Source organism: Brevibacillus borstelensis (genome assembly GCF_037834415.1).
Taxonomy (GTDB): domain Bacteria; phylum Bacillota; class Bacilli; order Brevibacillales; family Brevibacillaceae; genus Brevibacillus; species Brevibacillus borstelensis_A.
Genome location: NZ_JAUMSJ010000014.1, coordinates 1 through 57,671 on the forward strand (window position 1 = coordinate 1; position 57,671 = coordinate 57,671).

General features: G+C 46.5%; 31 protein-coding genes and 1 pseudogene (1 of these 32 running past the window's edge). 13 read left to right on the top strand and 19 right to left on the bottom strand.

Going from position 1 to position 57,671, the window contains the following annotated elements:
- The 10 genes and pseudogenes from Q3F21_RS13100 to Q3F21_RS13145 all read left to right on the top strand — a co-directional run.
- A pseudogene (locus Q3F21_RS13100) lies at nucleotides 1–193 on the top strand (oxalate:formate antiporter); the annotation flags it as partial.
- A gap of 383 nt (nucleotides 194–576) precedes the next feature.
- Nucleotides 577–1,251, top strand: coding sequence for a response regulator transcription factor (locus Q3F21_RS13105; RefSeq protein ID WP_340253247.1), 675 nt, complete (start codon nucleotides 577–579; stop codon nucleotides 1,249–1,251).
- 17 nt (nucleotides 1,252–1,268) lie between these two features.
- Entirely contained in the window at nucleotides 1,269–2,864 is a 1,596-nt protein-coding gene (locus Q3F21_RS13110; protein ID WP_340253250.1) for a sensor histidine kinase, read from the top strand.
- Between the two features lie 100 nt (nucleotides 2,865–2,964).
- Nucleotides 2,965–4,485, top strand: coding sequence for an ABC transporter substrate-binding protein (locus tag Q3F21_RS13115; RefSeq protein WP_340253253.1), 1,521 nt, complete (start codon nucleotides 2,965–2,967; stop codon nucleotides 4,483–4,485).
- Between the two features lie 20 nt (nucleotides 4,486–4,505).
- Nucleotides 4,506–5,474: a carbohydrate ABC transporter permease gene (locus tag Q3F21_RS13120; RefSeq protein ID WP_340253494.1), complete on the top strand. Its 969-nt coding sequence runs from the start codon at nucleotides 4,506–4,508 to the stop codon at nucleotides 5,472–5,474.
- Nucleotides 5,471–6,346: a carbohydrate ABC transporter permease gene (locus Q3F21_RS13125; RefSeq protein WP_340253256.1), complete on the top strand. Its 876-nt coding sequence runs from the start codon at nucleotides 5,471–5,473 to the stop codon at nucleotides 6,344–6,346. The genes Q3F21_RS13120 and Q3F21_RS13125 overlap by 4 nt, the downstream gene beginning before the upstream one ends.
- Entirely contained in the window at nucleotides 6,324–7,688 is a 1,365-nt protein-coding gene (locus tag Q3F21_RS13130; RefSeq protein ID WP_340253259.1) for an HlyD family secretion protein, read from the top strand. The genes Q3F21_RS13125 and Q3F21_RS13130 overlap by 23 nt, the downstream gene beginning before the upstream one ends.
- On the top strand, nucleotides 7,678–8,754 hold the full coding sequence (locus tag Q3F21_RS13135) for an ABC transporter permease (RefSeq protein ID WP_340253262.1): 1,077 nt from the start codon (nucleotides 7,678–7,680) through the stop codon (nucleotides 8,752–8,754). Before Q3F21_RS13130 ends, Q3F21_RS13135 begins: the two co-directional genes overlap by 11 nt.
- Complete coding sequence (locus Q3F21_RS13140; protein WP_340253496.1) at nucleotides 8,742–9,857, top strand: sn-glycerol-3-phosphate ABC transporter ATP-binding protein UgpC; 1,116 nt, start codon at nucleotides 8,742–8,744, stop codon at nucleotides 9,855–9,857. Before Q3F21_RS13135 ends, Q3F21_RS13140 begins: the two co-directional genes overlap by 13 nt.
- Nucleotides 9,858–10,575: 718 nt before the next feature.
- Nucleotides 10,576–11,502 (top strand): Rpn family recombination-promoting nuclease/putative transposase, encoded by a 927-nt coding sequence (locus Q3F21_RS13145; protein ID WP_340253265.1) that lies wholly within the window; start codon nucleotides 10,576–10,578, stop codon nucleotides 11,500–11,502.
- A gap of 373 nt (nucleotides 11,503–11,875) precedes the next feature.
- Here the strand turns inward: Q3F21_RS13145 and Q3F21_RS13150 are convergent, their stop codons facing one another.
- From Q3F21_RS13150 to Q3F21_RS13200, 11 genes are all read right to left on the bottom strand, one after another.
- The gene (locus Q3F21_RS13150) at nucleotides 11,876–12,790 is read right to left on the bottom strand and encodes a tyrosine-type recombinase/integrase (RefSeq protein ID WP_340253268.1); all 915 of its coding nucleotides are present in this window, start codon (nucleotides 12,788–12,790) and stop codon (nucleotides 11,876–11,878) included.
- 603 nt (nucleotides 12,791–13,393) lie between these two features.
- Nucleotides 13,394–14,761 carry a cytochrome P450 gene (locus Q3F21_RS13155; RefSeq protein WP_340253271.1) on the bottom strand — a complete coding sequence of 456 codons (1,368 nt, stop codon included), beginning with the start codon at nucleotides 14,759–14,761 and terminating at the stop codon, nucleotides 13,394–13,396.
- 191 nt (nucleotides 14,762–14,952) lie between these two features.
- Nucleotides 14,953–22,503 (bottom strand): amino acid adenylation domain-containing protein, encoded by a 7,551-nt coding sequence (locus Q3F21_RS13160; protein ID WP_340253274.1) that lies wholly within the window; start codon nucleotides 22,501–22,503, stop codon nucleotides 14,953–14,955.
- A 38-nt stretch (nucleotides 22,504–22,541) separates the two neighbouring features.
- On the bottom strand, nucleotides 22,542–23,786 hold the full coding sequence (gene fabD, locus Q3F21_RS13165) for an ACP S-malonyltransferase (protein WP_340253277.1): 1,245 nt from the start codon (nucleotides 23,784–23,786) through the stop codon (nucleotides 22,542–22,544).
- A gap of 46 nt (nucleotides 23,787–23,832) precedes the next feature.
- Entirely contained in the window at nucleotides 23,833–27,690 is a 3,858-nt protein-coding gene (locus tag Q3F21_RS13170; protein ID WP_340253280.1) for a beta-ketoacyl synthase N-terminal-like domain-containing protein, read from the bottom strand.
- A gap of 31 nt (nucleotides 27,691–27,721) precedes the next feature.
- Nucleotides 27,722–31,006: an amino acid adenylation domain-containing protein gene (locus tag Q3F21_RS13175; RefSeq protein ID WP_340253283.1), complete on the bottom strand. Its 3,285-nt coding sequence runs from the start codon at nucleotides 31,004–31,006 to the stop codon at nucleotides 27,722–27,724.
- Nucleotides 30,987–34,358, bottom strand: a complete 3,372-nt coding sequence (locus Q3F21_RS13180) for an amino acid adenylation domain-containing protein (protein WP_340253286.1) — start codon at nucleotides 34,356–34,358, stop codon at nucleotides 30,987–30,989. The genes Q3F21_RS13175 and Q3F21_RS13180 overlap by 20 nt, the downstream gene beginning before the upstream one ends.
- Nucleotides 34,359–34,377: 19 nt before the next feature.
- Nucleotides 34,378–35,769: a condensation domain-containing protein gene (locus Q3F21_RS13185; RefSeq protein WP_340253289.1), complete on the bottom strand. Its 1,392-nt coding sequence runs from the start codon at nucleotides 35,767–35,769 to the stop codon at nucleotides 34,378–34,380.
- Entirely contained in the window at nucleotides 35,766–39,047 is a 3,282-nt protein-coding gene (locus Q3F21_RS13190; RefSeq protein WP_340253292.1) for an amino acid adenylation domain-containing protein, read from the bottom strand. The genes Q3F21_RS13185 and Q3F21_RS13190 overlap by 4 nt, the downstream gene beginning before the upstream one ends.
- 39 nt (nucleotides 39,048–39,086) lie before the next feature.
- The gene (locus Q3F21_RS13195) at nucleotides 39,087–44,330 is read right to left on the bottom strand and encodes an amino acid adenylation domain-containing protein (RefSeq protein ID WP_340253295.1); all 5,244 of its coding nucleotides are present in this window, start codon (nucleotides 44,328–44,330) and stop codon (nucleotides 39,087–39,089) included.
- A gap of 75 nt (nucleotides 44,331–44,405) precedes the next feature.
- Nucleotides 44,406–45,623, bottom strand: a complete 1,218-nt coding sequence (locus Q3F21_RS13200; protein ID WP_340253298.1) for an MDR family MFS transporter — start codon at nucleotides 45,621–45,623, stop codon at nucleotides 44,406–44,408.
- A gap of 1,151 nt (nucleotides 45,624–46,774) precedes the next feature.
- On the opposite strand from Q3F21_RS13200, the gene Q3F21_RS13205 reads away from it, so the two are divergent.
- Complete coding sequence (locus Q3F21_RS13205) at nucleotides 46,775–47,206, top strand: hypothetical protein (protein ID WP_340253499.1); 432 nt, start codon at nucleotides 46,775–46,777, stop codon at nucleotides 47,204–47,206.
- A 182-nt stretch (nucleotides 47,207–47,388) separates the two neighbouring features.
- On the opposite strand, the gene deoD is transcribed toward Q3F21_RS13205, so the two are convergent.
- The 4 genes from deoD to Q3F21_RS13225 form a co-directional block, all read right to left on the bottom strand.
- The gene (deoD, locus tag Q3F21_RS13210) at nucleotides 47,389–48,096 is read right to left on the bottom strand and encodes a purine-nucleoside phosphorylase (RefSeq protein WP_340253301.1); all 708 of its coding nucleotides are present in this window, start codon (nucleotides 48,094–48,096) and stop codon (nucleotides 47,389–47,391) included.
- A gap of 255 nt (nucleotides 48,097–48,351) precedes the next feature.
- Nucleotides 48,352–49,281, bottom strand: coding sequence for an NAD-dependent epimerase/dehydratase family protein (locus Q3F21_RS13215; RefSeq protein ID WP_340253304.1), 930 nt, complete (start codon nucleotides 49,279–49,281; stop codon nucleotides 48,352–48,354).
- A complete protein-coding gene (locus Q3F21_RS13220) occupies nucleotides 49,281–50,264 on the bottom strand; it encodes an NAD-dependent epimerase/dehydratase family protein (protein WP_340253307.1) in 984 nt (327 codons plus the stop codon). The genes Q3F21_RS13215 and Q3F21_RS13220 overlap by 1 nt, the downstream gene beginning before the upstream one ends.
- Nucleotides 50,265–50,278: 14 nt before the next feature.
- Complete coding sequence (locus Q3F21_RS13225) at nucleotides 50,279–51,556, bottom strand: nucleotide sugar dehydrogenase (protein ID WP_340253502.1); 1,278 nt, start codon at nucleotides 51,554–51,556, stop codon at nucleotides 50,279–50,281.
- A 205-nt stretch (nucleotides 51,557–51,761) separates the two neighbouring features.
- Here Q3F21_RS13225 and Q3F21_RS13230 point away from each other — a divergent pair, with 205 nt between their 5' ends.
- Both Q3F21_RS13230 and Q3F21_RS13235 read left to right on the top strand, forming a co-directional pair.
- Nucleotides 51,762–52,988, top strand: a complete 1,227-nt coding sequence (locus Q3F21_RS13230) for a glycosyltransferase family 4 protein (RefSeq protein WP_340253310.1) — start codon at nucleotides 51,762–51,764, stop codon at nucleotides 52,986–52,988.
- Nucleotides 52,989–53,246: 258 nt separating this feature from the next.
- A complete protein-coding gene (locus Q3F21_RS13235; RefSeq protein WP_340253313.1) occupies nucleotides 53,247–53,777 on the top strand; it encodes a hypothetical protein in 531 nt (176 codons plus the stop codon).
- A gap of 88 nt (nucleotides 53,778–53,865) precedes the next feature.
- Here the strand turns inward: Q3F21_RS13235 and Q3F21_RS13240 are convergent, their stop codons facing one another.
- The 4 genes from Q3F21_RS13240 to Q3F21_RS13255 form a co-directional block, all read right to left on the bottom strand.
- Nucleotides 53,866–54,795: a glycosyltransferase family 2 protein gene (locus Q3F21_RS13240; protein ID WP_340253316.1), complete on the bottom strand. Its 930-nt coding sequence runs from the start codon at nucleotides 54,793–54,795 to the stop codon at nucleotides 53,866–53,868.
- Nucleotides 54,758–55,597 carry a glycosyltransferase family 2 protein gene (locus tag Q3F21_RS13245; RefSeq protein WP_340253319.1) on the bottom strand — a complete coding sequence of 280 codons (840 nt, stop codon included), beginning with the start codon at nucleotides 55,595–55,597 and terminating at the stop codon, nucleotides 54,758–54,760. The genes Q3F21_RS13240 and Q3F21_RS13245 overlap by 38 nt, the downstream gene beginning before the upstream one ends.
- 203 nt (nucleotides 55,598–55,800) lie before the next feature.
- On the bottom strand, nucleotides 55,801–57,039 hold the full coding sequence (locus Q3F21_RS13250; protein WP_340253322.1) for a D-alanyl-D-alanine carboxypeptidase family protein: 1,239 nt from the start codon (nucleotides 57,037–57,039) through the stop codon (nucleotides 55,801–55,803).
- Nucleotides 57,040–57,105: 66 nt separating this feature from the next.
- Nucleotides 57,106–57,671, bottom strand: partial view of a GTP pyrophosphokinase family protein gene (locus Q3F21_RS13255; RefSeq protein ID WP_340253325.1) — the 3' portion only. Its footprint extends 250 nt past the window's final position; 566 of the gene's 816 nt are visible here — the last part of the coding sequence; its start codon lies off the right edge, out of view; the stop codon is at nucleotides 57,106–57,108.

Genomic DNA, 57,671 nt, shown 5'->3' on the forward strand with positions numbered 1-57,671 from the left:
TGCTCACGAAATAGAAGAGCTTAAAGAGACGCTTCCGCTCCACAACGCCACAAGCTGTTACCATGCGATGAAGGTCTCTATAGAGATCTATAGAAGATTGCGTAAAGATACCGAGGGATTGATACGCAAGGAAGAAGCCGAGCAAGCTGCTATCGTATATCTCGATTCGGTATACGATAGCGTGCGCAAATGATATCTGGTTGCTAAGACCTATGGGAATGTTTCCTCAGGCTCTTCTCCTTCCTCCAAGACCCGGGGTTCGCCGCACTTGTGATATGGTTTGGCGTAACGGGTCGTACGGTCAATTTCCACGGACGAAAACACAAATATACGAAATGTCGACTCTCATCAATCAGGTCGACCTTTCGTTTTTTCCGGATATTTTCTTCCGGGGACAGTTCAACAAATTGCATATATACCTTCTTAACAACTACCGATTTTAATTGCATCCCTCCAAAACCATCAGTTTTACAATGGACGCAGGCTTACAAACTTCATCTAGTCTTTATAGACAATTTTCACCAGCTTGTGTATCGTGAAAAAGACCGATTCTAATTTAAATTAAAGGTGATGTCTGTGACTATACTTGTTGTTGAAGACGATAAAAACATAAATGAAGTAGTGACAGAATATTTAAAAGAAGCGCAATTTAACGTGATTTCCGCCAGTGATGGCAAAATAGCCCAAGAGATGATCGTGCAGCAAGGAGACATTGATTTGTTCATTCTCGATATAATGCTTCCGGAAATTTCCGGGTTGGAGCTTTTGAGAATAATCAGAAACGACAAAATACATAAGGATAAAGCAATTATCATGCTTACGGCCATAAACGATGAATACATGCAAGTTACCAGTTTTGACGGTCTCGCCGATGATTACGTCACAAAACCCTTTTCACCAAAGGTATTGGTAAAGCGCGTACAAGCCTTGCTGCGCAGGACTGGAAAAATGACGAACATCCTGCAAATGGGTGACATAACAATAGACCTTGACAGCTATGAAGCATATGAGCAGGACAAAAAGCTGCCGCTTACCCTGCGGGAATACGAATTGCTTAAATTCTTGATGGAAAACAGACGAAAGGTAATGACGCGTCAGCAACTGCTCAATTCTGTATGGGGATACGATCATTTTGGCGATGAACGTATTGTGGATGTGCATGTCAAAAATTTACGCAAAAAAATCAAAGCCAATGTCATTACCACTGTGAAGGGCGTGGGATACAAAATCGAACCGCCAAGCATCGGGTAAAAAGGAGGGGAGGCATCTTGTACAGACAAACAGGCATTGCGCTCAAAACATTTATATTTACATCCGTATTGATTATCCTCGTTATTGCCGTGTCTTTCGGAATTTTATATTCCGTGCTGCCCAGCTATTATCTTTACACGAAAAACCAAACGTTACAAAAAAATGCTGAAGCTCTGGTTTTGGAACTGAACGATTCCGTCAAGGAAGAGGAATTTATTCAATATATTTCCGATTTTGCCCGCTCCAATAATGCTGACGTCTTATCATTTGACAGGCATGGCCTGCTTCTTCCCTCGCTCTCTTCGCCCTTTTTTATGTTTGATGCTTCGAACAAATTGGGTTTTAAATTTTTACTCAAAGAAAACGCAGAATCGATTGAAACGAATCCGCAAAAGAACGGGATATACTCCTTCATCAAGCTTCTGGATAAAAAGCCTGCCGAGGAATCGGAAAATGGCGCGGACAGGGTGGTTACGTTTCAAGTGAGCGGCGGAAAATCCGGGACTTTATACTATGAGAACGGTTCAAAAATTGCTTCATCTATCATCTCGAGAGAGGTTCACAACGACAGAATAGGATACATCACCATAAACAGCACCCTGCAGCCCATCGATGAAGCGAAAAGCGTTATGCTGTCGCTTTTACCCTTTCTGTTGCTGATTGCCATACTCATTGCGTTGTTTGCCTCATACCTATACGCAAAGCGGCTTACCAAGCCTATACTGAAAATATCTGAAGCCACTGCCCAAATGAAGCAGTTGACGCCGGGCATATTATCCGACGTACGTACCAATGATGAATTGGGTCTTTTATCGCAAAATCTCGATTCATTGTATCTGAGCTTGTGCGATAACATCGGGGACTTAAAGAACGAAATGGAAAAAGCCAGCAAACTGGAGCAGTCCAAAACGGACTTTATGCAGGCAGCCAGCCACGAGCTTAAAACCCCGATAGCGGCGTTAAAAGGTATTATCGAGGGAATGATTGACAATGTCGGCATCTACAAAAACAGAGAGAAGTATTTGCGGGAGTGCAAAAACCTCGTAGACACACTGGCCGGTTTGACAAGCGAAATATTAAACGCTTCAAAGCTTGAAAATATACATGACTCGTCTTTCTATGAGGATGTAAATGTCGGTGGCGCTATCGAGCAGGCACTTTGCGGCTGCGAGCCGTTCATAAAGGAAAAGGAACTGCGCATATCGGTAAATGCTTCGTTTACTCTGGCAAATCCAGGGTTAACAGGAGACCCCAGCGATTTTACCTACACGACCGACAAAAAAATGCTTCAGACCGTCTTTGCCAATCTCGTTTCAAACGCTGTAAAGTATACCGGAAAAGGAGGAAGGATTGCTATATTGTTGGTTGAACTGGAAGAGTGCGTCGTTTTTTCGATTGAAAACGAATGCGATCATATCGCCGAGGAGAAACTGCCTCAACTGTTTGAACCTTTCTTCACGCTTGATTACAGCAGGGATAAAACGAAAAGCGGCACGGGGCTTGGCCTTCACATAGTAAAGAGAGGTTTGGAAACATTGCGGTTGCGGCATAAAATCGAAAACACGGAGATAGGACTAAAATTCAGCATATTTTTTGAGAAATCCGCCGCGTAAAACCGGCGGATTTTTTCATGCCAACTCCATAGCGGCTCCATACCCGCTTCATTTTGGAGATGTATGCTCATGTCGTAGATAAAAGTAGGAGGAATACGAAATGAAAAAAGGATTATCCACGTTGTGCATCGCGGCGCTTGTTTTATCCCTGACTGCGTGCAGCACAGCTCAAACGGCAGACACTCCATCCCAAAAAAACACTGGCCAAGATGTTTTGAGTGGCGAAATACGCGGAGAAATCACCGTGTCTGCTTACGAAACCTTCCGCTATAAAAACTTTCTTGAGGAGGCGGCAAAGGCATTTGAGCAAAAGTATCCGGGTACCAAGGTAAACATCAGCACATTTTCCAAGATGCCCGAGGTAAAGACATCGGGGGACGACGACAAGAAAATGACGATCATGACCAAAGGCGATGATTCACAGGCGAGGGTAGACTACATAAACAAAATCAACACCGAACTCATGAGCGGCAGGGGGGCCGATGTATTGGGCATCGACGTTTTGCCCTGGTACAAATATGCCCAGAGCGGCCAGCTGGAGGATGTAAGCAAATACATGGATACCGATCCGGCCTTTAACTTGAGTGATTACAGAGGCAATATTTTACAAGCGACTCGGTATAAAGACGGGCAATACATATTCCCTTTGGATTACACATTTAATTATTTCGCCTATGACAGCTCGTTGTTTACTGAGGAGCAACAAAAGCAACTGCAAATGGACGACACTTTTACATATGAGAATTTGATTGGCATTGGTGCGTCAACTTACAAGGAGGTAAGCCGCAATACCGAAAAACCGATCAAAATGTTCGGTTTCGATGAAAGAGACATATTCAGGAAACTTTTACAAGAGAATTACAAAGATTTGATAGATATTGAGCAAAGAAAGGTACATATAAACGGCGGAAAATTCGCCAAATTATTGGAATCCGTAAAGGAGTACGCCGAAAAAGACTATTTGAAACCAAGCACCGCTACGGGCACACAGATAACGTTGGACTCTTTGCAAAAAAATAAAGATGAACAGTACTTTTACAAGGTAAAGAACAACTTTAGCCTTCTGCAGCATTTCAACAAAAACAGCCGTAAGATGGCCATGATGGATTCGGGCCAATCGAGCTCGGGCAATGAAGATAACGATAAAATCGCCGGTCTTTCGGCAAACTCAGATGGGAAAGTCAGTTTTTCATACAATCAGGCCTACGCTATCAACAGCAATTCCGCCAATAAACGTACGGCGTGGGAGTTCATCAAATTTTTGGCAAGTGAGGAGATGCAGACCTCCCTTCAGCTGTCTCTAAACGGACTGCCCATAAATAACAATGCCCGCTCGGAAAAGGCAAAGCTGAGCGTTACGGGGGAATTGTACTCAGCAATGATGTCGCCCCAGGAAAATACGGGCGGTGGCGAGCTGACCGACGAACAAATGGAAATATATAACAAATACATCAAGACCGTCGACAGGTTTTCCGATTTGATAAACTCCTTTCCGGTTACCGACACCACCATCGAATCTATGATCAACGCAGAAATTGAAAATTTCTTTAACGGTTCAAAAACTGCCGATGAAGTGGCCGACATTTTGCAAAGCAAAATAGAATTATACCTGAGTGAATAGAGGGAAACACCTTGAAGAAGATGGTTCTGTTTTTCAACCGCACGAAATCGTTCACCCACTCCGGGCAATCAAAGATTGCTCGGGGAAGCCGGGGTTTGTTGCCAAGGCTCCGATTTGTTGACCTGATGAAGCCTTTCAATTCGCGTGGCTATCCATTGGACACGTCAATTCTGTTCATATTGCCGGGACTGATTGGATTCTTCGTATTCTTTATCGGGCCGTTTATCATCTCTTTGGGATATGCTTTCGTCGATAAGCCCGTAGGCGGCGTGTTTGTCGGATTCCAGAACTTCACAGAACTATTTCAAAACAAGGCATATCTCCAAGGTTTAAATAACACCATCAGTTTTATCGGCGTAAGCGTACCTCTGAATGTACTTTTGTCTTTAGCGGTTGCCATGCTGATAAGCAAGGTCAAAAAGTATAAGGGGCTATTCGCGCTCATCTTTCTGATTCCGCTGGTCATCCCCTCTGGGTCGATGGTTTTCTTTTGGAGAGCATTTTTTGATCACAACGGCTATGCAAACTTTCTTTTGAATCTGTTGGGCGTTGCAAAGATAAACTGGCTTGAAACAGAGTATGTGCAGTTTGTCATCGTGCTTATTTTTATATGGAAAAACCTCGGATACAACATGGTGCTTTTTTTGGCCGGGCTATACAGTATACCCAAGGATTATTATGAGGCGGCTTATATCGATGGCGCCGGCCCCTGGCAGTGTTTTCGCCATATCACGGCAGTTCACTTGATGCCCACTTTTGTGTTGGTTTTGATCATGTCCATTATTAATTCCTTTAAGGTTTTCAAGGAGATTTATCTGATTACCGGCAGTTATCCCCATGAAAGTATTTATATGCTGCAGCATTTTATGAACAATATGTTTTACTCTTTAAACTACCAAAAGCTGGCTACGGCAACCACTGTGCTGGTGCTCATCATCACCCTTTTGACCAAATTCCTTTTGAAACTTGAGCGGAAGGTGTCGCCATGACGATCAAACATAAATTGAAACAATTCATTGTCCTGCTGGCTTTAATCGCTCTGTGCTTACTTATGTTGTTCCCCCTGGTGGTTACTCTGACAAATTCTTTTATGAGCGAAACAGAGATAGCTTTAACCTACACCACAAAATTGTCGGCTTTCGACATATTGGAGAGGATACAAGAAAAATTTATAAATATTAAACTTATTCCCAATCAAATAACCCTGGAGCAATATAGTGAAGTCCTGATAAATCAACCGTCTTTTCTGATTTTGCTATTCAATTCAATGAAAATTACGCTGCCCGTCGTGATTGGCAACGTGATTGTATCCCTATTAGCCGCTTACGGCTTTACCATTTGGAAATGGAAGTACAAGGAAATCGTCTTTTATATATATATCGTAGTCATGCTGATGCCTCTGCAAGCTGTCCTGGTTCCAAATTATATCATTGCGGATCTCTTACATATCAAAGACAGCTATCTGGCCATCATTCTGCCTGGGATATTCTCTCCCTTTGGGACGTTTTTATTGAGACAAGGTATGAAGAACCTGCCGGCAGCATATTTTGAAGCCGCCAAAATAGACGGAGCGAATGAAATGTACATTTTTTGGCACATCGTGGTTCCCCAGATGAAGTCCAGCATAGCCGCCCTGGCCATGCTCACATTCATTGAATACTGGAATCTGGTCGAACAGGCGGTGATTTTTATCAAGGATTATTACAGAGAGCCCCTGTCGGTATTTCTTTCCCGGCTGGTCGAAACCAAGATGGGGCTGATATTTGCCGCTTCCTGTGTTTACATGTTCCTGCCGTTTTGGTTTCTGATTATGGGGCAAAAGGACTTGGAAAAGGGCATTGAAATATCCGGTATCAAGTAGCGCCCTGAGAGGAGTACAGGTTATGCAAATCAGAAAAATCTTTACCATAAAACGAATCGGCAGCCTATTTCTTGGAGTTTTGCTTGTTTTGCTGTTTTTCTCCAAGACGATCTATACGTATAACATGCCTGTTGCAACGGCTGTCTCACCTCAAAACGGAAAATTGAATAAATTGGAGATTACTACGGGAATCGTAGAATTTTCCGAAACGATAGAGTTGTACGCTGAAATTGGAGGAAAGGTTGAAGATGTCTTTGTCCGCGATGGTGATCATGTAGTAAAAGGGCAGAAGCTGATCGGGTTCAGCTTTGATGAAGACATCGCCCGTCAAAAAATCAAGGAGATCCAGTTAAACAAAAGCAAATTGGCGGTCGACATTGAAAATATCGATATGAAGCTGGACAAGATAAATCAAAGCATGAATCAGCTCAAAACTGAAGCTTTTGAACAAGGAACCGATTACGAGCTGTCAGAGCTTCAAAAACAACTAGCAAAAGCCGAGGAAGAGTACGCTAAACTGAAGCTTTTATATGAGTCGGACGCTATTGCCAAACAAGAGCTGGATAACGCCGCTTACAGCCTGGACAGTTTCAAGCGCAAATACGCAGATCTGCAAAAAAGCAAGCAGAAGCAACTGGATGATTATCTACGTGAAATTGCCGCATTGCAACGGGATTTAAAGACAAAAAACTTTGATTTATCCGGCCTTGCCTTGCAAGAGGAAACATACCGGAAAACTCTATCGGATTATAGCAACAACACGGTGATATTGGCTCCTGAGAACGCTGTGATCAGCACACTGCCTGTTAAAAAAGGGCAGAACATCAACGACCATCAGCATATCGCCAGCCTTGGAACGGGAAACCAATACGAGGTCGAAGCAGACATTTCTCTTGACAATAATTTCACAGCAGTGGGGGACATCGTCAAGCTAAGCAATTCCTCCCGCAAGCTGGAGGGCATTGTCTCCAAAATCACGCCTTCCGAACGTGCAAAAAAGGTAACCGTCTCGGTTACTTCAAATGAAATAAACCGTGGCGAAACCTTTGAGGTCAGATTTCAAAAAGAGAGTGCCGTCTCTTATACAATCGTTCCCAACGGAGCGATTAACAAAGACAGCGACGGATATTTTCTCTATCAAATAAAGCGGCGTGATGGCATTTTGGGAAAAGAGTTCTATGTGGAAAAGCTGAGGGTGTATATTGGCGACTCTGACGCGGAAAACACGGTAATTGTCCAGGGTGTGACTTTTTTTGAACCCGTTTTACTTTTAAGTGATAAATCCATATCTGAACACGATGTAATCCAAATCAAGAATGAGGGAGATTTTTTTGCGGACTAAAATGCAGATCGTGTTGCTACTGTTGGCATCGTCGTTGATGGCCGCTTTCCTGTTGATCAGGATAATGACGGGGCAGGGCGGTTACCAAAATCTCTTTCTGGTTACGCCCAAAATAGCGAATAGCGCGGGTTATGACATCGAAACCATCGAGAAAATAAACGAAGAAAAGTTTATGCTGACCTATGAAATCATTTCAGAAAAAAACGTCACAGCCCTGCATTCAACCTATGATGTGGCACTTATCGGAACGAATTACACTTACCCCTTTGTATTGGGATACAACATGCTCGTCGGAGGCTTTTTTACAAAAGATGCCCAGGATTTTAAAAGCAAATTCGTCGTACTCAACGAAAAGGGGGCGTTTGAAACATTCGGAAGCCTTGACATAATTGGCAATGAAGTGCTGATTGATGGCAATCCCTACAGTGTGGTTGGGGTTATAAACGACGGAGACGAGGATAAACGGAATCTATACATCCCCGCCACTTGTCTTGCCAAAACGGCAAATACCTTTATCACCGCATTGGATTATGACAACGGGATTTCCGAGGAATATGTAAAAAACGAATACAAACAAATAGGGATAAATGAAACAAGGTACGAGATGATAAATCTTGACCTTATCAGCAAAATTATTCAGGAAAAATTTTGGGCGGCATGGGAGATAGTCCTAGGTGCAGCGGTGATTTTATTTTTGCTCAAAAGCCTGCTGGTGCTTGTCGATAAAGCCCATAAAAGTAAGCTGCTTTTCAAGGACTTCTATCTGCATGAGCTTTTGCGCGAAAAACCCGCAGAGATAGCAGGAATGGCGGGTGCTGGCATAGTTGCTGCAGCGGCGCTGGGTGCGCTGTTTTGGCTTGTCCTTGACATTTTTAAAAAGTCTCTGAAATGGGGGAGCGCTGGCGAGCTTCAGGGCTTTGCAACCGACAGTTTCAATCTCGGTTTCCTTCACAATATGACGATATATACGAATACAGTTTTTGCCGCGTTTATCATCATATTTACTTTGTTCTTTCTTTCCATATTAAAATCAAAAGTGGAGGCATCTTTAATATGTCGAGCGTAACATTAAAAAATATCAATAAAGTATACCCTGACGGATTCAGAGCCGTAATCGATTTTAATCTGGAGATCGGCGACAAGGAGTTTATCATTCTTGTCGGGCCTTCCGGCTGCGGAAAATCAACCGCGTTGCGTATGATTGCGGGTTTGGAGAATATTACAGGAGGAGAGCTTTATATTGATGATCAGCTTTGCAACAACACCCCGTCCAAAGACCGCGATATTGCCATGGTGTTTCAGAACTACGCCCTTTACCCCCACATGACTGTCTTTAAAAACATGGCCTTTGCCTTGAAACTATGCCGCACCTCCAAGGATGAGATCCGGACCCGCGTGGAGGAGGCGGCAAAGATTTTGGAAATTACCCACCTGCTTGAGCGCAAGCCAAAGGAGCTTTCGGGCGGACAAAAGCAGCGTGTCGCCCTTGGCCGTGCGATAGTCAGAAGACCCAAAGTATTCCTTCTGGACGAACCTCTTTCAAATCTGGACGCCAAGCTGCGCGCGCAGATGAGAACCGAGATCGCCAAACTCCATACTCGACTTGATACAACTTTTATCTATGTTACTCACGATCAGGTTGAAGCGATGACCATGGGAACCAAGGTAGTTGTTATGAAGGATGGGAATATCCAGCAAATAGACACTCCCCAGGCCATTTACGAAAAGCCGGCCAACCTATTTGTAGCCACATTTGTCGGCTCTCCAAAAATGAACACCATTGACGCAACGCTGGTCGACCGGGAAGGAGTTACCTATCTGGCTTTCGGCATGGCCGAAATCGCCCTTCCGGAACGTATTGGGAGGAGCCCCGGCGTACTTGCGCTTGTAGGCAGGGAGATCGTCATGGGCATACGTCCCGAATCTATTCATGACGAAGAGCAGTTTATTTCGCAAATGCAGAACTGCGTGGTTGAGGCGCATGTGGAAGTAGTTGAAAAGCTGGGTTCCGATACCTATCTGTACCTTTTGTGCGAGGGCAACCAGCTGACGGTGCGTGTCTCGCCCCGTTCTGCCGCAAAGCCGGGTGACATCATAAAGGTTGCGTTTGATACAAACAAAGTCCTCATTTTCGACAAAGAATCAGAAAAGACTATTAATCTATTGTAGAGCCTACGCAAACTGCAACCTATTTTGCTTCAACGGATAACAGACCTTAAAGGGACCTCTTGGTCCCTTTAAATAATACATTACCTAATTCCACAAAATGATAATTACATGGAATTATCAGAAGGCCGGATTAAGTCTCATATTAGCAATTTCGGGTATGTATTTTTTGACTCCTTTTAAGATTTACAAACCACTAAAAAGATTAAATGGAATGAATAATGATTAATTATTAGTACATGAAAATGCGATTTCATGTACTGAGTCTTAAAAGCATTATTCTATAAAGCGGCTAATACAAAATGCAACTTCCATTTACGCTAGCATAGGGGTAAATAGATAGTAAGGTATAGAATTTGCAATATTGTACAAACTGATAATAGATACGGAATTGCAGATGTATTTCCTATAACCCACGGCTGGTTAAGCCATACACGATTAGGTAGGCCATTTGATTTCGTTCGTGACCCGTAAATCTTATTGAATTATGGGTTTTTTCATGCTCAAATTTGTAGCTGGTGGTTTCCATACTCCAAGTTGCCCTGCAGCTCCAATTTGCTGAAGTATGTAATCAGGACTCGATTTTCGGTACCCAGACTATTGATGTTTGTCGACAGAACAGCGAATATATCTGGATGGTGACTTAGACTAGAGTGTTTGGAAAGAGTTCCGGTGGTATAATGGTAATACATACAAGGAACGGATAAGGGAGAGTGATGGCTTGACAAAGCTAATGGACTTGAAAATCGACTTCGCCTTCAAACAGGTCTTTGGTAAAGTAGGGAACGAACCAATTCTTCAGGCCTTTCTGAATGCCGCACTCCAACTGCCAAAAGAAAAGCAAATTGTATCCGTGGAAATTCTTAATCCTGAAATCAATCGGGAGCACATTGAGGACAAAGCATCTATACTGGACATTCACGCCAAGACGGAACAAGGTGAGCATGTTAACATCGAGATTCAGTTGGCAAACAAGTTCGACATGGAAAAACGTACTCTGTATTACTGGTCACGTATTTACGCTGCTCAAATGCAAAAGGGAATGCCTTACACTGATTTGAGTAAGACGATCTCGATCAACATCCTCAATTTTCGTTTTCTTCATGAGACAGAGCTATTCCATACAACTTTCCATTTGTACGAAGATCAAGAACAGTTTCCACTGACGGACGTACTAGAGATTCATTTCATGGAGATTCCGAAGTTGATGGAAAAGTGGGAACAACGGAAGGTTAATCCTCACAACAACGGGTTGGAGAGATGGTTGCTATTGCTCGAAGCAGACGATCACGTGGAAATTCGTAGGGAATTGGAGGCGATTGCTGTGCAAGATCCGGTTATGAAGCAAGCTTTTGAAGCATGGGAAGACTTAAGTCGGGACGAGAAGAAGTGGGTAGAGTATGAGTCGCGACGTAAAGCAATTTTGGATGAAATAGCAGCAGTACGGGAAGCTGAGATACGTCAACAGAAAGCAAGAGAAGAAGGTCTGGCGGAAGGACGAGAAGAAGGACGAACGGAAGGAGAGCGGCAGAAAGCAATGGAAATTGCTAGGGAGATGCTTACTGAAGGCGACAGTCCAGAGCGTGTAGCAAAACTGACCAAACTTCCTTTAGACGAAATCGAAAAAATAAAACAACAGCTTCATTAATAGAAGTTCAAGACATACCCAACAACTGCCTTGTGTCTATTCAAACGATACAGGGTCTTTTTGTGTTTTCTCAAAGCCAAAATAATAGAGATGGAAAGTTGTTTTTCCTTAAGCGAATTTAAGATACAAGCAGCACATTGGATGGATTTACATTAATTCTTTACTTACTATCAGAAGTATTCATTAAATGTTTATAGAATTATCATTGCTGCCGAAGGAAGGAAATGAGTCTTATCAGGCCATCCCAGTACTATTTAATGCAATGAAATTGTTAGATATTAGTGCATGAATTGTAAATTTCATGAACTGAAAGCAAAAAGAATAACCGCCCCTCTAAGCAGGTGACACCGATTAGAGGGGCGGTTTAAATATTTTAACAATCGAATTGTAAGGTCTCGATGGCTTGTTTCTTTTGTTCCAAATCAATATGGGTGTAAATAGACGTCGTCGCTAAGCTTTCATGGCCAAGAAGCTCCTGTAACGTACGTATATCTACCTTAGAAGGACCTTCCTTGGAGCGTAAAAGCAGAGTGGCAAAGGTATGCCGCAGATGATGAAGAGTAAAACGGTGAGGGGGTAAACCTGCATGTTGAAGGACTTCCTTGAAGATCCGATGTAACCCGCGTGGATTTATACGTTGACCTATATAATTCGTAAAGACAGGTTCGGAAGTATGTATTTGAAACGTTTCTAACTGTTCCTGGTATTGCTTCATCAATGGAACCACCATCGGATGCAGTGGGAGTAACCGTTCTTTATTACCTTTCCCAAGAATGCGTACGGTATTCCATTCCAAATCAATCTGTTCCCAATTCAAATCAACCAACTCTTGACGACGCATTCCAGTTGTCGCCAAGAGTTTAAACATCAAATGATTCCGTAACGCTAACTTGCGCTGATCATTCTCCAAAAAGCGAAATAGCATCTGTAATTCGATTAACTTCATGTAAACCGGCACTTTTTTGTCTGTTTTCGGCGCTTGAATACCTATCATAAAATCGGTCGATATCCAATTTTCCTTTGCACAAAATCGACTAAAGGATTTCAAGCAAGAAATACGTCTTTGTAGTGTTCTTGGATGCGTCTGATGCTCAATCACTTGGTCTTGAACGAATCTCCGAACTGTTGAATTACGAATTTGTTCTAACGTTGATGTGCCATGGACCCTGGCTAGAAACGTCTCAAAAACATGCAAATCATAAGCATAGCTGCGTATCGTATTTCCGGATACATTGCGTTCAACCTCCATATAAAACAAAAATTCATCCATCGCTTGTTTTACGTGCAAATGTAATCGTCCTCCTAAAAAATCCATTATACGGACGCAACCATTGGTTATGGACCGTCCATGAAGCTTATGGGAACGGTCCTGTAACTTATCCGGACGCACCTGATGATTATCAGGAACCTTTACCATATAGATTCCTGATAATGTAGATCATCGGAACCAAGACCCTTGAGTTATTGTCCCACTTGCTCTTTTTATAAGTTTACATAATATATATTATCGGACTCAATAAAATCCATACAACGATCCCTCTTCAGAATTCAAACGGCACAAAAGTCTCTCATAATGATTCTTAATTTGACTGAACATCCTATCATCAGAATTCGTTCCTGAATCGACCAAATATTGGCCCAATATAAAGAAGTAGTTTTGTGAAGTATTTCATAGTTGAGCAAATAAAACTACTTCTTTATATTTATATGGTTTTTAGAAATCCAGAGTCATAAAGCACCTGAACACAGCTGATTTGGTACTTTTTTGAAGCAGAGTTCTAGTATCATCTTGTCCTCTTGAATAATATTGAAGAAATCCGAGCCTGCCATGTATTCCATTGAATCCTCACATTTTGATCCAAGGTGTGGCCATATCAGTTTTTTCCTTTTTTTAACCATGAAATTGCTCCTCTTTACGATTCCTTGGTGATATGTGCAGGATAATGTCTGACTCAGGTTTCGCCGCTCCGCGATAATCAATCTTCGGAACGGTTTGCAGACCTTCCAAACGACATAAATACAAAAGGTTCAGCGCATGCAAAATTACAGAGGCTTGAAGCTGCGTGAATGTCTTGGCAACGCACATATGGTGTCCGCTGCCGAAGCCAAAAAGTGCGGGGGGTTGGTTTTGCTCGATTTGCGGCGCTTGAAAACGAGCCGGATCAAATACTTCAGGCTCTTTGAATAATTCGGGCTGCCGGTGGGTTTCAACTATGCTGGTGATTAGCTTGCTTCCCTTCGGTATCCTGTAATTCATAAATGACAGGTTTTCCGCCGCATACCGAAGGATAAATGGAACAGGCGGATACACTCGTTCCACTTCCCGAAGCAGATTGAGGGTAAATGTCATGCTGTTGATCTTGTCTAACGTTAAGGGCTCCGTCCCCAACGATTTTTGCTCGTTCTGAAACTGCTCCATGAAATCCGGTCGGGAAAGGAGAAGCGCAAGTGCGTAGGTGATCATGAGAGCTACGTCCCCTTCGCCAAATTCGGTCAGCATATACGCGTAACCGAACAATTCCTCTTCCGAAATCGCTTGTTCCCCCTGACGCGAGATAACCAGCAAGGCACTCAGGAAATCCTCGTTTTCTTGGCCTGCCTGGTTATCCCGGATGCGGCGCATCAGGCTCCATAATTTTTCTTTTGCCTGCATCCCCCGCTGGTACCTTTTATGGAAGGGAAAAGCTCGCTTCTTGCCCCGGTTAACCAGATGCCAATACTCGGCAAAATACTGCTCGTACTCAGGCGAGTCAATCTTAATGCCAAGCATGGCATACACAGTGACATCAAGGGTTAGTTGTCTCATTTTTTCCATTACATGAAATCGTTGCGGCAACTCTTGTAGCCGCTTTTTCACTACCTCGTTCATCATCGTAACGTAGCGGGCCAAATACTCCTGGCGAAAGGCTTGCATCACAATTTTACGGTGTTTTTTGTGGAGTTCCCCATCTTTGGCAGCCAATGTCGGCGGACCATCCTCGGCAATCGGTGAACGCTGCACGAGCGTCGGGTCTGACAACGTCACAAAGCGAACAGCTTCCGCTCCGCAAAAAATAAACGTTTTGTCGTTTATCCGAACGATTGGACCGTACAATTTGAACAGTTTGCTCATGATGTCTACAACATCCTTCGTTCGCACCCACTCCCGGAGCCATTGCCACTTTTGCATGCCTTTCGGACCAGGCGGCAACGGTAATTCGTCCACGGTTCGGTCGCTGTTGGACAAGCTCTGTTCAAACCGGTTAGGCAATTGTCCCATTCTGTCCCCTCCTCTTCTCCTTTATCTCCTGACCACGGAAAATCTCCACGAAGCTTTTTTCATGAAATCTCCCCGGGCTTTATCAAGCAGTGAGTGCGATTAAGGGAGGAATCTTTGTACCCGGCCCCCCTCAATCGCCTTTCACTAATCATGCTCTGCTCTGTCTTGTCAACGGAAAGTTGCCTGCCTCTTTAATCATAGAAATAGTCCTTGCTTCTACCCGCGAGCTCCACCAGAGCTTCCTCCATCCTTTCGCACAACTGATCGATGTCTTCTTGGTTAAAAGAAGTCGCGTGATAATCGATTGACATCCGGAGGCTGCCTGTATCATCAATCATCGCATTCAATTCAAGCGGATGAGACAAGTGATTCTCCGGGTGCCACACCCGTCCGAAATCGAGATGACTTGCCGTTAATAACGTTCCTTCCTTTTGAGGCAGAATGCCTTTTGCCTCGCCAAAATAGTTGAACAAGATTTTCGGCGAAAGCAATTTTAACTCAGGTATTCTTTGCAGATAACGTCCAATCCCGTAGTTCAGTCCATTGTTCGGCAAAGATGCCAGGGTGCTCTTGATATGTTCGATGGTCGCGGTCTTGGAGGCCTGCCTGGAAAATTGGACGGGGAACATGCTGGTAAACCAACCGATCGTACGCGATATATCCACATCCGGGAACAATTCCTCTCTCCCGTGTCCTTCCAGCATGACAAGGAGATCGTTGCATGCAAACACTTTCGAAACCGAATCCAGCAAGCTCGTTAACAACAGTACATTCATGTTCGCGTTGTACTCCTTGCCTGCTTTCCTCAGCAATTCCCGGGTCAGCACGGAATGAAGCCGTATTCGTTTCTGTTCATAGGTGGCCTGTTCGATGGCGTCCCCGGTTTTTGTGGCGATGTTCACCGGATTTGATTGGTTCAGCTGAAGCCAATAGGAGACATCGATCGCATCTTCTTTTGCGTAGCGTTGCAGCCTTTCGCTCCACTCCTTAAACGATGTTGTCTTTAAGGGCAGCGGTTCTTCCAGCTTCGAATCGTACAATCTTTCAATGTCTTGCAGCAGAAAACGCCATGAAACGCCATCAATGACGAAGTGATGCACGATTAGCAGCAAATAGCTTCCTTGTTCGCCCAGATCAAATACAAGCGCTTTTACCAACAAATCCTGGGAGAGATGTAATTGATTCTGGTGATAAACGCTCAGCTCTTTAAGCTTCTCCATTCTCTCGGCAGGCGGATAAGTCTGTAAATCGATACGCTTCAGCCTGAATGGCGGAATATCCTCAGTGGAGCGGTTATACTGCTGAACCTCTCCATTCACGATCGGATAACTGGCCCGCAATAGATCATGATGCTCGATTAACTTCGCAAACACATGTTCCAAGAGGCGAAGATCCACATCCGAAGCCAACAGGAACAGCCGTGCCATATGATAGTAGTGCGGATGTGGCTGCTTCTGTTCGTTGAACCAGTGCTGGATGGGAGTGAACGGAATTTCGCCGCTTACTTCGTTTTGATTGATCCAAAGGGATTGATTGGATACGAGTTCATGCTTGGAAAGAGCATCGATTGTTTTATATTGAAAAATGTTTTTAACGGAAAGCCCTATCCCGGTCTCTTTTGCCTTCGATACGGCTTGAATCGCTTTGATCGAGTCGCCTCCCAATTCAAAAAAGTCATCGTAAATGCTGACGGATTGTACCCCGAGAACATCTGCCCATATCGTGCTGATTTTCTCTTCCGCACGATTCCGTGGAGCGGCAATCCGTCTTTCTTTGGAAAATGTCACCTCAGGATCTGGCAATCGACTTATCTCCACTTTTCCGTTGATCGACAAAGGCAACTGGTCAATGGGAATAAAATGAGTGGGCACCATGTACTCCGGCAGAGATTTTAGCAAGTGGCTCCGCAGCTCATTCGGACTGAGCTCCTCCAGCGAAACATAGTAGGCGCACAGAAATTTATGGCCGTTCCCCCCATCGCGATCAATGACAAATGCTTCCTTCATTTGTTCATGGGCAAGCAGCACGCTTTCTACTTCGTCCAGTTCAATGCGGTAGGAGCGGATTTTGACTTGCCGATCAATCCGGCCCAAAAATTCGATGGTGCCGTCGGGCAAAAACCGTCCCAAATCGCCAGTTCTATACATGCGTTCCGCTTCCAGAGGAGAAAAAGGATTTTCCGTAAACTTCTCAGCCGTTGCTTGTTCATTTCGCAAATAGCAGCGAGCCAGCCCTTTTCCCGCAATGTAAATCTCGCCGGCCACACCGATGGGAACCGGTTGTCGCTGTTCATCCAGGATGTAGATAATCGTATTGGCGATTGGCTTGCCAATTTGGACATTTGCTTTCAGGTCATGCAGATTGTGCTCTTGAATTTTGTAGACAATGCAGCCGACAGTCGCTTCTGTCGGACCGTACTCGTTATAGACGCAAATCTCTTTGCTGACCCTTTTAAACTCTTCCTTGGAGAACAATTGGGCAACCAGCGAGGAATTGAGTGATTCTCCCCCGACAATAAACGTCCGCAATGAATGTATCCGGTACGGGCTTTGCAACAAGTAACCGAGATGAGCCGGCGTAAGCTTCATGACATTGTTGCGTCCTTCCTGTTCCATCCTGGATAACACACCGTCGAAATGATCATCGTAAATCGTAAGCGATGCACCTTGAAGAAGCGGAACAAAAATACTCGTAACGGTTAAATCAAATCCAAGCGACGAATAAACAGGAAACACGGGCTGTTCTTTATTGGCAAAATAATACTGGATGCTCCACCAGATGTAATTCACTACACTTTGATGTTCAATCACCACTCCTTTGGGTTTGCCCGTAGAGCCGGATGTAAAAATGATGTATGCTGCCTGGCGAGAGTCAACTTCCACATGAACAGGATCGGCCGTATAGTTGTGGAGAGCAGTCAGATCGTATTGATATTTTTGCTTCTTTCTTTCGGGAGCTTGTCGTGCTTCGTGGTTTATCCGCAAAATAACATCGTAACGATATTCTGTTAATTCATTCGAAATCGTGTAAATCTTGTCGGAAATGTCAACCGAACTGATTTCTTGAAAATCCGCTCGCAAGTCAGTCCAAAATGAACGCCAAATGAACAACTCCGTATCCCATTCGGTTTTCGTTTTATACCCTTTTCCTTGATGCTTCTGTTTAAACTCTTCCAAGGAGCGGACCAACTCTTTCTTCCGCTCGCCGTCCATCACATCGCCGATGAACAGAATTCCGTCATTCGCCAATAATGAAATGGCTTTTTTTATCACTTGGCGCAAATAGTTGTGGCCGTTAAAGCAATGAATGACGCTGTTAAGAATAATCACATCGAATTTTTCCCGGCTATTTACCTGATCAATGTTATGGGCTTCCATGCTTTGGAAATCCATATGTGTAAAGCCTTGCTCTTTTGCAAAACGAATATTTTTCTCGATGATCTTGTTGGATAAATCGGTACCCACACACTTGCGTACATAGGGAGCAAGATTAAAAAGGGTAATTCCTGAACCGCATCCGATTTCCAAGACCGTGCTGTTTCGATGCAAAAACGGCTTTATTTTTTGCAGGACATTCTGACTGTATTCCTCCATCTCCAATTTGCTGAAATGCTCTCCCGTATACGAACTCACCCAGCCTGATCCTGAAATCAAGTCATGTGCGCTCTCAGCGACGTAATCCCATAATTCCTGGTTCATCAGTTCATTGGATTCGCTCTCGTCCTCCGCTTCCGCATGAACGTTTTCACTGTCCAAACAAATGTACGCTTGCAAAGAAGGGCATTCCCATTGCAGTCTGTTCAACTTGCCGATGTGCTTTTTCGTGGATAGCACGAACGCGATTTCGGCTTCGTCTACAATCATTTGCAACCGGGGCAGCGGATATTTGGTGTCTAACGGAACGTACGCCGCTCCGGTTTTTAAAATCGCCAAGATTGACAGGATGGCAGCAGGATGATTTCCCATCAGGATTCCAACATGGCAGTTTTCCCCTATTCCGTGCTCCAACAAAAAGTGAGCCAGCTGATTTGCCTTGCTCTCCACTTCCGCATAAGCAAGCGTTTGGTCATGAAATGAAATGGCCACCGCATCCGGGTTGGATAAAGCTTGCCTTGCAAACCACTCATGCAAAGTGAAATCAGGAATGGGTACTGCTTCGCCTTTATTGAAACCGTTGATCACCTGCTCTTTTCTATACGGAGATAACAATTGCAATTGGCTGACAGCTTGTTCCTGGTCGGCCACAAGGGAATGGAGCAAACACAAATAGCTGTCGATCAGCGATTCAATCATTTCCGTTGAAAAGATGCCAGTGTAGTATTCCAGTAAACATTGGATGGAACCGTCGTCCTTCTCAAGGAACTCAAACTCCAGGTCCCATTTTGCGCTCGAGTGAGACGATGGATGCAAGGGCTCAATTGCGAGGAGGTCCCTCCCCCACTCTTTCTCAAACATTTGATTGGCATTTTGCAAGACCACGTTAATATTAAACAGCGGTGAGCGAGAGGTATCCCTGGTCAATTGAAGCTTATCGATCAATAAATCAAAAGGGTAATCCTGATTTTCAAAGCATTGGATCACTCGCTGCTTCACGTTCGCGATGAATTCACGTATACTCGACTCGGGATTGAGTGTGGTTTGTATAGCGAGTGTGTTGACAAAAGAACCGATTACATTTCTTACATCGAAATGCGCACGGCCGGAAATGGGCGATCCGATGATGAGGTTTTTCTGGCCGGAATAGCGGTACAGCAAAAGATAAACGGAAGAAAGAAGGGTCATGTAGAGCGTTGCCTGGTTATCCAAAGCAACTTGCTTCAGCTTTTCGGAAAGGGATGGATCAAGGACAAAGCTGCGCTGTTTTCCCTCGAAATGAAAGACGGGAGGGCGTGAAAGATCGCCAACGATTTCGCATACGGGAATATCCTCTGAAAATTGCTCTAACCAGAACCTTTCTTGATCCTGCATTCTTTTGTTCTGCAAAAATTGGTTTTGCCAAACGCAATAGTCCTTGTATTGAATGCGGGTTGGTTCGAGATCGGCCGTTTCGCCTCTGCGGAGGGAATGGTAAATGGTGAGCAGTTCCGAAATAAACACTTCCATGGACCATCCATCCGAGATAATATGATGCATAACCAGCAACAAATAATAATGTTCATGTCCAACCTGATATAATTGAATCCGCCATAAAGGACCTTGTTCCAAATCAAAGGGTTGGCTCTTTACTTCTTCAACGTATCGCTTCGTCAATTCTTCAGCCTCTGGCTGGTCGGAAACATCAAAATACTCCAGGTCAACATTCGGATGTTCGAGAATTTTTTGTCGCAACTCACCATTTCGTTCAAAAAATAACGTTCGCAAGCTTTCCTGGCGTGCCATTACTTTTTGCAAGGCGCTGCGCAAAGCGTCTATCTCGATGGGACCCTTAACGGAAATGGCTTGAGCCATATTGTAAGCAATTCGTTTTGCCTGCATTTGATCAAGAATCCACATTCGTCTCTGTGAAAACGAAGTCGGGTACGATTCCATTGGCGGTTGAACCTCAATCGAATCGTACATCCCTCTCTCACCTGAGAAAATGGCTTCTGCCAAATCGGCGATAACTGGATTCAAAAACAATTTCTCAATCGATATTTTCGTTTTCAAATCCTTGTTAATGGCATTGATCACCTGCATTCCCAGCAGCGAATCTCCGCCCTTTTGGAAAAAGTCCGAATCCCTGTCCAAATCGCTTACTCCCATGACCTGGGACATAATCGCAACCAGTCTGGCTTCTACAGCTTTCACATCTGGAATGGTGTCGAGCGGCAGTTTTTGCAGCTCCTCGCGTTGGGCGGAGTCTGCGCTTCTGGTCGAGGGGCCAAAGGGAAATGGTGTCGGATGCAACGGCGTTTCATCCACCCAATGACGTATTCGTTCAAACGGGTAGGTCGGCAAAGGCAGTCGTATAAATCCCCTCCCCGCATAGAATGGCTCCCAATCAATGATTTCACCGGAAAGGTAACGATGAGATACCTCCAACAAGGGATTTGATGCCCGTTCATGATCCGGCGGTACGCGTCCGTTGGTTTTTTCGTCAACCGGTTGTAGCTCATGCTCCAGCTTCCTTAGTAACTCCGGGACATTACGGGCCACAATCGCTAACCTCACGGGATGATGATCTCGGCCAGTAGCCGCCGTAAAGCACACATGTCCCAGATGAATATCCGGATTTTCTCTAAGAAACCGGATATAGCGTTTCATTAACTGGTTTAAGATCGGCTTTTTACGTGCTGATAAAACAAACAAGTATGGACCGCTCTCTTCAGGCTGTTCTCTTTCCTGTCCGGGCGCTTCCTCCAGCAGGACATGTGCATTCGTGCCATTAAATCCAAAGGCGCTAACGCCTGCTCTGCGCGGTTCTTCCTCCGCTTCCCATTCCTGCAAACGATCAACGACATAAACAGGTGAGTAAATGAAGTCTATGAGTGAATTTGGGTCCTCAAAGTGAAGGGTTGGAGGCAGTTTTTTGTGTTTTAAAGCGAGAACCGTTTTAACAAGTCCGGCAATTCCGGAAGCTCCATTTACAAGATGGCCGATATTGCTTTTAACGGAGCCGATGCCGCAAAATTGCTTGTCTTTTGTAAAAGTGGCAAAAGCTTTCGTGATTGCTGCAATTTCAATGGGATCGCCCAGCTTTGTACCGGTTCCGTGCGCTTCCAGATACGCAATGCTGCGAGGATTGATATTTGCCTTTTTCCATACAGTCGTCAGCATTTCCGCTTGGGCAGCCGGATTTGGCGCAGAAATACTGGAGGAAAGTCCATCGTTATTGACACCGGTGCCAATGATGGTTCCGTAAATATGGTCGCCATCCGCCAAAGCTCTTTTTAGCGGCTTCAACAGGAGGACGGCCCCGCCTTCGCCACGGACCACTCCATTTGCCGAATTATCAAAAGTGCGGCAGCGATTCTGCTCGGAAACGATCCCTACCCGATAGGCACTATCTGTCACCAGATGAACGGGAAACAAATGCAAGTTGATCGCGCCAGTCAGCGCTTGCTCGCACTCGCCGCCAAGCAGGGCCTGCACGGCATAATGAACAGCGACCAGCGACGAAGAGCAAGTGCTGGAAAAAGCTAAAGCAGGACCGCGCAAATTAAATACATAATTGACGCGGGAGGCAATAAAGGGAACGTTTGTGCCTGTGACCGCAAGAGACGATTCTTGACTGGCTATCATTCCGTACTCCGTTGGACAATTCCCGATATAAACCCCTGTTTTTGTATTGTTTATTTTTCCATTGCCGTACCCCGCGTCCTCAATCGCTTCATACACCATCTCCAAAAATATTCGTTGCTGAGGGTCCATGTATTTGGCTTCGCCAGGCAAAATCTGAAAAAGCTCATGATCGAATTTGTCGATTTCGTCCAGATAACCAGCCTGGTAATAAGCATGGTCACCGACAAACAAATTCGGATTTATTTGATTCAAATAGATGTCAATATCTTTCTTTCTGGTTGGCGGAAAGTGGCGTATGCTATCTTTTCCTGACATGAGGTTGTGCCAGAATTCCTCCTTCGACGCCGCTTCCGGCATTCGGCAGCTTATACCAATGATGGCAACCTTGTTCTCTTCCCCTGTTCCCGGGTTCTTGGGGGCAATCGACAAATACTCCTTTAACAGAGCATGGCCCGCCTCTTTTGATAGTTCCTTGTTTTTGACAAGCTGCAATAGCATTTGCAAATATTTGTCATTATTCATAGGATCAACCTTCCGTCAACAGATTGATTACTTCAGTCTTAACCGAACCATTTTTTGGTTCCCGTTTCTACCAATAAGGATTCGATTCGCGCCTCTTTCTCCTCTTTTGAAAGCCGTTTGGTTTCAAAAACACTTCTCAGCATCTGCAGGGCTTCTTGCATATGAACAGCCTTTACCTGTCGTTTTTCATTTTCCAATCGTTCCTTTAATGCCTTGATTTGCCGATAGGGGACCACAGCCCCCTCCTGAAATTCTTTGGCATTCGAATTGTAATTTTTCGTACTTACCGCCAAGGTTAAACATTTTTTTACAAACAGCATTCCATCTGGCTGATCAGCTTCAGCATCTAATGAAGCTGCCGCCAGTAATGTTTGGTAATGTTCCTTTCGCTCCATGGAATACGACTGTATACCCGGGAAACTCTGTTTCATTAACATTTTTAATACTTGTTTGGGTCCGATTTCCACGATTGCTTGAATTCCTTCCTTGGCCAGGTAACACATGATCTCGTACCAACGAACGGGCTTTGTGATTTGCAGAGCCAACAACTCAGAAATTTGTTCCGGCGATGCATACGGCTCTGCCGTGACATTGGATAGGACGGACCAGTTCATTTTGCGGAACACAGTTCTTCTTAACAAGTCCTTCATCTGTTCTGCAGCCGGAGTCATTAACGGACTATGGAACGGCGCACTGACTTTCAGTGTTTTTGCCGCTCCACCCAGGCTCTCAATTTTTTGGGTAGCCTTTAAGACTGCAGAGGAATGTCCAGACAACACGATTTGTTGATGACTATTAACATTTGCGACAACAACAATCTCCTTGGAAGACGATACCTCCCGACAGATGCCGGCGACAGCCGCCATATCCAGCCCGGTGACCGCTGCCATCAAGCCCGATCCTTCAGGGACTGCTTCCTGCATCCATTTCCCCCGTAAGTGCACGAGTCTGACTGCATCTGCAAACGCCAATGCGCCGGAACATGTCAAAGCGGTGTACTCTCCCAGGCTGTGCCCCGCGCCAAATAGAGGCGCGGGGGAAAAATCGGCTTGAAGTACGCGATAAGCCGCCACACTTGTCGTTAAAATCGCGGGCTGGGCATTTTCTGTTTTCATGAGCTGCTCTGCACTGCCCTCCGTACACAGGTGCAATAAGTCAAAACCCAATATGTCGCTTGCCTCTTGAAACGTATGCAAGGCTACCTCAAAATGATCACAAAGGTCTTTTCCCATACCGACATATTGACTACCCTGCCCTGGAAAAAGAAAAGCAATCGGATTCATTTACACTCCTCCAAACTTGAGCCTCAATCAACTCTCTACGATTTCTCTACGATTCCATTTTTTCCAATGCTCTCAGTGCGTCCTCTACCGATAATTCATCCTCTGACAAATTGTCCAGGAGCTCTAATAAATCGTCTTGTTGTGCGGTAGCTTTTACACTCGTATGAATATAGTCGCGCATTGCCTCAAAGGAAGCGTATGTGTACAAGTCAGCAACCTCGAAGGTAATTCCGAAGCGTAGCGAAATAAGACGGATAAGCTTCACAGCACTTAAAGAGGTTCCCCCTAACTGGAAGAACTGCGCCGAAGGATCGATCCGCTCATATCCAAGCACCTCTTGCCACACTTCTGTTAGGATTTTGTCAATATCCGCCAGAGAATAGGCCGTTGGTTTCCGCGTATCCAACCTGACATTCTCTTTGCCTAGCAAGGTCTTCTCCGAAATCTGCGCACTTTGAATTTCTTTTAGGAGCTTTCCTTCAAAATTAATTTTGATAACGGGTAAAACAACATTGAGAACTTCCATATCAAAATCGGAAATGACGACATAATCTAATCGGTGCGTGAGGACATAGGCAAAGCAGGAAATAAAGTCTTCATATTTCAAAGGAGGGATCATCGTTCTCTCAGGCGTTTTTCCAACTCTCTCTCCGGTGTAAATCTCTGTGAGGTTCAAAGTGATCGTTTTGCGTCCTTGTAACTGGCGGTAATCGGCAAAGGAGTCTAAAAACGTATTGACCGACGCGCAATCGCAGTTTTTCGGTCCTGCCATAATCGAAGAAATGGAGGCAAAGTTCATAAAGAAATCTAGCTTCTGATCTGTCGTGTAGTAATCAATGAGGCAACTGCCCAAGATTTTGCTTTGGATGGCATTGTGAAACTCTTCCTCTGTGATTTCATCAATCGTTTTCCCGTAAATTTCTTTTATGGTAAACAGAACGCCATCTATTTTTCCGTACTGCTGCTTTACTTTGTCAATCGCGAAACTCACATCTTTTTCTTTCGTTAAATCAGTAGGGATGTAGAGAGCTTCCGATCCAAGCCTCTCAATTTCTTCGATCCCCTTTAATTGACAATAGAGGCGGCTGTTTTCATCCCCACCCCTCACTATATCCGCCCAACGTTCACGAGGCGGCAAAGGCGTACGATTCAACAGTACAATTCTTATTTTTTCTTGCTTAGCTAAATATTTCGCTACCTCCATGCCCAAAAATCCAGCACCAGCGAACAGATAGACGCCATTCTGCTTTATTGTTCGTTCTGATGGTTCAACCAGCTCCATGTCCAGCCTTTTGAGCAATTGAATGTATCTTTTCGAATGGCGGTAGGCCACGAGCTCGTCACGGTAGCCGCGATCAAGGGAAAGCTCGCTGATGATGCTTTCGAGCATTTGGTCCAGGGTCATCCCGGCCGGGTCCAAATCGATTGAAAAGGTGGCGATATCGGGAAATTCCTGAGAAATCACTTTGTTAAATCCTGCCAATGTGGCCTTGCTGGGGAAAATACGCTCCTCGCTGCCGTCCACCTTGTTCACATAATCGGTAACAACCGTAAATTGAGCGGGTCTTACCCTTGGGTGGGTAAGCAATGTTTTCGAAAGATAAAATGCGCTGTATGCACCTTCGTATTGGGCCTGTGTCAAGCGGCCAAAATGATGCAAAGCTTCTTCCTCACGCTGGAAAGTCCACATGTGCAGTATGCCCGCGAGCTGTCCAGTCATCCTTTCTTCCAATGAAGAGACCAATCGCTGATAGTCATTGATCGAATACGGGTTTAGATGATACTCTTCTTCAGACACTTGTCTAAACGCATCGCCAGGATAAATGACAAGCGCCCGCTGGCCTTCGTGCGCAAATCTTTCAAGCAGCGCTTGGGTGAAAGACCCTTGATGGGCAAAAACAATCCATGCATCGCCCTCGTTCATTGCCGTTTTTTGCGGGAACCCAATCGGGTATTCGGACCAGGTTAAATCGTACAGCAAGGAATTGAGCGGCTTTTCTGCCTTCTCCTTGCTCACCTCCAGCTTTGGCCAACATCTTACATCGTTATAAACAACGGGAGGGAGCGGCACCTTGTGAAATGGTTTTGCCTGATAAAAATATTCCCAATCAATTGGTGAACCTTCCAAATACGCGTCAAGCAAGGCATGAATCTCTTGGGGTTGAATCTTTTTGGGGACATCGACAGGAGCAAGGCCAGGATTTTTCTCCAAATTGCGATAGTAAATCCCTTCCGCACTCAAATTGGGAAAGTGTTCAAATTCGCCGATCGCGCTCACTCTCGAAAGCTTCATCCTCAGCTCGTCAAGCGAAGAGGCGAGAATGGCAATGCGATGCTCGTAATGCTCCCTGCATCTGTTTGCCGTATGTACAATATCGGAAAAAGAAAAGGCGGCATCTTGCACAAATTCCTTGTACCGCTGCGCCAAGCGCAGAACGGAGCGTTTGCTTTTCGCCGACAAAGAAAACATCAGCAAACGGTTTTCTTCCGGCGATGCAGGCTTCTCAATCGGAAACTCTTCCATAATCAGGTGACAATTTGTCCCGCTCATTCCAAAAGAACTAATGCCCGCACGTCTTGGCGTACTGCCGTTTGGCTCCCACGCTTGCAGCCGGTCATTTACGTATACAGGAGAATTGTCGAAATCAATGTAAGGATTCGCCTTGTGAAAATGCAACGATGCCGGCAGCTGTCCATGCCCCAAGCACAGCACGACCTTTACCAAACTGGCAATTCCGGCAGCCGCATCCAAATGACCAATATTCGTTTTTACGGAACCGATTGCTACAAATTGCTTTTTCTTTGTGTATTTTCGATAGGCTTCGGTAAGTCCTTGAATTTCGATGGGATCGCCTAATGGGGTCCCTGTTCCGTGTGCTTCAATATAGCCGATCGTTTCCGGGTCAACCCGCGATTTTTTCCATGCATCTGCGACAACATCTCGTTGTGCCTCAGGATTTGGAGCCGTGATTCCATTTGTTAAGCCGTCATTGTTCACAGCGCTCCCCTTTATGACTGCATAAATAAAGTCGCGGTCCTTTCGCGCATCTTCCAGGCGACGTATGACAATCACCCCAACCCCCTCGCCAAAATTGGTTCCATTTGCGGAAGCATCGAAAGCTTTGCAGCGTCCGTCGTTCGCTTCATGTCCCTTTCGATATTGGTCATCAAGTAGAGGGAACACCCCCACATTTACACCGCCTGCAATAGCTGTATCACATTCGTTGTTTTTCAAAGCTTGACACGCGGCATGGACCGCTACCAGCGAAGAAGAGCATGTTGTATCGATGGTCATGCTCGGTCCGCGTAAATTAAGTAGATAAGAAACCCGGGAGGCAATGATCGAAGGCATATTGCCGATATCCGCCAAAGGGTCGCCATTTTCTAGTAAACGCTTGTAGCGGTTCTCCATGGAATGACCTACAAAAACGCCGGTGCGTGAGCCTTGCAGCTTCTCCTTTGTAAAATTCGCATTTTCCAGCGCCTCCCAGGCGACTTCTAAAAAGAACCGCTGATTGGGGTCCATGGCCTTCGCTTCCGCTGGCGTAATGCTAAAAAAAGCAGGGTCAAATAAATCGATTCTCTCTATATACCCGCCCGGCCGGAATTTTGCCCCTTTCATCGCTTCAAAGTATTCTTGATTGACATGGGTTACATCATCAATCCGGCTTTGCGGATAAGGAGCAATAGAATCTTTTCCTTCCACAAGATTTCTCCAGAATGTATGTACATCCGGGGCACCGGGAAAACGCCCAGCCATTCCCACAATGGCGTATTCATCGCTTGGTTTACCAGGCGGGTTCTCTGCTTCCAGGTTTAATGCTTGTAACAACTCCAAGGCATCCTTTGAACCAAGTTGTTTATTGGCGACCTGTTCCAAAATATAGTTTTTTACCTTTTCCATTCCATTCGCTCCTTTCAAAGCAGCTAACTGCTCAGCTCAGTACGCTCATTTTTTGCTTGGCTGCTTCCAGGTCAATCTGGCCGCTTTCCAGCTTCTTTAAAATGCTTTCCAGATCATCTTGTCTGTCAGCTACTTGCTTCGTTCGAATATAGGAGGCCAGCATCCGGATGGTATGCTGCGCAAATAGATCTGCAACAGTCAATTGAACGGTGAAGTCTTTTTTAAGTGCATTAAACAATCTCAAAATAAGCATGGAATTTCCGCCCAATGCAAAAAAGCTCTCATTCCGCGATATGTTTTCCACTCCCAGGATTTCTCTCCAAATGGCGAGCAGCTTTCTTTCCACTTCATCCTCAAGCAGACCATCAGCAACGTGTAACTCCTGCTGTTCCTTTGGAAAGGGCAGAGCGCGATAGTCAACCTTGGCATTATGAGTAAGCGGCAGGCTGCCCAGAAGGATATAATGGGTCGGGATCATGTAGTCAGGCAATCGTTGACACAAGTACGTGTTCAATTCGTCAAAATGGCGTTCAAACGATGGGACAGAGCTTGTGACATAGGCACAGATCATTTGAACCCCGTTGTCATTCGTATGCACATGCACGGCGGCATTTTTTATATGTGGATATGTCAGGATGACTTTTTCAATCTCGCCGATCTCAACACGGTACCCGCGTACCTTGATCTGGTTATCGTTGCGGCCGATGAATTCAACGACGCCATTTTCATTCCATCTCGCAATGTCGCCTGTTCGGTACATTCGGCTGCCAGGCGAGAATGGATCTTCAAGAAATTTTGCTTTCGTTAATTCCTCCCGCCTGTAATATCCTTTCGCCACTCCCCTTCCGCCAATGTATAATTCTCCAGGCACGCCAATCGGCTGAGGCTGTAGCTGTTCATCAAGAATATAGTAGGTTGTATTCGGCATCGGCTTTCCGATCGGCACCTGGCTTTTGTTCGCATAACGCTCCAGCAATTCGTCCAGACCCGACTCAAAGTAGCTGGAATCTATCGTCGTTTCCGTTGTCCCGTAACTGTTCACAATCCGCATTTTTCCGCCGAATCGCTCAACCAGCTTTTGATAGTCGCGCAAAGCGAGCTGATCCGATCCGAGTATCAACAGCTTCATACTGTCGACTTGCAATTCGCAATCATAAATATAGTCAAACAGCGGAATGAGCAGTGCTGGGGTTGACTCTACGATCGATACCTGATGCTCATGAATCAATTGATAGAGTGCCGGCAGATCCAGCTTTGATGTTTCTGGGCAGATAATCATACGGCCGCCGCTGATGACGGTGCGAACCAAATCTCCGACAAACACGTCAAAGGATGTGCTTGCAATCTGCAGGAGCGACACAGGAAAACGATCCAGCCGATATTCTTTCAGCCAGGCATACCCGGCGTTTAACAAAGACTGATGCCGTACCATGACTCCCTTGGGATTTCCCGTTGATCCGGAGGTATAAATCATATAGGCCACATCTTCCGCTTTCTTTCTTTGCCCCTCTGGCAGACTGGCCGGATAGCGGTTCAATTTCTCCCATTCGTCATCCAGGCAAATCATTTGCGCATGGATGTCCCCCATCTGATTCACCAAATCGCTAGTCGTTACTACAAACGGCGCCGAACTATCGGTCAGCATGTAGTGGAATCTCTCTTTCGGGGAGGCCGGGTCAACGGGCACATACGCCCCGCCCGCTTTCATAATCCCGAAGATGCCGATAAGAAAGTCGATCGATTTTTCCATCGCCACGGCAACCGGCATATTCGAAGCTACGCCTAATTCAAGCAGATAATGAGCCAGCCGGTTTGCTTTTGCATTGAGTTCACCGTATGTAATCGAATTGTCCCGGTCGATCACCGCTATCCTCGATGGGTCACCCGCTGCCCAATACTCCAGCAGTTGATCGATTGTTTGATCTTGGGGAAAAGCGTGCTCTGTTTGATTCCAACGTTTGATTTGCACGAGCTCTTTATCAGTGATGGACGGCAGCTCTTGTATCAAGCGCTCCGGATCGGCAGCCAAACTGGATACCAGCATTTGCAGATGATCCAACAAATGGCCCATGGCATTCGGCGAAAACAAATCCTGCTGATAACTGATGGAAATAGACAAACGATCAAGGTCGGCGGTAGAAACCGTAGCGGTTAATGGATAGTCGGTTTGCTCATGGAAGGATACTTCTTTGATCTCCATATCCCCCACGCTTGACAGGGAAGAGGAAAAAACCGGATAGTTCTCAAAAACGAATATGCTCGCGAATAATGGCTCTCCCTTTTGGCTGCCGCTCCATTCATGAATCTTGGACAGCGGTGTATAATCGAATTCTTGCGCTTCTACAAACTTACGCTGAACTTGCTCAAGAAAAGTATGAATCTTCACTCCCGGGTCTATGTGCATTCTGATCGGCAAGGTATTGATAAACAGCCCAATCATGGACTCAACGCCAGGCAGCGCAGGCGGTCTGCCGGAAACGGCAAGGCCGTATAAAACGTCGTTATCCTGGGAATAGCGTCGCAAAAGCAATGCCCATGCTCCCTGTATGATGGTGCTTACGGTCAGTCCGCTCGAGCGTGCGTATTCTTTTACCTTCGCATAAACCGAATCGGGTATCAGGATGGACTGTTCAGCCATGGCAGGGGCTTTGAGAACATCCCTTCCCCTGCTGCTGAGCCATCTCGCAGAGGACGACGAAAAATTTTGCAGTTCTTTTCGCCAATACGTTTCCGCTTTTTGCAAATCTTGTCGATCCAGCCAGTGAATATATTCTTTGTACGGACAAACCGGCCTTACATTCAGCGCGTCCCGATGATCCTTGTTCCGATAGAGCTGAAACAGCTCATGCAGCAGCAAGGGGAGCGACCAGCCGTCCAAAATGATATGATGATGGGTCCAGATCAAACGATACACGTCATCTTCCATCTGGATGAGCGTAATCCGCATTAAAGGGGCGGTGGCAAAGTCAAATCCAAGGGCAAGATCCTTTGCCAAAAAATCGTTCCATTGCTCTTCCTTCTCCTCGGCCTGTAACGATCGCCAATCCACTATCCGGGGAAAAAAGTCAACGTGACGGTAAACGACCTGAACAGGTTTCTCCAGATCATCCCAAAAGAATCCTGTCCGCAGGATGGGATGTCGATGCATGACCTGGCGCCAGGCTTGCACGAAAAGCTCAACCTCAAGTGTTCCTTCCAGCACGCAGTGAAACTGCTGGATATAGGCATTGGACTCGGGAGACGCAATACTGTGAAAAAGCATTCCTTGCTGCATCGGCGAGAGCTCATAAATATCCTCAAGATTTTCCATTTCCATCCACTGCACCTCCAGCGTTCCGGGAAATTTTTTTAAGCAAGGTATCAAGATCGCGCTGACTTAGTTTCGCTTGCGGGAAATCGGCAGGCACGAATGAACGTTCGCCATTCATGCAATTGGTTTGAATCCAATGGCTGATCGTGTCTTTGCATGCTTCTGCAAGGGACTCGATTGTGGAAGCCCGATACGCCTGATTGCTGTAGGACCAATTCATATGCAGCCGGCTATCCACGACCAGGCAATTCACCTCTAGTTTATAGAGCATCTTTTCATCGTCACTTTTGGAATAAGGAACCTGTTCTTTCACCAGGGTGAGCAGAGCATTGCCGGATTTTTCATCCTTGAACTGTCCCAGGTAATTAAACAAGATGTCCGCCCGGGGAGCTTCCCGGAGCTTTTCCTCTTGTCTGATATAGCGCAGAACTCCATAACCGATACCGCCGATCGGAACTTTTTCCCGCTTGACCTTGACCGAGGCAAGCAGTGATTGAAAATCGTTTTTCTTTGTGCTTTCGAAGTACATCGGAAAAATGCTTGTAAACCAGCCGAGTGTCTTTGACAGGTCCATGTGTGGCGCAAACGGCTCTCTTCCATGGCTCTCCAGATCGATGCGGGCAGGTGCGCCGCCAGTCAACATCTCCAAGGAGGAAACGAGAGCGGCAATCAAAACATCCCATACCTGCCCTTGCTCTTTGCCGGAACGAGCTAACAATTTGCCCGTCTCAACCTCTGAAAGAAGCCTGATGACCGTTTCTTTTGAGCGCTCGGTCATGTCTCCGTGAAAGTCGGTCGCCAGCGGCAGCGCTTTTCTGTCTGCCTGGGACAGCCAATACGGCAAATCCTCCAAACAACGGTCTGTTTCCGCAAAACGCATGAGACCTTCCGCATACTCTTTGTACGAGGTTGTTTTTTTCCCTAACCGAACGCTCTCTCCACGCTCGAAGGCACGCAGCAGTTTTTCCAGATCATGAAGCAGGATTCGCCAGGAAACGCCATCTATGACCAAATGATGGACAATCAACAGGAGACGGCATTTCTCAGGGGGAGCAAGCTGAAAGTATGCTGCTTGCAATAGCGGTCCCTTTTGTATGTCTAACGAGCTTTGCAATCGCTTCGTGATGTCGTTCATCCGCTCTTCGGCTTCCGACGGACGTTTCGCCGAAAGATCGTGGTGATGAAAGAACGTAACGCTATTTCGATGTTTTTGATAGGACAGGTTGATTTGATCCCAACGATTCTCTTCCGGCAAAAAACGCATGCGCAGAGCATCGTGATGCATGATGATTTCATGTAAAGCCTGATTTACATGCTCCGCCTCGACCTCCTGATTCAGCTGCAGCATCACTGCTTGATTCCATTGATTGACGTCAACAAGGGACTGTTCGAAAAAAAATCTCTGTATAGGCGTAAGGGGTACAGCCCCTTCCACTTCCCCTTGATCGATCTCTGGCGCCGTATTACTCTCTATCTGTTTTGCCAATTCATAAACCGTTTTGAGATCAAAGATTTGCTTCAAGGTGATAGGCAGTCCCGCCTCATTCGCCCGGGCCACTACCTGCAGGCTTAGAATGGAGTCTCCTCCCAAATCAAAGAAGCTGTCGTGCACCCCAATCCCATCGATATGCAGAACCTGCGACCATATTTCGGCCAGCTTCCTTTCCGTTTCGGATAAAGGGTGTAGCGACAATTCATTTGGAACATTCGACAGATCAAATGGTGGCTCCGGGAGCAGATTACGATTGACTTTGCCATTTGGGAGCAAGGGAATTTCGTCGATCTGCATCATTTTGGAAGGAATCATAAAGGGAGGCAGATGCTGTTTGAGAAACTGCTTCCATTCTTGCTCGGAAAAATGATCGCCGGACAGGACAACATACGCGACCAGCTTTTCATGCCCATTTTGATCCCGCTTCACGAGAGCAACGGCTTGACGGATAGACGGGTGACCATACAGGACCGCCTCAATTTCCCCTAGCTCTATCCGATTGCCCCGAAGCTTGACCTGATGATCGATTCGCCCGATATAATCAATGGCGCCATTTGGCAAATAACGCGCCAAATCGCCTGTCTTGTATAGGCGGGACCCAGCTTGAAAGGGATTGGGAACAAACTTTTCACGGGTCAGCTCTGGTCGTTTATGATAGCCTTTCGCAAGTCCAATCCCTCCAATATGCAGCTCTCCGGTAACGCCGACGGGGACAGGCTGTAAATACTTATCCAATATATACAGTTGGATATTGGCGATTGGATAGCCAATCGGTACCCGCTGCTGAGGATCGTTTCGAAGACATGACCAGGACGTTACATCCACGGCGGCTTCTGTTGGACCGTATAGGTTATGTAATTGGGTCCGCGAATCGAATGTTTCAAAAAACTTGTCTGCCAGCTCGCTGGGCAGCGCTTCTCCGCTACAGAAGACATGACGCAGGTACTTGCTTAATCCCGGTGCTTTTTCTTCCAAAAAAACCCTGAGCATGGCAGGAACAAAGTGAATGACAGAAATTTGCTTTTCTGCAATAATCTCAGCCAGGTATCTCGTGTCCTTGTGTCCTTCGGGCTTTGCTATAACAAGCTTTGCCCCACACATTAAGGGCCAGAAAAACTCCCACACAGACACATCGAAGCTGAACGGCGTTTTTTGTAAAATACGATCCTCTGCGGTCAAGGGAAAAGCATCCTGCATCCAAAAAATTCGGTTGCAGATCGCCTCATGTGTCACCAAAACCCCTTTTGGTTTTCCTGTTGAACCGGACGTATAGATCATATAGGCGAGGTTTTTCGGCGATACCGGCGGAGCGGTAAAATGGAGGTCTTTTCCGTTTTCCTCCCAAAGAACCTTGTCGAGAAAAATAGCATTCTTGCTCATAAACGGGAAGGAAGCAAGCAAATCTTCATTCCCGAGCATCATGGAAATCTCCGAATCTTCTACCATAAATTTCAGCCGTTCTGCCGGGTAATCCGGATCAAAAGGAACGTAAGCTCCCCCTGCTTTTAGAATCGCGTATATGGCGATGACCATCTCCAGCGATCGTTCCATGCAAACGCCAACGAGCTGATCCGGGCCAACCCCTTTCTCTTGCAAAAGGCTGGCAAGCACGGTCACCCGATCGTACAATTGTTTATACGTGAATGCTGTTTGTTTAAATTCGATCGCAATGCGCTCTGGAGTCAGTAATGCCTGTTTTTCAAAGAGCTGGTGCAAACATTGGTTCAACTCGTACTCTTTTGCCGTATCGTTCCATTCCTGACAGATTTGCTTTCTTTCGCTCGCGGATAGAAGAGGCATTCGATCAATCGCCTGATCCAATGGATTTTCCCCAAAAACAGGAACTGTGCTCTCCCGATTTTTCATGATCATTACCCACCTACTTCTATTGGTTAGTAATATAGTCGACAAGATTTCGCAAGTGACTGGCCATCCGGATGATGGTCTCTTTTTCGAATAAGTCCCGATTGTATTCAAACGTCAGCGTGAAACGACCGTCGCCTGGAACTGCGAACAAAGTAAGATCGAACTTGGACGTGCCGTTCGTGATATCGAGGTGGTCGATCTTTAGCCCGGCAATGTTCAATTTTGGCATCGGCATATTCTGATACGAAAACATGATCCGGAACACATCGTTTTCTGCCTGTTTGTCCAGATTCAACTGCTGTACCATCTGCTCATATGGAAAATCCTGATTCATATATGCCTGCGTAACAGAGGCATGGATTTGCTGAAGCAGGCTGCGAAAGGAAACGCCTTCGCCCGATTTTGTACGTATCGGTAATGTATTTACAAAACACCCAATTAATTCCTCCATTTCCTTTGTATTTCTGTTTGCAATCGGGATTCCAATAACCACGTCCGTTTGGCTCGTATAACGATACAAGAGAATGTTGAACAGGGTAAACAGCACATGAAATAAGGACACATTTTCTTCCTTGGCGATCTGTTCCAGGCTGCTCACAATATGGTTTGGGAGCACCAAATGGTATCGATCTCCCTGAAATGTTTGCTCATTTGTACGTGGATGATCGGTTGGTAAGTCTAATGCAGCAGGCAGCTCCCTTAATTGGCGCTTCCAATATTCCGCTTGCAGCAGGAAAGACTCCTCATCCTTCCTGCAATTCCTCTGCCAAGTGGCGAAATCACCGTATTGAAACGGCAAGGGAGGCAGGCTACCACGTTTTAATAATTGGTTATTCTGATAAATATTGGATAATTCTCGCATGAGAACCCCCATTGACCATCCATCAGCGACAATATGATGAACGACGAGGAGCAATACGTACTTTTGCTGTCCCACCTGATACAGCTTCACCCGAAAAAGCGGTCCACGTTCCAAATCAAAAGCTACTTTTGCGTCATGATGTAATTGACGCAGCAACGTTTCTTCGTTCTCTGCCTGCAGCTCTTGAAGCTGCAGCGAAAATTCCACATCTGCTGAAACGGTTTGATACACCTGTCCTGCCTCTGCGTGAAAAGTAGTTCGCAATATTTCATGCCGGGAAATAACGGTTTTCCATGCACCTTCCAGCAATCCAATGTCCAGTTCCCCTTTTATTGATAAAGCCGCAGAGATGTTATAGACGGTTTTATCGGGAATGAATTGATGAAGAAACCAAATACGCTGTTGCGAAAATGATAGAGGAAACCTCGTCCGTTCCTCTATCGCCGGAATGGAAACCCGATAGCGCATGGATTTTTGGTTTTGCAACAGCGTTAATAGCTGCAATTGTTCATCAGAAAGTGCTTCGATGCGATGCAATAATTGATTCATCCTAGCACCCCTTCTTCCTGAAGTCTCTTTCGTATGTCCTCAGGCGATAGCTGTTCAATGCGGTTCAGCAATTCTGCAAAAGAATGTTCCTGTTCGGTGCTTCCCATTGTTTTCTTCAACTGTGAACATAACTCTTCAATTGTCGGAAAGGTGAACAAGTTTTGAATCGGCATCTCGACATGAAATTCGCTGCGTATGCGAGATACCAATTGCGTAGCCAATAAAGAATGGCCACCTAAATCAAAGAAATTTTGGCGGATGCTTACATGCTTGCATTCAAACAGACCCGCCCATATGTTAGTCATCCTGGCCTCAATCTCATCTCTGGGCATCACGATGTCCACGGGTTCGTCATTTTCCAATGCGGGCAAGGCCAAACGGTTTATCTTGCCTGTAGGTGTCAAGGGAAGCTTGTCAATAAACATGAAAAATGACGGAATCATGAAACCTGGTATCTTCCGGCGTAAAAAGTCGCGCATTTCACTCGTAGTCGGCTTTCGTTCCTCTTTGGATACCAGATAGGCAATCAGGTGTCTCGCTTCCCTTTCCCCTCCGGCTGCGACGACCGCTTCCCGGATATCCGGGTGTGCGGCGATGGCTTCTTCAATTTCTCCCAACTCAATACGAAATCCACGAATTTTTACTTGCGAGTCCTTTCTGCCCATAAAAACGTACTCGTCATGAGGCGTCTTTCTCCCCATATCGCCCGTCTTGTAAATCGTTTTGCCCGAATCCTCGGAGCAAGGCAGAAATACTTGTCTGTTTACCTCTGGCTGATTCAAATACCCCAGGGCATTGCGGGTGCATTTGATGGCAATTTCGCCATAGACGCCGGCTCTCTCGTTGTTCTCATCCAGCAAGAGAACCTCGATCCCTGCTGCCGGTTTTCCAATCGGCAGCGTACCCTTGCGGATTTTCGTCTTTTTATTGATCATGTACTGCATTGCGACCGTGCACTCGCTCGGTCCGTACCCGTTAACGAGAATACATTCGTCTGAGAAATACTCCTTGTATAAAACAGCGTCTCTCTCGCATGCCTCTTCCCCACCCAAAATGACCAGCCGGATGGTAGACAGCAGCCGCTTATCGGGCAATTTGTTCAGGAAATAGCGATAAACCGTAGGTGTCGAATGGTAAATCGTGATTTTGTTTTCGTACAAAAAGTATTCCATATCATCGATTTCCTCTTTGGTATGAAAAGGAAATAATGCTGCTCCGTTTAACAGGGCCCCATACATATCCATAATCCCTGCATCAAAGCTGTATGAGGAAATCAGTGTCAAGCGGTCTTCGGGCTGGATTTGCAAATTTGCAGAGTACGTTTCGATATGTTTCAAAACATTTTCATGGCTTTGCATGATGCCTTTGGGTTTTCCCGTTGATCCCGACGTAAAAAGAATATAGGCTTCCGCTTCTGGCTGCACGGCAACATGTACATTGGCTTTGGGGGCAGAGAAGCTCAGGTCGTCAATCGTTATGATCTTCAAATCTTCCCGCAGCTTCCGGGCAAGTGCCGACAGCTGTCTGCTCGTTACGATTGCCGAAGCATCACATTCCTCAACGATGCAGGACAGACGTTCGAGCGGATAGGTTGGATCCAGCGGTATATAGGTTTTCCCTGCTTTCAATGCTCCCAGGGTTCCAATCACCATGGCAGAGCTGTTGTCAAATAACAAAAATATCCTTTGCTCCTGTGCCGGCACATTTTCAAGAAGACAGTCGGCAACATGGTTCGCTGCATGATGTAGATCACGGTACGTGAGAGAGTCGTTCCTTGTCTTGATAGCGACCCGGTCCGGATGCCGCAATGCTTGCTCTTCAAAAACGGAGTGGATGGTTGCATGGCCCTCCCATCGGGAAGGGGCATCAACCTGGAAAACTTTTTGCGTCCTGGAAGAATGCAAGGGAATATCCGCAACGGGTATGTTTTGCCCCCCTTGACAGACCCATTGGAGAACCTGCAGAAAATGATCCTGTATTTCTTCAATCGTATCTCGTTCAAATAGATCCGTCCGGTATGCAATTTGCCCTTCAAGTCCCTCGGATGTTTCGATAAACGAGAGAGTCAAATCAAATTTTGACGTCCCGTTGTCCACCTCAATCGGAGTGACGGAGAGATTGGGAAGCTCCAAGGGTTGAAGTGGCGCATTTTGCAGAATAAACATGACTTGAAAAACAGGCGTGTAGCCTGGAGTTCGTGCCGGATGGATCGCTTCCACCATTTTTTCAAAAGGGACATCCTGGTTCGAGTAGGCCTCCAAGGTTGTTTGTTTTATCCGGTGCAGCAAGTCAAGGAATGTCACATTTTTGGATAAATCCGTTCGAATGGCAAGCGTATTGATAAAGTAACCAATCAACTCCTCCAGTTCATGGCGATTTCGATTGGCAACTGGCGTTCCCACAATCAGGTCAGTTTGGCCCGAATATCGATAGAGCACAACTTTAAAGGCGGCAAGCATCAACATAAATAAAGTGACCTCTTCTCGATAACACAAAGACGAGAGTTCCTTTTGGAATGACTTCGGAACCGTAAAAAAAGAAGCGGCACCTGCCTCACTTGGAATTGGCGAACGAGCAAAATCGGTCGGGAGCTGTAAAACGGGAAGTTCACCAGCCAATTTTTGTTTCCAATAATCAATTTGAGCTTGGATAGAGCTGCTTTCCAACAACTCTCTTTGCCATTCCGAAAAATCAGCATACTGAATGGGCAGCTCCCGTAATGGTGATGGGCAATTGTTTGAAAAAGCCTGGTATAACAATGTTATCTCTTTCATCAGGTTCCCCATGGACCATCCATCCGAAATAATATGATGCATGGTTAGAGACAAAATGTGCTCATTTTTCCCGATATTCAAAAGGTGAAAGCGCAGCAAGGGTCCCGTAACCAGATTGAATGGCCGTTGTGCCTCTTGCCGCATCCATTCATATGCTTTTTGTTCCCGTTCTTGCTCATGAAAGCCGGTAAAGGAAATAAGCGGGATCGGCAGATGCAAAGCCGGGGAAATGATCTGTACGGGAAGCTCATCGTTTTCTGTAAACGTCGTTCTTAGCGTTTCGTGACGGCGGATGACTTCGTCAATGCTTTTTTGCAAAACCTCAATTTCCAGGGGTCCTCCCAGTTTGACCGCTTTGAAAATATTGTAGCTTGCCGCGTCAGGGTCCATCTTGTACCGAAGCCATAAGCTTTGCTGAGCGAACGAAGCGGGAAAGACGTAGATTTCTTCTGGAGACTGCACTCCTGTATTATGCTCTGTCCGATCATTATGGTAATAACTCATACTTCATCCCCTTCATTTTGTTACTTTTCATGACTGCATTTACCGTTCATGAGCAGATGCGCGATATTTTTCGCGATTGCGCCGGGCAATGGCGGGAAGTGTGCCTGAGGGCTTGGCGTTTTCCGAGTGACTTTGTATTTTTTCAGCTAAAAACGCGATCGTCGGGTCCGAAAAGAAATCGATTAAACGCAGTTCAACCCCCCATGTCCCTCTTACACGCGACAGGAGCTGCGTCGCTTGCAGCGAATTCCCGCCCAGATGGAAGAATTGATTGCGGGTTCCTACTTTTTCGAGCTTCAGTAAATCTGCCCACATCTTTGCCAATGTCTCTTCCACTTCACTGTTGGGCGCACAATATTCTTCCGTCTGCATCAACATCCTTCTCGTTGGAGCGGGCAACGCTTTTCGATCAATCTTTCCGTTCGGTGTCAAGGGAAACGATTTTAACGGGATATACACAGACGGAACCATGTAATGCGGCAGTTTTTGTTTTACAAATGCGGTAATTTCACTCGCATCGAACTCTGACTTACAAGTCACATAAGCAACCAAATGTTGATAATCCTGTTCATCCCGATGTACAGTGACCAATGCTTTTTCAATACTTGGATGGCTGTTTACGATTCCTTCAATCTCTTGTAGTTCGATCCTCTGCCCGCTAATTTTTACCTGAAAATCCATCCGCCCAAGAAACTCGAGGTTTCCGTTCGCATGGTAACGAACCAAATCCCCCGTCTTGTATATGGTTTCATGAGCTGACGAGAATGGATTTTTGACAAACCTCTCCCGTGTCAGACGAGCCAGGTTTATATATCCGGTTGTTAAGCCGTCCCCACCAATATACAGTTCCCCCGGAATACCGATTGGTACAGGCTGCATGTGCCGATCCAGTACATAAAAGGTCGTATTGCTGATCGGACGGCCGATGGTGATCGGTTCATTTCCGCTCTTGTCGAGCAGCGCATAGCTTGAATAGGTCGTATCTTCTGAAGGACCGTACAGATTCCATATTTTTCCGATCGACGGGATTTTCGACAATTCGTGAACGAGTGTCGGAGGTACAGGCTCGCCGGCAAGATTGATAATACGGACATGATTAGGCAGCTTTTCCATGCGCAACAACTCTGTCATCACTGATGGAACCGTATTGATCAACGTAACCTCTGCTGCCGCAGGTAAATGAAAAAGCTGCAGTGCATGATCCGCAAGAATCACTTTTCCACCACGCATGAGTGTTACAAAAATCTCAAACACCGAAATATCAAAGCAAATCGATGTGGAAGCCAACACCCCGTTCAGGTCTGCATCCGAATAAACCGTTTTACTCCAGCTCATCAAAGCCCCCACACTTCGATGCTTAATGGGAACCCCTTTTGGTTTGCCTGTTGAACCGGATGTGTAAATGAGGTAAGCTGGCTGCTCTGAATTGACAACAGGATTCGGTTCATCCACATTGGAAGCTTGAGACCAATCCATGTCATCGATAAAGAAACGGTTCTCCACACGCACCAGAGCTTTCCATTTTTTCTGTGTGATCAGCAGGGACGCTTGCGCATCCTGCATGATAAACAAGAGGCGATCATTCGGATAAGCCGGATCAAGCGGAACATAAGAAGCGCCAGCTTTTAAGATTCCCAGCATCCCGATGAGCAGGTCAGCGGAACGTTCCATGCAAATGCCAACTCTTGTTCCGATCCTCACTCCCGCTTTCCGTAAATGCTGCGCCACCAGATTTGCTCTGTTGTTTACATCGAAATAGGTTAGAATCGTATTTCCGTCAATTAGCGCTGTTGCTTGTGGCTTTACCTCTGCCTGCTCCTCGATATACTGATGGATGCACTTTTCCCGAGGGTAATCCTGTTTGGTCTGATTCCACTCCACCAGCAGTTTTTGTTTCTCGTCGCATGGCAAGAGAGTAAGGACATCCAGCTGTTCCTCAGGATTCTCCAAAATACTTTCTAACAAGGTGAGATAATGCCGGGCCATCCGATTGATTGTTTCATATTGATAGAGAGCCGGGTTAAATTTAAAGCTCGCTACAAACGAATCCCCACCCTCTATCACTTCAAGCACGAGATCGAATTGCAGCGATTGTTGCGGGATAAAACGAGGCGTGACCGAGAGTCCGCCGAACCGAGTTAATGTCGCGTTCTCATGCGGCCCGGATAAAAACGTTATGTCAGGGAACAGATGACTTTTCAGGAAGACAAACATTGTCTGAAAAACAGGATGAACATGGACAGATCGTTCCACTTGCAGACGATCGACGAGTAACGAAAACGGGTAATTTTGATGGCTCATCCCATCAAGCGTAACCGCTCGAACTTGTTCCAAAAATTGCGCGTATGTCAGACTTCCTGTTATTTTTGTGCGGAGTGCGATGGGGTTGACAAAATAACCAACCGTGTCCAGAAATTCTTTTTGGCTGCGGCCGGCTGTTGGCGAACCAACGATCATATCCTCTGCTCCCGTATAACGAAACAACAGGATTTTGTACAAGGATAACAAGAGAATATAATTCGTGACATCTTTGCTTGCCGCAAATGCTTTCAATTTTTGGGCTAGGGCTGTTGGCAGCTCAATGGTCACAACGTTTGTCTTTGCGGCAGCCCTGTCACCGATCACGCGGTCTTGTGGAAGTTTTAAAACAGGGAGCGGTCCTTCGAGTTGCTTACTCCAGTACTTCCATAACCTGTCCCCTTCCTCCCCTTGGATCATTTCCGCTTGCCATTTGCAAAAATCGGGATATTGCATGTTCGAAAGAGCGACCGCCGGGATTTTTCCGTTCGATACCTGCTCATAATAATCTCTCAGCTCGGACATGAAGACGGAAATCGACCACAAGTCGGTAATGATGTGATGAAAAACAAACAGGAGTACATATTCAGTGGGTGTTTTCTCAAAAAGATAGATGTGGCATAAGGGATCGCGCAGCAAATCAAAAGGGGTATGCACCAAGCTCTCAAGCTCTTGTTGAAGCGCTTTTTCGCTCATTCCGCTTGCATCTCGATAATGGAATTGCGAAGCTTGCATATCCCTGTCCCCAAACCGCTGCATCGGCTCTGATTCAATCTCTACAAAGGTCGCGGTCAGGACAGGATGGCGTTCAAAAATAAGGTCAATGCTTTTTTTCAAGGCCGCAACATTCAATGTCGAATGAATGTTCAACGCATAATGAACGTTATATGCCGTATCCGCTTCTTTCAAATGTTGCATGACCCACATTGATTTTTGACCGTATGAGAGGAGACTATGCGTTTCCTTCTCGTGTACGCTCTCGTACCGGAAGGATTCCTGTTGCAGCTGTGTTCGGAACTCACTCTTTTCCAGGATGGCTTCCGCCAATTGTTCTATCGTAGTCTCTTGGAGTAAGCTCGCTTCTGAAATCTCGTATTTGGTCTCTTTCTGGATGATATGTTTTAATTCAATGGCAGCTAATGAGTCGACTCCCAGCGACACAAACGATTGGCCGTAATCTTTTGGCGTAACAGGTACTTTCACGATTGTTGATGTCGCATCTGCCAGGAAAGCGACGATTTTCTTTTTCGTTTCATTCGCCTCCGCATGCTCGAAAGGGATTTCCTCTGTATCCGCCGGCTTGTTGATCTGATGAACGCAGTGTTCTGCGCCAATGGTTTTCAGGTTGTTTTCAAGGTATAGATCTCGACATAAAAAACGCTGAACCTTTCCGCTCGTTGTTTTGGGAATGCTCCCCGGATATACAAACACGACGTCGGAAACGTGCAATTCATGCCGGGTTCCGACTGCTTTACGAACGATCCGCGCACATTCTTCTTTGTTGACATCCTTTCTCGCTCCACGCTTGATTTCTTGCACGATGACTACCTTTTCCTCGCCCTCGGATAAAACGGAAAAAGCGGCGCAAGCGGAAGGCTGAAAAGCTTTATGACTTTTCTCGACTGTATTTTCGATATCGTGCGGATAGTAGTTTCTCCCACGGATAATGATTAAATCTTTAATCCTTCCGGTAATAAACAATTCATCGTTTTCCAGGAACCCCACATCGCCGGTTCGTAAAAATGGACCTTCATTTGTATCGGAAATATACGCGTGAAACGTTTTTTGCGTTTCTTCGGTTTTCTCCCAATATCCCTTTGTCACACTTGGCCCCGATACCCAAATTTCGCCCTCCTCCCCTGGACTGCATTCCAACAGCGAATCGGGATTCACAATTTTAACTGTATCCTGACCGATTGCCCGGCCGCAGCTCACTCGATTGCTTTCTTTCCTGTTGGAGTCGGGAAGGCGATGTGTCGGCCCACCCGACACAAACAAGGTAGACTCGGCTAAGCCATAGCATGGAAAAAATGAGGCTTCTTGAAAACCGCAAACGGAAAATTTCTGCGAGAATTTCTTGAGTGTGTCAGCGCGTATCGGCTCTGCTCCATTGAAAGCGACTTTCCATGAGCTTAAATGCAACTGGTTTATCTGCTCATCCGTAATCTTGTCAATACATAGTTCATATGAAAAATTCGGTCCACCACTGGTTGTCGCTTTGTAGTCTGAAATCCCCTTTAACCATAAAAACGGATTTTGGATAAATTCCATTGGCGACATCAGAACACATGTCGCACCGGAATAAAGCGGCTGCAGGATGTTTCCAATCAAGCCCATATCATGATAGAAAGGCAACCATCCAAAAATAATCGAGTCAGAATCTTGTTGAAACGCATGCTGGATCGTCCGCTCATTTTGCATCAGATTGTGATGGTTAACTATGACTCCTTTTGGTGTTCCTGTTGAGCCGGAAGTATATTGTAGGAATGCAATCATCTCTTGGTCCGGAAAATAGTCATGATCTTGTTCGGTTCCGTCAGGACTGATGTTCTCAATCGCTATCCAGTGTCGGTTAGTGAAAAAATCATTTTGGCGGCTTGACGTTTGTTCATAGACTTTGGCTGTTGTCAACATCACTTGGGGCTGAGCATCCTCAATAATCGATTGGAGTTGGCCCACGTGTCGGTTCGCTTTAACCGGATAAGCAGGTACAGCGATTACTCCGGTATACAAACAGCCGATAAAGGCTTTTATGAAATCCAATCCAGGTTGAAACAATAGTAAGGCACGCATACCTGGCCTAATACCTGATTCTTTCAATCGCTTGGCAATTGCCCTGCCGTATTTATCCAATTGATGATAGGTCAGGCTGGTTTCATTCCTGAGGTTGTTTTCCAGAAATGTGAAAGCGCGTTTGTCCGGCTGAAGTTTCGCATATGCTTGAATGACTTCAACCATGGTAGAACTGTTCTTATGATTTTGCATGGTACTCCCCCCACCATTCTTCGTTTCACTTTTAAAAATCGACGATCTTCGCCCAAAAGGATAAGAAGTAGCGGATCAGCATTCCTCCTTTGGGCTCAGTTTTGCCGTGGAGTCTCTGAGCCGTTCCATCATAGCGGAAAGGAACAATCCCGCCACTATCAGTAATAAGGCAAAGAAAACATACATGACCCTGCCGCTAAAGGCGGTAAGCAACACACCTCCAAGGAAGGGGCCAAGCGCTTCCGAAACCCTCCAATGAAGACCGAAGATCGAAAAATACCGGCCTCTCATATCTTCGGGAGCATAGATGGAAATAAATTTGTCGAGATGAATATTGTAGAGCGTGCTTCCCACTACAGAAATGACACGTACTGCAACCAGAACGCCATAATGGATGAAAAAAGCGTAACCGAGTGCTGCAGAAGCTACGATCATATACCCGAAAAGAATCACACGGCTTGCGCGCCGCTTTTCTACAATTGCGGCAATCCAAATCTGCAGGGTAGCTGAAGCAATTGAACCAAGAGATAAGAGAGAGGAATACATCCATTCATAGTTTTCTGGTGCTCGCTCTTTTAAATAGAGTGGAAATGTAGACCAGTCCTGAGTGGCAAACAGAGAAGTAGGAATGGCTAGGAGAGTAATCAAAAGCAGATGCTTGTGTTTGCTTACAGATATTTTGTAAACATTCGCTCTTTTATTATTTTTTGCATGTTCAGTTGATTTCGGAAGCGTTTCGGGAATTTTCCACCAAACGAGAACGAGATAAAGTAAAGAGACACAGACGAAAAATAAGAACACAAAGCTTGGATTTGCTTTAAAGGTAAATAATCCAACCATAGGACCCACGGCAATCCCGCAGGAAGCCGCAGTTCCAAGCATTGCGTACACCTTGGCTCGCTTTTCAACAGGTACACTATCCGCGATCTGCGCATCTGCAGCCGGGAAAAAAATATAGCTTCCTGCTCCCAAGATCACAATAAACACAGCAAATACCCAGAGTGAATCAGCAAAAATAAACCCGGTTAAGCATATCGCTTGTACGGCTAGTGATACCATCATCGTTCGCTTTCGACCAATTCGATCCGACAGTCCTCCTAAAAACAAGTTAATGAAGAAGCCGGCAATGGACTCTAGCCCAATAACGGCTGTAATGACTGTAACAGGGGAGTTGAATTTTTCAGTCATATACAACACCAAAAACGGATACATCATGAATTGCGCAACCTTTGTTAAAAACGTTCCGAATACACGGACCCATATGGCTGCGTCGAATTGTAACAAACCCTGCATCAAATGCACCTCTCAAATAAGAAACCAAATTGAGCGTGATTTTGACATCCAGTTGCTCCTCCCCTGTACCGTTTCCCTCTGCCGGGTAACTCCAATGGGATAAGTTGCACCTCGGGTGGCATATAGATTCTCCAACTCATATAAACAGATGAACCTCCCCCTGCAAAAGGAAGAGTAATATGTATCGTATTACCCATGTTTACCTCCTACTATCGAAAAAAAGAACAAAATTATTTCCGAACAGTTGAGCCATCACTTATCGAGATTTTGAAGATTTATCCGCACATGTTTTCTTCTGTTTAAATTAAATAAATTGTAATTATTAGAAATATTTAGCATAAACTTAAACAAAAAAAATCAGGTACTACCTTTCTTCATTATTTCCGTTTTCAAAAACTCACCGATTTTTCAAAGGCCGCTACTTTTACAATTGCTGAATGTTCATCACTTCAATGATTCATCAGCGCAAGTCGTTTAGACATTGCAAAAAACGTAGATCATCCTCTTTGGTGGGAATTGTCAAGACAACCATACTTAGAAGGAAATCTACGTTGTCTAGTGATTTTACCACAGAAATTGACAGCCCTCCATCTTTCGCACCAGGACAAAAAGCGGTTTACCGACTCAATTTGCGAGTCAAGCTTCCTTTTTATCCTGACTTACAATAATTGCCGACTGAAAGCCCACGGTTTTCATCGTGGGATGAAAGACGGCTTTGCCCGAACATCCCTTCATGGGATGGGCAGGGCAAACCTGATTTGGTATAATCAGGATATGCTCTTTGAGCCGTCAAGTAAAAGACGTTAAAACAATCACCGCTCTTTGAAAACAGCATACATATGGGGGTGCTCAAGCGAATCTTCTTGAGCGTAAAATGTATGAAGTCGTCAAGAACAAGACGCTAAAACATTTGTAAGAGCAAACCTGTGGCAGATGGTAACAGTCTGCCAGCCTACGGAGCTATATGCTCTGCCGTGGGACGGGCTGATGAGACAGCCCTGAACTTGGGGGAACTACGGATAGCAGAAATGCACTTCCGACTACCACCCAAGAATCCCACTGATACCGAGGGTGTCAGCTTGCGGCTTTAGCCGTGGGAGTCTCAAATCGGGTACGATATCTTTCATGGTAACTTGCGCTTCCCTCTTTCCTTGCTCAGCGCATTTTTAGGTGCCACTGCCGGTATCACGATCAGTTATTTCATCGGAAACAAGCTGGGCCTCCCTTTTTTCAAAAAAGTCGAACCCGAGCTACATATAGCGGACCAGAAAATTGAACGTACAGACCGCTTGTTTCAAACGTTTGGGCCATATCTGCTCCTTTTCGGATACTTCATTCCCGGCGTCAGAACATTTAACGGCTTGCCTTGCCGGGATGTCGCGCATGGACTTTCCCCGATTTGCCCTCTATGCATACTGCGGCGCGTTTCTGTGGAGTCTCACGTTTCTGTTATTGGGCTTTTTTCTCGGAGAAAAGTGGTATATTGTCGTAGCATACATCCACCGGTACGGCCTTTACGCCCTTCTTCTTTTGGCATTGACCACGGCAATAGCAGTCATCTTGTCAAAATTCAAACGGGTTAAGCGAAACTAATCAGATGAGGGCTGGGGAAAAGCCCTCTTCTATGTAATAAAAGAGGCCCGGCTAAAAGATCCGCTGCAAGCAAAAAAGCCCCAGCGTTTTCGCCGCAGGCTTTGAAATAAGCTTATCCTCTGCGTTCTTGCCGATGCCGAGGTGTTTTGCTTTGAGTCATCGGGAACTTTCCTTATTGCTTGGTAGCCGCTTCCAACGCGACTTCGATCATTGTATGAAATGTCGTTTGACGCTCATCTGCGGAAGTAGCCTCTCCGGTCAAGATATGGTCGCTTACCGTCAGGATGGAAAGCGCCTTGCGCTTGAATTGTGCAGCCAACGTATACAGAGCCGTTGTCTCCATTTCCACTGCCAGGACTTGATAACTCGCCAGTTTTTTGTACAAATCGAGGCTTTCCTGATAAAACGTGTCGCTCGTAAACACATTTCCCACTTTTACCGACAGGTTGCGGCCTACTGCAGCCTGGTACGCTTTGTGCAGCAATTCGAAATTTGCGGTAGGAGCAAAATCGATTTGGTTGAATCGCAGACGATTGACTTGGGAGTCTGTCGAAGAAGACATGGCGATGATGACGTCACGTACCTTGATATCTTCTTGAATGGCGCCGCACGTACCGACGCGGATCAGGTTTTGTACGCCGTACTCCGCCATCAGTTCGTGAATGTAGATCGAGATCGATGGCACGCCCATGCCTGTCCCCTGCACGGATACCCGTTGTCCTTTGTAAGTCCCGGTGAAGCCGAGCATGTTGCGTACGTTGTTGTAGCAAACCGCACCTTCCAAAAAATTCTCCGCTATGTATTTGGCTCGCAGGGGATCGCCCGGCAACAAAATCGTTTCTGCAATGTCGTTAGGTTTTGCTCCAATGTGGACGCTCATGTAATCTGCCCCTTTTCTATGTACATATTTTCCTTCTAGGCTATCGTACTATAAAAGGAAAGAAAAGAAAAATGAAAAACAGAGCTTGGAGAAGCCTGATTTCATCCTTGCATAATGAAAAAAGCCAAGCCCTGTTTTTTCTTTTTTCATCTTAAACGACCCGCCCGGTCCCGCTTTCTTTCCTAGCTGACAGCTTCTATAGAACCGACAATCGTGATTATTTGCACGTGCCGTAAAGAGAGGAGGCACGCGCCATTATCCTCCTGCTTCTCCTCCGTTGGAAAAAAACGAGACCGTTTCTTCGAGTCCCTTGCGCAACGTCGTAACAGGGTCCCAGCCCAAAAACTCTTTTGCCTTTGTGTTGTCCAGACAGCTATGTCGAATATCGCCACTCCGCTCCGCCTGGTAGCTGATCTCTCCCCTGTTTCCTGTCTCGATCTGCAGCAGCTCGCAAAGTCTTTGGACCGTTGTCGTTGTACCCGTACTAATATTGCAAATGGTTCCCAAGCCAGACGACAACGCCCGTACATTTGCTTCCGCCACATCTTTGACGAAGACAAAATCGCGCGTCTGTTTGCCGTCTCCAAAGATAACCGGTGTTTCCCCTGCCAAAAGCTGTCGTGTAAAGATCGAAACGACACCGCCCTCCCCTTTGACGCCTTGGCGAGGGCCGTACACATTGGAATAGCGCAGCACGCTTGCCTCGATCTCGTAAATCCGGGAATACCAGTCCAGATACCACTCGCCGAGACACTTGGAAGCGCCGTATAAGGAAATCGGCCGGATGGGATGGGTCTCGGTGATCTTTTCTTCCGACGTCTCCCCATAAACAGCGCAGGAAGAGGCAAACACGATTTTCCACGCACCGCATTTGACAGCCGCATCCACGACATTCAATGTGCCCATGACATTGACCGTACCGTCGGTGAGCGGTTCGGACATAGACTTCGCGACGTCCACCTGTGCAGCCTGATGAATGATGGCTTCCGGCCGAATTGACCGGAAAAGGTCGGTGAGATCATGCGCGCGGATATCCTTCTCGATCAGCTGCACATCACGGGAAAGACGGGAGTGGTCCCCTGTCGAGAGGTTATCCACGACCGTCACCTCATCCCCGCGCTCCACGAGCAATTCGACGATATGCGAACCGATGAACCCCGCTCCTCCCGTCACCAATACGCGCATCAGGAGTCGCTCCCCGCTGCCTGCAGATTCTCCCTGTACCAGTCTATCGTCAACTTCAGTCCCTCGGTCAAAGAAACCTGCGGGCTGTAGTCCAGCACCTCTTTGGCTCGCTGCAAATCAGGCTGCCTTCTTTGCATGTCCTCGTACCCGGGGCCGTAGGCTTCTTCATACGAAAGCTTGATGATCGGTGACGTCGAATTGGCCAGCTGAACGATCAATTTGGCGGTTTCCATGATCGTCATCGGCATGTCATTGCCGATATTGATGACGAGTCCATCCGCGTTTGGCTGTAAAGCCCGGAAGGTTCCCTCGACTGTATCCTGCACGTAGGTGAAGCAGCGGGTCTGCTCACCTGTACCATAAACAGAGAGCGGTTCTCCCTTGATAGCGGCGGTAACAAACCGAGGAATTACCCCGCCGTACGCGGAAGAGGTCGCTCTTGGTCCGTACGTGTTGAAGTACCGCAAAATCGTAACCGGCAGGCCCATCGAAGCGTAAGCCAGGCAAAGATGTTCATCCAGAGCCTTGGCTGTAGAATAACACCAGCGATGCGTTGCGGTAGAGCCGAGTATGCGATCATCGTCTTCGCCGAAAGGAATCGCTGTATTCTTCCCGTAGACCTCGGATGTAGAAGCAAAAATCACTTTTTTCTGATCAGGGAAGGCTGCTTCCAAAACAAGCTTTGTGCCGTCAATGTTTCCTTCGATCACCTTCAACGGATTCTCGACTGTATTTTTGACCCCCAGCACCGCGGCCAAATGATAGATCGCATCCACTTTTTTGATTAGCTCCTGCAACAGTTCCCGATCCAGAACACTCCCTTGCACAAAGTGCATCAGTGGATGTGCTTGTAAGGGAGACACAAAGTCCCGCTTGCCGGTCGACAGGTCATCCAGCGCCCACACTTCGTGCTGTTCGCGTAACAAGCGCTCTATTAGATGGGAGCCGATAAATCCGGCCCCCCCCGTCACCAGAATTTTCACGCTGAATCTCCTCCCTACAGTGATATGAGATTATCTTGCTGTTTGGTAAAGACTCCTCGCGTATCAAATAGCAGTCTGGCGTGTTTTCCGATCATCTCGTAAGGCAGCCCTGTATGATCAGTCAACAGCACGACGCAATCAAAGGCTGACAAACTTTCCGGGAAGAGCTCGACGCTTTTCGTTTCCCTTCCGTTTACCTTGACCTGGGGCACAAGCGGGTCATGGTAGCAGACATTCAGTTCCAAACTGTCCAATTTCTCGTAAATGGCCAATGCAGTCGATTCCCGTGTATCGTTGACATCCTTCTTGTAGGTCAAGCCGAGAAGGAGAATCCGCTGCTGCGTTATGGGCTGATTGGTTCCCAGCGCCTTGATGATCCGGTTGATGATGTAGTCTGGCATCTGATCATTGATTACCTTCGACAGCTGGATAAACCGCGCTTCCAAGTCGTACTGTTTGGCTTTCCATTGCAGATAGAGCGGGTCGACCGGTATGCAGTGTCCGCCGATGCCAGGACCGGGATAGTAGGCGGTAAAACCATAGGGCTTTGTTTTGGCCGCTTCGATCACCTCCCACACATCGATCCCCATTTCCGCGCAGATGATAGCAAATTCATTCATGAAGGAGATGTTCACGAACCGTTGGCAGTTCTCCAGAAGCTTCGTCATCTCCGCCGTCTTCGGAGTGGTGACACATACGAGCTGGCGAAAAGCGAAACGGTACACCTCTTTCACCTTTTCCAGGCAGTCTGGCGTTATTCCGCTGATTACCTTTGGTATATCTCCTAATGAAAACTGTTTGTTTCCAGGATCAATCCGCTCTGGCGAATAGCCAAGATAGAAGTCTTTGCCAACCTTAAGTCCGTTCCAAGAAAAGATAGGCAGCAATACCTCTTCTGTCGTTCCGGGAAATGTCGAGCTTTCTAGCACGACCAGATGCCCATTTTGCAAATACGGGACAAGAGATTTGGCTGCGGCCTGAACATAGCTCAGATCGGGATAGGAATGATCCCGCAGCGGGGTAGGCACGCATAGGATAATCGCTTCCGCAAAACGGATTTGCGAGAAATCATCTGTCGCTGTAAAGCATCCTGTGTCAAACAGCGAGACAACCTCACAATCATGTATGTCGGTCAAATAGCTTTTGCCGGAATGGAGCATTTCTACTTTTTTTGTATCTACGTCTATCCCGATAACAGACACCCGTTTGGAGGCAAAAAGCATGGCAAGAGGCAACCCGACATACCCCAGCCCGATGATGGCCACGACAGGTGCCGATTTTTCTTTGTCCATGGTCAACCAGGTTTCCTCCCTTCTTATACGGCTATCTTAGGGTATGTGAACAACTATCCTTTCGATATGGTCGGATATACTATCTTTGGCAAGAGTAGTGAAATATCACGAAAAAATAGATGAACATCCTCTTCCGCTTATCTGTAGCTTGACATATATCATAGTGAGCCGGTATGCGATGATACAGAAAAGGAGAGATTCATAGGTGCGTATCCTCATCGCTACTTACTGGTACCTGCCCCATGTCGGAGGAGTCAATACCTACGTCAATGTACTCCGAAAAGAACTGATGGCGGCAGGCCACCAGGTCGATGTATTCGCCCACCACCCAGATATGCAGAAGTACTACATGGTACACACAGGGCGGTACTTGTCGAAAGCGAAAATCAAGCAGGTCGTGTATGACAATGTCCTCAAGTACTACGACACTTCCCAGCCGTATGTGGAAGATTGGGTCCGCTGGCGGGAGATTGAAAGGTACGCGTATGAATTGGCAGCCATTTCATTTGACTTGAAGCAATACGATCTGATCCATACGCAGGACATTATCTCGACCCGTGCGCTATCAAGAGTAAAGCCGCCAAAAGTTCCCCTAGTTGCCACGATTCACGGTCTTCTGGCGACCGAGCATATGATTGCCGGTGACGTGAAAAGCAAGCAATCTATTCCGTGGAAGTATGTGTGCAAGGAAGAGTACTATGGAGCGACCTCTGCCACCAAGACGATGGTTCCTACCTCCTGGCTGAAACGGAAGCTGAGCGAACCCGAGTACGGTGTCCCGGCCAAACTCCTGCATACCGTCCCTTATGGCATGGACACCAGCCAATTTTTGGGGAAATACAACTCCCCGACGTACTCGTACATTCCTCCCGTTGAGAGTGGAAAAACCGTCTTGATTTGTCCGGCTAGACTCGTCCCGGTCAAAGGACACAGGTACCTGTTGGAAGGTCTTCACAAGCTCAAACAAAAGCGCAGTGACTTCGTTTGCTGGCTGATCGGCAACGGACCTCTGTACGATGAAATGGTCGCTCTGGCCAATTCATTGGGCATTTCCGATGTGGTCCACTTTTTCGGTGACCGAGACGATGTCCCGCAGCTGTTGAAACAAAGCCACATACTGGTTCTCCCTTCCGTACAAGACAACCACCCGTTTTCCATCATGGAAGCACAGGTAGCCGGCAAACTCGTCGTCGCATCGAACGCAGGAGGCATACCGGAAATGGTCTCCCATAAAAAGACCGGTTTTATATTCTCCAAACGAAACAGCGCTGACCTTGCTTCCAAACTCGACTATGTTCTTTCTCATCCGGCTCTTGCAAGGCAAGTGGCAGAGCGGGGACGGAGATGGGGACTCAATCGTTGGGCTCCATCCACGCTCTTGAAAAAAACGATGAGTATTTATTTGTCAGCAATGGAGAAGGTGGGGAAATAAAATATGGCCATGAAAAAGGTAAAAAGCTCATCGCGACCCATCAGCCAAAGACGAAAACTCCCCCCGGTTTTTCGCGGTGCTGCCGCAAAAAATACGGCAGTAAAGGTATATAGAGGAAAAATTCTGCGAACGAGGACAAAACTGGCACAAAGACGTACGCTTAGCAAAAGGGACAAAGTGTATGCAGCATACCGGCAAATTTTATTAAAAAGGGGCATTCAGATTACCCTGCAACAAGCGAGGAATGTCCCGTATCAATTGGCACTGCACACCGTGCAGAAAGCGATACGGGAGCGACAATCTCTCATTGCCCGCTCAGGCTCCAAAACTAGGCAACGCCCACTTCGCCGTACAGGCAGGAAGCAAGCGGGCGCCATAAGAAGCATTGGCAAGCGAAACCGAATCGTGACCAAAACGCGAAAGCGCCGTACCACTAGAAGAACACCATTTGTAAAGACTTTTCCTGCCATCTCCACCATTCCGAAAGTGACGGCAATACCTACTACTCCAATTGAACCAATCGTGACCCCGCTATTGCCTACAGCGGAACAAATAGACATCAACGCACCTGCGCCTCTATCGGAAGAAATACACTCCAATAGCGTTGATACGCATCGAATCGAGTCCATCTTCTATAAGAACGAGGAGCAGGTGTTCGATCCCGGATTGTGGTCGATGGTTGTCAAAGATTTGCCGCCAAACTACCAGATCCCCGACCCAGCCTTTACGAGGAGCCTTTCCCATGCGTATAACGAACTGGCGAAGTCTCCCAAGCACGACGGCCGTTAGACGTCGGCACCGGGCAGTCAGCGATCCTTCAGCTCTCATATAGAACAAAACCGTTGCCATTTTCGAAACGGCAACGGTTTTGTTATTCTTAGATATCGGCTGGAAGAAGATGATGATTCGGAGCAAGCTGGGTGGTCCTTTCCATATGTTTTAAGAGATGGCGGCGTCTCAATTGATCGATAAAGAACACTCTCTCTGATTTTATCGCCTGCAAGAAGGAAAGGGCTTCGAGGTGATCACCCAAAATCAGTTCCTTCACAAGATTGTTCGCTTTTGAATTAAGCGTGCTCTTTCGATTCGTCCGAAAGACATCCACACTTCCTGTTTGCTCTACCCGAATCCCTTGCAAAATCGCCTTTGCTTGAGCCAGAGGAGGAACCATCAGACTATCATATCCCAACCAGGCAGCCACAGATCGCTTCATCGCATGAGGAACTGCCGTCATCGAGGAAAAACCCAGATCAGCTCGAAGCAGCATGCGGTTGAGGTAAGATTTTGCCATGCTGACAGCATCTATTTTGGCTGTGTTAATGAAAAATGGGTTCACGTTGTTGAGAGAGATATCTACACCCTGGTAACAGGCGGTGACAAATTTTTGCAGGCGCTCGGCCGGAATCACGATGTCACCGTCAAGGAATAACAGTACATCTCCGCTTGCTTCCTTGGCCCCGATCGCTCGACCGACATCATGTCCCAATTGAAATGGATAGGAAAAGCAAGTGACATTGTATTTGCTCACAATCTGAATCGTTCGATCCCGACTGCCATTGGCGATGACAATGATTTCCTTTGGTTTCAGACGCCCTACTTGCCTGAGCACTTTTCCAATCGTCGCTTCTTCGTCCCGTACAGGTATGATGACAGAGAGTCGTTTTCTGTTTTGCCTTAGTTGTAGTCGGTTTGGTACCGACAGCTTGATTGGCTTGGCAGTTTTCTTGGCGACAGATCCTTTGACGGCCCTGACAACGCGTTTTCGTTTATTAGTCTTGCCCCTTCTCTTTGCTCTGTAGTTGATCACGCCCTTCTCCCCCTTCTATTCGCGCCGTCTTTTCGCGTACGATCGAACGCAAATGAAGATGCCCGGGAAACTGCAACAGCTGACGTTTTCGATCCAGGTCTTTAAATCCCGCTCGAACTCCCTTTTCTCTCATAAAGAACGCGATCGCTTCGGCATGATCTCCAAGGACCAGCTCCTTCACATTTTCGGTACGACCGATCCGCCGTTTGTTGACTCTGGCTGTATTAATCGGGCAGACGCGTGTAATAGACAGTCCTTCCAAAATCGCCTTTGCTTGTGCCCGGGGAGGTACAGCGAGCTCCTCCCACCCGATCTTTTTCACAGCTTTTCGACTCATCGCATGTGGAACTGTGGTCAAAGAACTGCCTATTAAATCCGGTCTTCCCGCGATATGGTTCAGCAGTCGCTTCGCCAACGAGGTTGGATGCATTTTACGTTTCGTGCAGTAACCGGAGTACGCATTCAAGGCGATATCCCAACCGGCTTGAACTGCGTTGATGTATACTTGCAGCTTTTCCGCCGGAATCACAAAGTCAGCATCGATAAACAGCAAGACTTCCCCTTTGGCAAAGTAAGCACCTATCGCACGCCCTACATCATATCCTAATGATTGATATCCTTCGATCACGCGAGCACCTGAATCCAAAGCAAGCTTGGTTGTGCCATCTGTTGTGCCGTTCGATACTACAACAATCTCAATGGAGGGGGATACCTTTTTGACTTCCTCGATGACGCGGACAATGCGTTTGCCTTCGTTGCGAGCAGGGATGATAACCGATACTCTTGGTGACTCGTTGTCCATCGCGTTTCCCCCTTTTCTGGTAAATGGCTTCTTTCTTACCATACGTCGGTTGCTTAGGGATGGACACGGCAGTTATCCCTCTATTTGTTTGACTTCCACGCTTCTCCTGCAATCACTGCTTTAGCCGATCTCCCCTCAAGATAGCAAACGCAAATAAACCGTCCCCGAAAAGGAGACGGCTCTCGTGTATGGTCTGTATTCTCTTATTGTATACGATCCCAATTCCTTGGAATCTGGCGAATGCGCTGGCGTCGACGCTTTCGGGCACGGGCTACTGTATAGGTGACCAAAAAGAGATTCAATCCAAGCCATGTAAACAAAATTCCGTAGCGAGGACCAGAAGAGACGCTCTCCGGTTCTTCCTTGCTTGCGGCAGCTGCGACACGCGGCTCCTCTTTGCGCTTTAATGCGTAGGTGCGCGACAGCTCTCCCGCCCGTACAATCAGTTGACCGCCTGAGGTAACCTCTGTTTCAGGTGTCGTTCCCAAAGGCACAGTGGCGTACAAATCCGCATCTGCCGTGAAGGTCGGAAGCGCTTCCTCCGAAGGCTGCTGTCCGCTTTGCACAGCACGGGTAAACGTCTGCCCGGCATGTGCAATCTGCTTCGTCTCAAAATGGGCAAAGCCATAGTCCAACATGGCAGTGACGTCCTTGTAGGAAAGGTTGCTGGAGCCCGCTTTCATCGTAACGGCAATCAATTCGGTGTTCCCTCGCTTGGCCGAACCGACGAGGGTATTGCGGGCCTGGTCCGTAAAGCCGTTCTTGATTCCCGTTGCTCCTTCATAATTGCGGAGCAGCTTGTTATGGTTGACCAAAACCGTTTTCCATTCCAGTCCGTCCCAGGGCAGCCTTTCCGTTGCGACAATTTCTCGGAAAATCGGATTCTTCATGGCGTACTGAGCAATTTTTGCCATATCGGCCGCGGTCGTGTAGTGATTCGGATCATGCAAGCCATGAGCATTGGTAAAATGCGTTTCTTCTATGCCTACTTTTTCAACCAGATAAGCATTCAACTGCTCGGCAAATTGCTCCACGCTGCTGCCCAAATGTTCAGCGATCGCTGTCGCCGCATCATTGCCAGAGTTCATAAGCAACCCGTACTCCAGTTTTTTTAACGTAACCTTCTCGCCTTCTGCAAGGTAGACACGGGTGCCTTCCTCCCAGCGAGCTCTCCTCGAAACTGTCACGATGTCGTCAGGGTTACCCCTTTCAATCGCATAAATACCTGTTGCAATTTTTGTGATACTTGCCGGATATAGTTTGGCGTGGGGGTTCTTTTCGAACAAAACCTGACCGGTCTTCGCGTCTATTAAAATGGCAGATTCCCCGCTAAGCATATCCGGCGACAAGACGGCAGATCCCTCCTGTGCCTTGACCTGCTGTGCCGGTGCTGTGGAAAAAACACACGCCGCGGCAAGCAGGCAGATGAGTACATAACGCATGCTTTTTTGGTTCCTTTCCTTGCTATTCGATCTGGTTGCGGTACAAAAAGTAGCGTTTCTATGTTTTTAGCCGAGACGTTTTCCTAGCAAATCGTAAATCATTTTGAACTTTGGATTGTCCTGGAAAGCTTGTTCGAACCCGCTGACGTGCTCGCGATACAGAGCGGCGGCTGATTCCAAATCTTGTTTCACGTACAGAGAGAAAATCTCCTCCAGCTTTTCTTCGAGAGTCGGGTCGACTGCCTGCGGTGTCAAAATCTCTTGCCTTAGATTGTTCATCAGGACATCAAGCTGATGAGTAATCAAGGATGCTTCATGAAGCTGTTCCATCACATTCTGAGGAATGTTCCCCGCATATTTGTACCTGAGCTCATGTTCATTCGTAGCCCAGAAATTCATTCCGAGGGTTCTGATCTGGATCTCACAAAGCAAAGTAATTTTTTCGCTTCCATGGTAGACCGTATATGATGCAATCATGTGAATGCTTCGGTACCCGGAGTCTTTCGGTGATGCAATATAGTCCTTGACGTCGTGAATGACAATGTCTTCCCGCTCCTGCAGCAGCTGCTGCACCTCCCGGACGTCATCCACATAACGGCAGACTACGCGCAATCCAGCAATATCCGTAATCT

Bases quoted from the DNA above. Each gene is read 5' to 3' on its own strand.
- Q3F21_RS13245 (WP_340253319.1), bottom strand. From the start codon at position 55,597: ATGGACAACGAGTCACCAAGAGTATCGGTTATCATCCCTGCTCGCAAC.
- Q3F21_RS13125 (WP_340253256.1), top strand. From the start codon at position 5,471: ATGACGATCAAACATAAATTGAAACAATTCATTGTCCTGCTGGCTTTA.
- Q3F21_RS13180 (WP_340253286.1), bottom strand. From the start codon at position 34,358: ATGAAAAATCGGGAGAGCACAGTTCCTGTTTTTGGGGAAAATCCATTG.
- Q3F21_RS13140 (WP_340253496.1), top strand. From the start codon at position 8,742: ATGTCGAGCGTAACATTAAAAAATATCAATAAAGTATACCCTGACGGA.
- Q3F21_RS13170 (WP_340253280.1), bottom strand. From the start codon at position 27,690: ATGGAAAAGGTAAAAAACTATATTTTGGAACAGGTCGCCAATAAACAA.
- Q3F21_RS13215 (WP_340253304.1), bottom strand. From the start codon at position 49,281: ATGCGCGTATTGGTGACGGGAGGAGCGGGGTTCATCGGTTCGCATATC.
- Q3F21_RS13195 (WP_340253295.1), bottom strand. From the start codon at position 44,330: ATGCAAAATCATAAGAACAGTTCTACCATGGTTGAAGTCATTCAAGCA.
- Q3F21_RS13190 (WP_340253292.1), bottom strand. From the start codon at position 39,047: ATGAGTTATTACCATAATGATCGGACAGAGCATAATACAGGAGTGCAG.
- Q3F21_RS13175 (WP_340253283.1), bottom strand. From the start codon at position 31,006: ATGGAAATGGAAAATCTTGAGGATATTTATGAGCTCTCGCCGATGCAG.
- deoD (WP_340253301.1), bottom strand. From the start codon at position 48,096: ATGAGCGTCCACATTGGAGCAAAACCTAACGACATTGCAGAAACGATT.
- Q3F21_RS13160 (WP_340253274.1), bottom strand. From the start codon at position 22,503: ATGAATAATGACAAATATTTGCAAATGCTATTGCAGCTTGTCAAAAAC.
- Q3F21_RS13200 (WP_340253298.1), bottom strand. From the start codon at position 45,623: ATGCAGGGTTTGTTACAATTCGACGCAGCCATATGGGTCCGTGTATTC.
- Q3F21_RS13250 (WP_340253322.1), bottom strand. From the start codon at position 57,039: ATGCGTTATGTACTCATCTGCCTGCTTGCCGCGGCGTGTGTTTTTTCC.
- Q3F21_RS13120 (WP_340253494.1), top strand. From the start codon at position 4,506: ATGGTTCTGTTTTTCAACCGCACGAAATCGTTCACCCACTCCGGGCAA.
- Q3F21_RS13115 (WP_340253253.1), top strand. From the start codon at position 2,965: ATGAAAAAAGGATTATCCACGTTGTGCATCGCGGCGCTTGTTTTATCC.
- Q3F21_RS13185 (WP_340253289.1), bottom strand. From the start codon at position 35,769: ATGAATCAATTATTGCATCGCATCGAAGCACTTTCTGATGAACAATTG.
- Q3F21_RS13155 (WP_340253271.1), bottom strand. From the start codon at position 14,761: ATGGGACAATTGCCTAACCGGTTTGAACAGAGCTTGTCCAACAGCGAC.
- Q3F21_RS13225 (WP_340253502.1), bottom strand. From the start codon at position 51,556: ATGGACAAAGAAAAATCGGCACCTGTCGTGGCCATCATCGGGCTGGGG.
- fabD (WP_340253277.1), bottom strand. From the start codon at position 23,786: ATGAATCCGATTGCTTTTCTTTTTCCAGGGCAGGGTAGTCAATATGTC.